This window comes from Streptomyces sp. NPDC052299, from assembly GCF_040679335.1.
Lineage (GTDB): Bacteria > Actinomycetota > Actinomycetes > Streptomycetales > Streptomycetaceae > Streptomyces.
This window is the reverse complement of sequence record NZ_JBFAUP010000010.1, coordinates 57,518-113,376: the sequence shown is the minus strand read 5'-3', so window position 1 is coordinate 113,376 and position 55,859 is coordinate 57,518. Positions and strand designations below refer to the sequence as shown.

Here is a 55,859-nt window from a genome sequence, read left to right as displayed (position 1 = left end):
ACGACGACCGGCCCGGCACCCTCCCGCGACGCGTTCTCCAGCGCGGTGCCGAGGGGCGCCACGTTGTCGATGTCGAGGTCACCGGTTACCGCGAGCACCAACGCCCCACGTTCGTGCCGTGGGACGATCTGCATGGCTCGGCCGGCACTGGGCGGTGGAAGCACGTTCACCTCGTGTTGCACTGGGCGGCGGGGGGTAGCGCCGCGATCGGACGGACAGTGCGATTCTGCTCCGTCCCTGCTCGCGGCGGGAATGCTCAACGATAAAAGTAACAGTTGCCATTTGACAACATTCTTCGTGGGGCAACAATCTGTACCGAACGATCAACGTGAGCGCCCGTCCGAGCGGCGCCTTCGGAACGCGGAAGCAGGGGCGTGCATGAAGCTAGGCGCTGTCCGCGACATCGTCGCGAAGCCGGGCGGCGGTACTCCGCTCCCCGGTGAGCCGCTGCGATGCCGCCGAGCGGAAGGCGGCGAGCCCCACGGCCAGAGCCGCCACCTCGGAAGGCTGCATCCGCTCCAGCACGGCGGTCAGTTCCCGTGTGCGGATCGCGCGGTGCTCCTCCAGCAGCTCCCGGCCCTGAAGGGTCAGCCGGAGCTCGACCTCCCGGCGGCTCGTCGGGCTCGGGTCGCGCTGCACCAGACCCATGGCCTCCATCCGGTCGCACAGCCGGCTCACCGACGGGGCCCGCGAGCCGAGCGCTTCCCCCAGGGAGCGCAGATTGCTCCCCTCCTGCTGCTCGATGACCAGGAGCGCGCGAAGCTGGGAAGGGGAGACAACTCCCCGGGCGGCGGCCTCCTGGCCACGTCCCCACAACACCTCCAGAAGTTCGGACGCGGCGCACACGTCCTCGGACACCTGTTCAGGGCGGTGAGGGAGTCCGGTGCGGTGGGGCATTCTTCCACTCTGTCACCCGTAGCGTGCTCCTGTCAGCCTGGCTCCGCCCCCGTTGGCCACCGAAGAATGGGCGAAAGAGCGTGAATGCCCCTACGGATATCGAACGAGCGCTACGCGCGGCGCCGCCGTATGCCCTGGTGAAGACGGTGCGCGAGACCCTCGCGACGTCGTACGGGGCGCTCTCGGTGCAGCTCCTCCTGGCGGACTACGGAATGACCGTGCTCAACCCGGTCGACGCCGGCGACGGTCCCGGCCGGCCGCTCTCCCTGAACAACAGCCCGCAGGGCCGAGCCTTCGGCAGCCAGCGCCCCCACCAGGGCCGCACCGGCTCCGACGACGCGGCCGACCACCACTTCCCGGTCACCGTCCGGGGCGAACGCCTCGGCATCCTCACCGTCCGGCTCCCCTCCGCGCGCGCCACCCCGCAGGTCACGGACGACCTCACCCACGTCGCGGACCTGCTCGGCCACGAGATCGTCGTCGCCGAACGGGACACCGACCACTACCAGCGCGTCCGGCGCACCACCCGCCTCACCCTCGCCGCCGAGATGCAGTGGCAGCTGCTCCCGGCCAGGTCGTTCGTGGCCGCCGAGTACGCCATAGGCGCCCAGCTCGAACCCGCCTACGCCATCCACGGCGACAACTTCGACTGGGCGGCCGAAGGCGACCAGCTCAGCGTCGCCGTGACCAACGGGATGGGGGAGGGCATCCGCGCCTCCCTGCTCACCAACCTCGCCGTCAACGCGCTGCGCAACGCCAGAAGGGCCGGGATCGGCATCGCGGACCAGGCGGCCCTGGCCGACCAGGCCATCTACGAGCAGCACCGCGGCGCCGCCCATGTCTCGACCCTGCTGCTCCGCTTCGACCTGGCCACGGGCTCGGTCGAGGCGGTCGACGCGGGCTCACCGCAGCTGTGGCGCCTGCGCGGCCGCACGGTCACCAGGGTGGCGCTGGACGCCCAGCTCCCGCTGGGGATGTTCGAGGAGTCGCAGTACGCCGTCCAGCACCTCCAGGTGCGCCCCGGAGACCGGCTGCTGCTCGTCAGCGACGGGGTGTACGACGCGGTCTCACCGGCCGCCGAGAAGTTCGCGGAGCGGGGTCTGGCCAGGGCGGTCCTCGCCACCCGGCTGCTGTCGGCGGCCGCCGTGCCGGGCGCGGTCCTGCGGGAACTGGCCGAGTACCGGGCGTCGGACACGCTCGACGACGCGCTGGTCATGTGCATCGACTGGTTCGGCCGGCCGGACGCCGGGAGCTGAGCCCTCGGGGCCGGGGCGCTGCCGACCAGGTGCTCCCCGGCTCAGCTGCTCAGCGTGAACTCGGCCCGGATGCGCTTGCCGACCGGCACCCGCTCGGCCGTGACGCGGTCGCACAGGGCCACCACGATCTCCATGCCGTGGCCGCCCAGGCGGCTCGGGTCGGGGGCGTAGAAAACGGGCAGCGCGCTGCTGCTGTCGTACACCGTGATGCTGATCCGCTCCGCCGTGCCCTCGAGCTCCAGCAGATACGGGCCGTGGCTGTAGCGCTCCGCGTTGGTGACCAGCTCGCTCACGGCCAGCATCAGGTCGTTGCGGGTGTGCGTGCCGAGCACCGCCATCCACTCGGACACCAGCCGGCCGAGAAAGCGGTCTGCCAGTGCCCGCGCCTGGGAAATGCACCCCGGCTCGCCGTCGAACACCTCGGCGCTGTGCAGTGTCTCCGTGGGCGGACAGCTCCGAGGGTCGTCCGGCGGGGAGATCGCCTGTTCGTTCATGTGCTCCAGCCAGGGCGCAGCGGGGAGGTCGCAGACCTCTGTCTTGTGATCGTGTACCCGCGTCGGGAGATCCCACTCCCATGCGTCGCCGACGAATATTACGCGCGACCGGGAAGCCGCACCACGGTGACGAAGAAGTCGTCGATCTGCCGGACGGCCGCGATGAACTGGTCCAGGTCGACCGGCTTGGTGACATAGGCGTTGGCGTGCAGCTTGTAGCTGCGCAGGATGTCCTCCTCGGCGGAGGACGTCGTGAGCACGACGACGGGGATCAGCGCGAGCTCCGGGTCCTGCTTGATCTGCTCCAGCACCTGGCGGCCGTCGTACTTCGGCAGGTTCAGGTCGAGCAGGATCAGGTCGGGACGGGGTGCGTCGGCGTGGGCACCCCGGCGGTACAGGAAGTCGAGCGCCTCCTCGCCGTCCCGGGCCACGTGGAGCGTGTTGCGGATCTTGTTGTCCTCGAACGCCTCACGGGTCATCAGCTCGTCGCCCGGGTCGTCCTCGACGAGAAGGACCTCGATGGGCTCTACAGGGGTGTTCACGTGGTCTCTCCGGAGGTCTCCGCAGGGGATGCGGTGTCGTGGGTTTCGGCGGGTTCCGGTTCTGGGCCGGCGGGCAGCGAGAAGTGGACCCGCGCCCCCTCACGGGACTCGGCGTCGAGCCAGATCCGGCCCCCGTGGAACTCGATGATCTTGCGGCACAGGGCGAGGCCGATGCCCGTCCCGTCGTACTCGTCACGGGCGTGCAGGCGCTGGAAGATCACGAAGACCTTCTCCGCGAACTCCGGCGCGATGCCGATCCCGTTGTCGGCCACCGTGAAGTGCCAGTCGTCGCCCTCCCGCTCGCAGCCGACCGTGATCACGCACGGCTCGTCGGCACGGCGGAACTTCACGGCGTTCCCGATCAGGTTCTGCCAGATCATCGCGAGCGTGGTGGGGTCGCCGGTGACCGAGGGGAGCGGGGCCTCGCGGACGACCGTGGCCCCCGACTCCTCGATCACCATCGCCAGGTTGGCCAGCGCCCTGTCCAGGGAATGGTCGAGCTCGACGGGCGTCCATCTGTCGTGGACCCGGCCGACCCGGGAGAAGGTCAGCAGGTCGTTGATGAGGACCTGCATGCGCTTGGCCCCGTCGACGGCGAAGTCGATGTACTGCTTGCCGCGGCCGTCGAGCTCGTTCCCGTACCGCTTGTCCAGCAGCTGACAGAACGAGGCGACCTTCCGCAGCGGCTCCTGGAGGTCGTGCGAGGCGACGTACGCGAACTGCTCCAGCTCCGAGTTGGACCTGCGCAGCTCCACGGTCTGCTGCGCCAGCACGTCCTCCCGCTCTCGCGCGGCGTCCAGCTCCGCCACCAGTCGGCCGCGCATGTCCTCGACCGCGGCGGCCACCGCCCGTACGTCCGAGGGCCCGCGCACCTCGATCCGCTGCCGGCGGAAGCTGCCGGAGAGGACCCGCCGGGACGCCGCGGCGAGCGCGTTCAGCGGCCGCCCGACGGTGCGCTGGAGGAGCACGCTGAGGGCGATCACGCAGAGCGCGAACACGATCAGCAGGGCGGCCAGCACCTGGTCGCGGGTGTGGCGGGCGTCCTCCAGCTCGCCGCGCGCCCGGTCCCGGGCGGCGTCGAGATGCGCCTGCTGGGTCCCGTACAGCTGCCGCAGCTCGTCGAAGGCGGCCTTGCTCTCGGCGGTCCTGGCGGTCGAGCGCGCCCCGGGGCCGTCGCGCCGGACATCGGCGATCAGCGGGTCGGCGTGCACCCGGCGCCACTCCGCGGCGGCGGCGGCGATCCGGTCCAGGTCGCGGCTGTACGGCTGCTCGCCGCCCATCGCGGAGCGCACCCGGGCCAGCCGGTCCTTCTCCTCCTTCTTGCCGGCGGCGAACGGCTCCAGGAACGAGTCGTCCCCGGTCAGCACGTAGCCCCGCACCCCCGTCTCCTGGTTCAGCAGCGCGTTCTGGAGCTGGAAGGAGGCGGAGCGGGCGGGCTGGATGCGGTCCACCAGCTCGGTGGTCCGGTCCGAGATGCCGGCCAGGACCAGGCCGCCCGCGACCACGCAGGCGCAGACCACGAGGACGAAGGCGCCCAGGATCAGATGGACCCAGTTCTGCACGGACAGCCGCGCCCACCTGCCGGGCGCCTGCGCGCCCGGGTCCGTTATCTCACTGCTCATGCGGGGTGCTTCTCCAACCGAGGTGCAGGACGGCGACGTCATCGGCGAGACCCCCGTGCGGGGCCGCCGCCTCCGAGGCGCCCGCCACGAGTGCGTCCACGAACGGACGGGCGGCGAGCCGGGCCCGGTCCCGCGCCATGTCGAGCAGCCCCTCCTCGCCCAGCCGGGTGTTCGGTCCGGTGCGCCCCTCGAAGAGGCCGTCGGTGAACAGGACAAGTGCGGCGCCGGGCGCGAGTTCCACATCGGTGACCGACCACTGGCCGTGCCCGGGCAGCAGCCCGAGCGCCATCCCGCCCTCGGGCTCCACCCAGTCGACCTCAGCGCCGTGCCGGAGCAGCAGCCCGGGGTGGCCGGCCCGGATGACGCGGACGCGGTCGCGGCCGGGCGTGAAGGCCAGCGAGGTGACGGTCGCGAAGAGGTGGGGGTCGGAGCGCTCGGCGACCAGGATCGACTCCAGGAGCCCGAGCTGTTCCAGCGGGTCGGTGCCGCACAGGACGGCGGTGCGCCAGGCGACCCGCAGGCACACCCCGAGCGCCGCCTCCGCCGCGCCGTGGCCCGACACGTCGCCGATGACCGCCCACACCGTGCCGTCCGGCGTCTGGACCACGTCGTAGAAGTCACCGCTGAGCAGCCCGTGGGCCCGGCCCGGCTCGTAGCGGGCGACGGCCTGGAAGCTGTCGTCGTTCAGCAGGGGGACGGGCAGCAGGCCGCGTTCCAGGCGCGCGTTCTCCTGCGCCATCAGCTGGTTGGCGCGCAGCGCGGAGGCGGCCCGCTCGACCTGCTTGCGCTGGAGCGCGTACCGGATCGCGCGAGCGAGGGCCTGCGGATCGAGCAACCCCTTCATCAGGTAGTCCTGCGCGCCCGTCGCCACTGCGGCGAGCCCCGCGTCGGACTCGGCCAGGCCGGTGAGCACCACGATCGCGGCGTCGGGGGACGTCTCCACGATCTGGGTGACGGCCCGCAGACCGTGCACGTCGGGCAGGTGCAGGTCGAGCAGTACGCAGACGGGGGCGCGGTGCGACCGCAGGAAGGCCAGTGCCTCGGACAGGGTCTTGCACCAGGTCAGCGTCGGGTCCAGCTCGCCGTCGGCGAGCATCTCCTCCACGAGCAGGGCGTCGCCGGCGTCGTCCTCGACCAGCAGGATGGTGCCATCGACGTCCCACACGGAGTCGCGATCGTCCGCCTCGGACGCCGCCTGGACCGGGAAGGCCCCTGGGACGGGAGGTCGGGCCGCAGCGCCCAGGCGCATCTCAGCCACGTTTCACTCTCTCTAGGTACCGGGCGGGCCGCCCGCCGGTGTTGCGCAGCATATGTGAACGACGCCCGGCGATCTGCCGCCGGGCGTCGTTCACATCGTCTTGGGCCACACTCCGTCGGTGTGTGGCCGATTCGAGCGGGTCAGGCCTCCACTGACATCCCCGCCCGCAGCCGCTTGACGATACGGGCGAGCAGCCGGGACACGTGCATCTGCGAGACCCCGAGTTCCGCGCCGATCTGGGCCTGCGTCATCTCCTCACCGAACCGCATCTGGACGATCCGGCGCTCGCGCTCGTCCAGCTGCTCCAGCAGCGGCGCCAGCGTGTGCAGGTTCTCGACGGTCTCCATGCCGGGGTCGGGCTCACCGATCACATCGGCCAGCGACCGCTGCTCGTTGCCGGAGTCCGTATCGGCGGTCGGGGTGTCGATGGAACCGGCCGAGTAGCCGTTGGCCGCGACCAGGCCCTCGATGATCTCCTCCTCGGAGAGATCGAGGTGGGCGGCCAGCTCGGCGACGGTCGGATCGCGGTCCAGCCGCGCCGACAGCGCCTCCTTCGCCTTCGCGAGATCGACCCGCAGCTCCTGGAGGCGGCGCGGCACGTGCACCGCCCAGGTGGTGTCCCGGAAGAAGCGCTTGATCTCGCCGACGATGTAGGGGACGGCGAATGTGGCGAACTCCACCTCGCGCGAGAGGTCGAAGCGGTCGATGGCCTTGATCAGGCCGATGGTGCCGACCTGGATGATGTCCTCGGTGTCGTCACCGCCGCGGTTCCGGAAGCGCGAGGCGGCGTACCGCACGAGCGAGAGGTTCATCTCGATGAGGGTGTTGCGCGCGTACTGGTACTCGTGCGTGCCCTCCTCCAGCGTCTGCAGCTGGTCCAGGAACATCTTCGAGAGGGCCCGGGCGTCCTTGGGAGCGACCTTTCCGGTGTCCTCGATCCACGGCAGCTCCGCGGTCCGCGCACCGAGGGGTGCACCGTCCTGTGCGGTGAGCGTGCACGCGTCGACGAGGACTCCGTCGGTCTGCTCCGTCGTGGTCGCCATGATGTGTGGCCCCTCCTGCTGGTCGCCAAGTGCTTCGCACACCGCCTGCCCCGGATTCGCGATGCCATGCACAGCCGGTGCGAAACTTTTTCGCGCTCCTTCCGCCCGGGCCGCGCTCACCCGATCGGAGCAGCGTGCGGATCATGGCAAACTTGACCGAGCCCCACGCCCCCGGTGAGGCCGGCGGCACGAGCACAGAGGAACGGCGATGACGGTGACAGAGGACGGCCCCGAGATCGTGGCCGGTACCGAGACATTCGGTCCCGGTATCGACCCCGAGCGGCTCGCCGTCTGCCTGAGCGTGCTGGACGAACTCGACACCATCGAGGTCGACCACCCGGACGCCATCGCGGTGCGCCGGGCCACCGCCGGGATCTACCGGACCGTGAAGCAGCGCCGCCGCCAGGAGCGCCGGGCCGCCAAGACCGCGCACGACAAGGCGGTGACCGAGGCCACCGCCACCGGCTCGGCCGAGCGCATCGACGACGAGACGCAGGGGGTCCTGCCGTCCTCGTCCGCCAAGAGCGAGATCGCCGGCATCCTCCAGCGGCCCCGGTCCTGCTACGTGTGCAAGACGCGGTACGTCGAGGTCGACGCGTTCTACCACCAGCTCTGCCAGGACTGCGCCCGGGAGAACCGGGCCCGCCGCGACGCGCGCACCGACCTGACGGGCCGCCGGGCGCTGCTCACCGGCGGCCGCGCCAAGATCGGCATGTACATCGCGCTGCGGCTGCTGCGTGACGGGGCGCACACCACGATCACCACGCGCTTCCCCAACGACGCGATCCGCCGCTTCAAGGCGATGGAGGACAGCGACGACTGGATCCACCGCCTGAAGATCGTCGGCATCGACCTGCGCGACCCGGCCCAGGTCGTCGCGCTCGCCGACTCGGTGGCGGCCGAGGGCCCGCTCGACATCCTGATCAACAACGCGGCCCAGACGGTCCGCCGTTCCCCGCAGGCGTACAGCGAACTGCTGGCCGCCGAGTCCGCCCCGCTGCCCGCCGGTGAGCTGCCCGCCGCGGAGGTCATCGGCACCTACGGCAGCGGCAGCGTCGACCGGGTCGCCGCCCTGCCCGCGGCGCGCAAGGAGGCGTTGAGCGCGCAGGAGGTCACGGACCTGGCCCTGGTCAGCGGTTCGGCGTCGCCGGCCCGGATCGCCGCGGGCACCGCGATCGACGCGGGCGGTCTGGTCCCGGACCTGCACGACACCAACAGCTGGATCCAGACAGTCGACGAGGTCGAGCCGATCGAGCTGCTGGAAGTCCAGCTCTGCAACTCGACCGCGCCGTTCATCCTGATCAGCCGGCTCCGCCCGGCCATGGCGGCGACCGCGGCCAAGCACTCCTACGTGGTCAACGTCTCCGCGATGGAGGGCGTCTTCGGGCGCGGCTACAAGGGCGCGGGCCATCCGCACACCAACATGGCCAAGGCCGCGCTGAACATGCTGACCCGCACCAGCGCCCAGGAGATGTTCGAGAAGGACGGCATCCTGATGACCGCCGTCGACACCGGCTGGATCACCGACGAGCGCCCGCACCCGGACAAGATGCGGCTGGCGGAGGAGGGCTTCCACGCCCCGCTCGACCTCGTCGACGGCGCCGCCCGGGTCTACGACCCCATCGTGCGCGGCGAGGCCGGCGAGGCGCTGTACGGCTGCTTCCTGAAGGACTACGCCCCCGCCAACTGGTAGGGGAGCGGGGGCGGTCGCCCCGGAGTGCGGAGACCCGGCGGGGATGATTTCCTGGCCGGGTCTTTTCCGTCCGCGGTGGCTGAAAGTGACTCATGGCACACGTTCCATCGAGCGCAGGCGCGCTCATTTGGTTACTCTGATGTGAACGGACGTCATCGAGGAGTCCACGAACCCTCCTCGACCGTCCTGGGACAGGCTTGTCAACCAAGTCGCCGTCCCGCCCCGTACCCGGCGCCACCGCGACCGAACTGTTCCTGCCCCTGCCCCGCATGGGCGGCTGATTCCCGGCAATGAGAACCGGCGCGTCGGCGACGCCCGGGGCTACGCGACACGAAGGAGTGCGCGGTGACGACACCGGAATTGACGAAGCAAGAGGAGCGTCCGGCCGAACGGCACGGAAAGCCGGGACGCGGCAGCGACAAGCTCCAGAACATCGAGGTCTGGGCCAGATCCGCGCCGATCCGCCTGGCCGGCTACGAGGACGACCTCGCCGAGCCGCACATCCTGCCCGGCATCGACTGACCCCTCGGACACGCGCTGTGGCCCGCCCCCCACCGGGGCGGGCCACAGCGCGTTCCACCGTCCCTCAGAACGCCGCGCGCGCCACGGCGGCCCCGGCGAAGGAGAGCCCCACCCCGGCGCCGACGGTGAGCAGCAGATAGGCCGCCGCCAGCCCGAGCCGACGGGCCGAGCCGAGAGTGAGCAGTTCGTACGAGAACGTCGACCACGTCGACAGGGCCCCGCAGAATCCGGTGGCCAGCAGCAGATTCAGCCGGGCCCCCAGGTCGCCGTCGGTCGCCGCCTCCGCGAGGAAGCCGAGGATCAGCGCCGCGCCCGCGTTGGCCGCGAAGGTGCCCCACGGGAAGACGCTGTGCAGGCGGAACTTCGCGTCCACCCCGAGCAGATAGCGGACCGGTGCCCCCACCAGACCGCCGGCCAGGACGAGCAGCCAGTCGGTCATGACGCCTCGTCCCGCGCGCCGTAGGACCGGCCGAAGGCGAAGTGCGCCGCGAACGCCCCCGCCGTCACGGCGGCCAGGGCCGCCGCCACCGTCAGCACCAGGCAGCCGGTCGCGTAGCCGGGCTGATGGTTCTCGAACAGCTGCCGCACGTTGTCCGTGTAGTGCGAGAACGACGTGAAGCCGCCGAGCACGCCGGTGCCGAGCAGCGGGCTGATCAGCCGGGGAGCCCCGGGGAAGCGCAGCTTCAGGGTGACCATCAGGATTCCCATCAGGAAACAGCCCACCGTGTTGACCAGCAGGATCGTCCAGGGGAAGGCGAAGGTCCCGGTCGGCCACAGGCGTTCGGCCGCGTACCGGGCGCAGGCCCCGGCGGCCCCGCCGACCGCGACGGCCACCACGACCGGGAGCTGTACGCCCGGATGGTGATCGGGGTGGCTGTGCCTGTGCAACCGCATCTTCTGGGTCATCCCGCGAACGTACGGACGGCGGCCGGGTGCCGGGAGACGGGGCGACGGCGTGCCCCCGCGGTCTACCCGAGTGGGCTACCGGAAGCACTCCCAGCGCGAAGAACCCAACTTTGTATGACTTCATGGCATATGACGGATGTCCACGTGTATCCGCCGCGCCACGACCCCGCCCCCCATCGAGACGCCGGAGCACGCCTTGTCCCTCGCCGAGCCGGACCTGGTCCGGAGGCTGGAGCGCCGCCAGCCGTCCGCGTTCCTCCTGGCGTCACTGCGTGGTGTCGGGCAGGTCGACTTCCAGGCCAGTCTGTACACCGGCGCCGCCATCCTCGCCGGCCTGTGGGTGGCGGGCTGGCAGACCGGCCTGTTCGCGACGATCGGGACACTCGTCGCCACGGCCGCCGCCTACGCGCTGGCAGTCGACCGGGGGAGCATCGCACTCGGCATGCAGGGGTTCGCGGGCTGCCTCACCGGCATCGCCCTCGTCTCCTCGCTGGGCAACCACCCGGCCACCTACGTGCTGACCGTCGTGGGTGCCGTCCTCTGCGTCATCCTCATGGCGACCCTGGCCACGTTCCTCACGCCGTACAACCTGTCACCCATGACCGCGCCCTTCTGCCTGGTCTCCGGAGTGATGGTGGTCGGGGCCCCCTCCTTCGACCGGGTCTGGCACGGCGCCCCGGCGGCCGTCTCCAGCACGACCAGCGGCGACACCGGGATCACCTGGAACGACCTCTGGCACGCCTTCTTCAACAACGTCTCGCAGATCTTCCTGGTCGAGAGCTGGTACGTGGGACTGATCATGCTCGTCGGCCTCGCCCTGGCCGGGCTGCGCGTCGTGCTCTACGCCGCCGCCGGCAGCATCGCCGGAATCGTCGCCGCCTGGCTGCTCGGCGCCCCGACCGACCTGATCGCCAACGGCATCTACGGCTACAACGCGGTGCTCGTCGCCATCGGCCTCGGGGCCGTCTTCATGGCCAACACCGCCTGGACCGCGGCCTACGCGATCTTCGGCGCGATGGTCAGCACCGGCCTCACCGCCAGCCTGACCTCCTTCTTCAAACCGTTCGGCGGCCACACCTTCACCTGGCCGTTCATCCTCACCACCTGGACGCTGCTGGCGGCCGTACCCCTGCTGCCACGCCTGCGCCGCAGCTGACCGCAGCCGGGTCAAGCAACCCTCCCACCGCACATCCCGAGGAAGGTACCCACGATGAACCTCGCCCCCCGCGAGATCGACAAACTGCTCGTGTACGTCGTGGCCGACCTGGCCCGCAAGCGCCAGGACCGCGGTCTCAAGCTCAACTACAGCGAGTCGGTCGCGCTGATCACCGAGGCGATCCTCGAAGCGGCCCGCGACGGCAAGAGCGTCGCGGACTGCATGGAACTGGGCCGCCACATCGTGGGCGAGGACGCCACCATGCCCGGGGTGCGCGAGATGCTGGGTCTCCTCCAGGTCGAGGCGTCCTTCGTGGACGGCACCAAGCTGGTCTCCGTCCACGACCCCATCGGGGGCTGACCGTGGCCGGGAACGCGGCCGTCATCGCCGTCTGCGGTCACGAAGCCGCGTACGGCCGGGCGCTGGAAGGACGGCTCGGTCCGGCCGTGGACGCCGTCCCCAACGGGCGCGCCCTCTTCCGCGCCGTCGCCGCCCGTCTGCGCGGGGGCGAGCGCGTCGTCGTCGTCCCGATGACCCTCGGCCGTGAACCCGGGCTCGTCGCGGACACCGCCCGCACCCTGCGCGCCGTTCCCGGTGCCGCCCGGGGAGCCGTGCTGCTCGCCGAGCCGTTCGGCACCGCGCACCACCTCGTCGCCTGGCTGCGCGCCGCCGCCGGCCGGGTGCCCGCCGGCTCCGCGCTCCTCGTCGCCGCCCCGTCCGGCGACCCGTTCGAGGACGCCGAACTCCACCGCGTGGCCGCCCTCGTACGCCGGTACGGGCGCCACGACCTGGTCGAGGTGGCCTTCGACGGCGGCGACCCCGACCCGGCCGGTGGCGTCCGACGCTGCGCCCTGCTCGGCGCGGAGCGCGTGGCGCTGCTGCCCGCCTCGTTCGCGGCCGTGGACCCGGGGGACACGGCGCCCGTGCCGGTGGCGGACGCGGGCCCCCTCGTGCCGGACCCGGCGCTGCGCCGGGTGCTGGACGAGCGCGTGGCCGACGCGACCCGGCGCTGGGACGAGCACGGCGACGACGGCATCACGACCGGCCTCGCGGCGGCCGACCACCACGGCCACGCGCACACCCACCCACCGGGCGAGGGCCACGGCCACGCGCACGGACATCCGCACGACCACGGCCCCGGGACCGGGCACCGGCACCACCACCAACCGTCCGCCGCGGCGGACCTCGGCATCAGGAGCATCGCATGACGTTCCGTCAGCAGTACCTGTACGGGGACGACCCCATCGAACTCAACGCGGGCCGGCGCACGGTCAAGGTCACCGTGAGCAACACGGGCGACCGGGCCGTGCAGGTCGGCTCGCACTACCACTTCTTCGAGGTGAACTCGGCGCTCTCCTTCGACCGCGAGGCGACCCTCGGCACACACCTCAACATCGCCGCCGGCACCTCCGTACGGTTCGAGCCCGGCGGGACGCGCGAGGTGGAGCTCTGCGCGTACGCCGGAACCGGCCGGCTCACCGGCTTCAGCGGGCTGCTCAACGGCAGCCTCGCCTCCCACCCGGCACGCGTCGAAGCCGTCCGCAAGGCCATCGAACGCGGCTTCCAGGGCGCGCGGAACGCGCCCGCCGGGACCGGCTCCAAGACGGGGTCCAAGGGCTCCGGCAAGGACGGGTCCAAGGGTTCCAAGGCCGCCAAGGACAAGAAGAAGGGTTCGCGCTGATGCCCATCCTGCCCCGCAAGCAGTACACCGACATGTTCGGTCCGACGGTCGGTGACCGCTTCTACCTCGCTGACACCAACCTCGTCGTCGAGGTCGAGAAGGACTACAGCGAGGGCCTGTACGGCGACGAGGTCGTCTACGGCGGCGGCAAGACCATGCGCGACGGCATGGCCTCCGATCCGCAGGCCACCGCCGCGCAGGGTGCGCTCGACACCGTCATCACCAACGTGGTCGTCATCGACCCGGTGGTCGGCGTCGTCAAGTGCGACATCGGCATCAAGGACGGCTTCATCGTCGGCATCGGCAAGTCCGGCAACCCGCAGACCCAGAACAACGTCGACCCGGATCTGGTCATCGGCCCCGGCACGGAAGCCATCGCGGGCGAGCACCTGATCGCCACCGCGGGCGCCATCGACAGCCATGTGCACCTGATCGCCCCGCAGCAGGCCGAACAGGCGCTGACCAACGGCATCACCACCCTCATCGGCGGCGGCACCGGCCCCACGGACGGCTCCAACGGCACCACCTGCACCCCGGGCCCGTACAACATCGGCCTGCTCCTCCAGGCGGCCGAAACGCTGCCGGTCAACCTCGGCATCATGGGCAAGGGCAACGGCAGTCTGCCGGGCGCCCTGGAGGAGCAGATCGTCGCCGGTGCCTGCGCGCTCAAGGTGCACGAGGACTGGGGCTCCACCCCGGCCGTGATCGACAACGCGCTGAACGTCGCGGACGAGCACGACGTCCAGGTGGCCATCCACACCGACAGCCTGAACGAGGGCGGGTTCTTCGAGGACACCCGCTCCGCCATCGACGGGCGCGCCATCCACACCTTCCACAGCGAGGGCGCGGGCGGCGGCCACGCCCCCGACATCCTGCGCGTGACCGGCGAGCCCAACGTCCTGCCGTCCTCCACCAACCCGACGCTGCCGTACACCAAGAACTCGGTGGACGAACTCCTTGACATGGTGATGGTCTGCCACCACCTGAGCCGCGACATCCCCGAGGACGTCTCCTTCGCGGACAGCCGGGTCCGGGCCGAGACGATCGCCGCCGAGTCGGTGCTGCACGACCTCGGTGTGATCAGCATGTTCTCCTCCGACTCCCAGGCGATGGGCCGCATCGGCGAGTCCGTCACCCGGGCCTTCCAGACCGCGCACCACTGCAAGGACAAGCTGGGTGTGCTGGAGGGCGACTCGGAGCGCAACGACAACCAGCGGGTGCTGCGCTACCTCGCGAAGATCACCATCAACCCGGCCATCGCCACGGGCATCTCCGACTACGTGGGCTCGATCGAGAAGGGGAAGCTCGCCGACATCGTGCTCTGGCCCATCCACTCGTTCGCCGCCAAGCCGAAGATGGTCATCAAGGGCGGCCTGGTCTCCTGGGCCCAGATGGGCGACCCCAACGCCTCGCTGCCCACCCCGCAGCCGGTCACCTACCGGCCGATGTTCGGACAGTACGGCAAGGCGCTCCAGGCCACGCACGCCACGTTCATGTCGCAGGCGGGCATCGCCGCCGGCGTGCCGGAGCGGCTCGGCCTGGACCGCAAGATCCTGCCCGTGTGCCGCACCCGCACCATCGGCAAGCACAACATGGTCCGCAACGACGTCCTGCCGGACGTCCAGGTCGACCCGGAGACGTTCAAGGTCACGCTCAACGGCAAGGTCGCCACCATCGACCCGGCCGAGACGCTGCCCCTGAACCACCTCTACTTCCTGGTCTAGGGCCGATGTACCGCAAGGAGGGCGACATCGCGGGCGACCCCGGCCCATCGGGGACCACGGCGGCCACCGGCCTCGGGCCGCTGCTGGTCAGCCTCCAGCTGACCGACTCGGCGTTCCCCAGCGGCTTCTACACCCTCTCGCACAGCCTGGAGGGCTTCGCCCAGGCGGGCGCCGTGGACGCGGCGAGCCTGCCGTCGCTGCTGTCGGGCCTGCTGCTGCACGGTGTCGGGCCCGCCGACGCCACCGCGCTCGCCCTCGCCCACCGGGCGACCGCGGCGGGCGACCCGGAGACCGTGGTCCGCGTCGACGAGCACCTGTTCGCCACGAAGCTGGGCCGGGAGATGCGCCAGGCCGCCACCCGGACCGGGCGACAGCTCCTGGACCTGGGCCACGAGGTCTTCGGCCGCCCGGAGATCGGCGACTACTACGACCGGGTCGTGCGCCGCGAAGCTCCCGGCACCCAGGCGGTGGCGGCCGGGGTCGTCTACGCGGCGACCGGGGTCCCGGTCCGCCAGGCGGTCGCGGCGGACCTGTTCGCGTTCTGCGTGAGCTTCGCTGGTGCCGCCCTGCGGCTGAGGCTGACCGATCACCGTACGGCGCAGACCCTGCTCAGAGGTGCCGCGCCCGTCATCGAGACCACCGTCGACGCGGCGCTGCGCAGGGAATTGGACGACGTGGGCGCCACCGTCTTCGCCTCGGACGTCATGTCGGGCCGTCACGAACGCGCCGAGGCCCGCCTCTTCGCCAGCTGAGCACCCACCACGACACCCCTAGGAGCACCATGGACGACAACGTACTCAGGGTCGGCATCGGCGGCCCCGTCGGCTCCGGCAAGACCGCGCTGATCGAGGCCCTGGTCCCGGTCCTGATCGCACGCGGTCACCGCCCCGCCGTCATCACCAACGACATCTACACCCAGGAGGACGCCCAGCACGTGCGCCGCACGCTGGCCGGAGTCCTGGAACCCGAGCGTGTCGTCGGCGTCGAGACGGGGGCCTGCCCGCACACCGCCGTACGCGACGACCCGACGATGAACCTCGCGGCGGGCGCCGAGATGCTGGAGCGCTTCCCGGACACCGACACGCTCCTGTACGAGTCCGGCGGCGACAACCTCACCCTGACGTTCAGCCCGGCCCTGGTCGACCTCTTCCTCTTCGTGCTCGACACGGCGGAGGGCGAGAAGATGCCTCGCAAGCGCGGACCCGGCATCACCGACTCCGACCTCCTGGTCATCAACAAGATCGACATCGCGCAGTACGTGCGTACGGACATCGGCGTCATGGAGTCCGACGCCCACCGGGTGCGGGGCGACCGTCCCGTCGTCCTCACCGACTGCCTGACCGGCGTGGGCGTGGACGAGATCGCCGGCTACCTCGAATCGCGCCGCAAGGTGCTGATCTGACATGGCGCTCGCCCCGCAACGGCCGAAGGCCCGGCTCGCCGAGGACTACTACACGCCCGTCCGCGTCCCCCCGGAGGTGGCGGCCCTGGCCTCCGTCCCGGACACCCTGGCGCCCGGCTCCCCGGCCAAGGTCGGCATCCTCGACCTCGCCTTCGCCGTGCGGGGCGGACGCACCGAACTCGTCGGGCGCTACCAGAAGACCCCGCTCCAGATCATGCGCCCGCTGTGGATCGACCCCGCGCAGCCCGGCATGGCCTACGTCTATCTCATGGCGACCGGCGGCGGTATCGCCCAGGCCGACCGCTACCGGATGGACTTCCACTGCGGCCCCGGCACGCAGGTCCATCTGACGACCCAGGCAGCCACCAAGGTCTTCCGGATGGAGCACGACTACGCGAGCCAACGCGTCCACCTCACCGCCGAGGCCGGCAGCTACGTCGAATACCTCCCAGACCCGCTCATCCCGTTCCGGGACGCGAGGTTCTACCAGCGCACCGAGGTCACCGTCGCGCCCGGCGCCACCGTTCTCGTCGGCGACACCCTCACCGCCGGCCGGCTCGCCCGGGGCGAGCGCCACGCGTACCGGGCGCTCGCCACCGACCTCCGCGTCAGCAGGCCCGACGGCACCCTCCTCGCCGTCGACACGCTGCGCCTGGCGCCCGGGCAGCAGGGGAACGGTGAGCCCGGGCCCGGAGTCCTCGGCCCCGGGGTGTTCGCCGGCCACGACCACGTCGCCTCGCTCTTCGTGGTGACCGACCGCGTTCCCGCCGCCGGGCTCGCCGACACCCTGCACGAGGCCCTCGCCGGGCTCGGCGTCCTGTACGGGGTGAGCGTGCTTCCCCGGGACTGCGGGGCGTGGGTGCGGCTGCTGGACGACAGCCCGGTCCGGGTCGCCGAGGCACACCGGGCCGCCTGGCACGCCGTACGCCGGCTGCTGACCGGCCACCGCCCGCCCGACCTGCGCAAGCCGTAGCCCTTCCCGCCCCCTACCCGAGGTACCGCCGATGATTACCGCTCCCGCGCCCATGCCGGCCGCGTACGACTCCGGGGACACCGCCTGGCTGCTCGCCGCCACCGCCATGGTCCTGCTGATGACGCCCGGCCTCGCCTTCTTCTACGGCGGCATGGTGCGCACCCGGCACGTGCTCATGATGATCAAGATGAGCTTCGCCGCGCTGGCCTTCGGCACCCTCGTCTGGTGGGTCATCGGCTACACCCTGGCCTTCGGGCCGGACGTCGGCGGTGCCGGGCTCATCGGGAACCTCGACCACGTGTTCATGAAGGGCATCCAGCTCAACACGCTGACCGGGGCCATTCCCACGTACATCTACAGCACCTTCCAGATGGGCTTCGCCATCATCACCGTGGCGCTGATCAGCGGCTCCATCGCCGACCGTGCCACGATGCGGGGCTGGCTCGTCTTCGTCGTGCTGTGGCTGCTGATCGTCTACATCCCCGTCGCGCACTGGGTGTTCGACAAGGACGGCTGGATCGTGAAGCACCTCGGCGCCCTCGACTTCGCGGGCGGGCTGCCGGTGGAGCTCAACTCCGGGGTCGCCGGGCTCGCCGTCGCCCTCGTGCTGCGCGCGCCCCGCGACTTCGCCCGCCGTGAGGAGCGCCCGAACAACATCCCGCTCGTGGTCGTCGGCGTCGGGCTGCTGTGGTTCGGCTGGTTCGGCTTCAACTCCGGCTCCGCGCTCACCGACCAGGGCACGGCCGCGGCCGCCTTCATCAACACCCAGCTCGGTGCGGCGGGCGCCATGGTGACCTGGCCCCTGGTCGAGAAGTGGCGCACGGGCAGGGTGACCACGATGGGCGTCGTCTCCTCGGCCGTCGCGGGCATGGTCGCCATCACCCCGGCGTGCGGTGAGATCAACACCCTGGGCGCGGTGATCACGGGCCTGGTCGTCGGCGCGGTGAGCGCGTACGCGATCACCCTCAAGTTCCGCTTCAACGTGGACGACACGCTCGACGTGGTCGGGGTGCACGGGGTCGGCGGCTTCATCGGCCTGATCATGGTCGGCCTCTTCGCCACGGCCCGGATCAGCGGCAAGGAGGGCCTGTTCTACGGGGGCGGCTGGGGCCTGCTCGGCAAACAGCTCGTCGCGATCGTGTCCGTGATCGCGTTCTCGTTCATCCTCACCTGGCTCATCGCCAAGGCCGTCGACCTGACCGTCGGCTTCCGGGCCGGGGAGGAGTACGCGAACGTGCCCGGCGAGGAGGCCGAGCGCGCCTACGACTTCCAGACCGCCGAGCGCCTGGGTGCCCTGGTCTCCGGGCGGCGGGTGGCGAGCGACGACGAACTGGTCCAGCAGATCAGCCGCCTGCTGCGGGCCCGCGAGAGCGAGAAGTAGCCGCTCACGCCCTGGTCGGGCGCAGGAAGTCGCGTACGAACGTGCGGTGCCACCAGCGGCCGGTGGCCCGCAGCTCGCGCCAGGTCGTGAACCGGTAGCGGAAGACCCTGGCCCGCACCTGGGCGGGCGGGGCGTCCGGGAACGGGTTGTGCCGCAGCAGCCGCAGCGTGTCCGGGTCGTTCTCCAGCAGCCGCTCGACGAACGGCCCGAACCAGGACCTGGCGTACGCGGGGGAGAGCGCGGCGAACCACATCATCCAGTCGAGCCGGAGATGGTACGGGGCGAACTGGCGCGGCATCCGGCGCGGATCGCCCGGCTTGCCCTTGAAGCCGTACTCCTTCCACACCGTGCCCGGGTGCACCACCGCGTCGTCCGTGCCCTCGACCGCCACCTCCAGGCGGACCCGGCTGATGCTGCCGAACGCACCGTACGTGTTGACCAGGTGCAGCGGGTCGAAGGACCGGTTCATCACCTGGCGGCGGGAGACCAGATTGCGGGCCGGCCGGTAGCTGAGGGCCAGGACCAGCGCGGTGACCGCGATGACCACCGCCTCGTACCAGACGGGGGCACCCCGCTGGGCGGGCGGCTCGGTCACCGGCGACCAGTCGATGGCCGGCAGGGCCAGCGTGATGGTCAGCCAGTTGAGCCAGGCGAAGTTCCCCGAGAGCACCAGCCACAGCTGCGTGACGATCATCAGCGCGGCCGCCGCGCTCGCCACCGGCTGCGGGGTGAACAGCAGCACCGGTACGAGCAGCTGGGTCACATGGTTGGCCGCCACCTCGACCCGGTGCACGGGCCGGGGGAGCCGGTGGAAGAACCAGCTCAGCGGGCCCGGCATCGGCTGCGTCTCGTGGTGGAAGTCCAGACACGTCAGCTTCCGCCAGCAGGCGTCGCCGCGCCACTTGATGAGCCCGGCGCCGAACTCCACCCGGAACAGCAGCCACCGCAGCAGCCAGAGCACCAGCACCGGTGGCGCCGTGCCCGCGTTCCCCAGGAAGACGGCGAGGAAACCCGTCTCGAGGAGCAGTGACTCCCAGCCGAAGCCGTACCAGACTCCGCCCACCTGAACGATCGACAGGTACAGCAGCCACGGCACCGCCCACAGCGCCATCGCCGCCCCCAGCGGCAGGTGGTTGTCCGCCCCGGCGACCAGCGCGACGGAGACGGCGCACCCGGTCCACGCGACCACGGCGAAGAAGCGGTCGGAGCAGTGGAGCCGGAAGAGTCCCGGGGCGGTGCGCCAGGACGTACGCCGCAGCTCCCCGGCCGCGGGCAGCATGCCGCGCTCCCCGATCAGCGCCCGGAACTGAAGCGCCGCGGTGAGGAAGGCGGTCAGGTAGACGACGGCGAGGGCCTTCTGGAAGACCAGCCGGCCGAGCCAGTACCCGTCAGCGGTGAACCACTCCATCGTTTCCAGTATCGGCCGTGCGCCTGCCGCCCGCCGGATCGCCCCGCCCCGTCCGTTTGCGGCGGACCGGGAAGTGCGGCAGACATGAGAGGAGCGACCGGGAGACCGGTGACCAGGCAGGAGACCCGCCCGTGCCCTCACGCATACGACCGCGCCGCACCGTCCCCGCCCTGCTCTGCGTGTCCCTCCTGCTCACCGCGGGCTGCGCGCGGGGCACCTCCGGCCGCGCCCCGGCCACGCGAACGGGCGACGCCGCCGGACCCGTCCTCCAGCCCGCGGCCGACCCCGGGACCGCTCCCTTCACCGCCTCGACGGCGGGCGGCCCGGCGCTGCCCCCGGACGCCGTGCGGACCGGTGCCCCCCGCTCCCCGGCGGCGCGCGGGCAGGCGGTCGAGCGCGCGGGATCGACGCCCGGACTGTACGCCGGAACGCGCGCCGTCCCCTCCTGCGACGTCGAGGCGCAGATCCGGATGCTTGCCGTGGACCCGGCGCGGGAAGAGGCGTTCGCGCGCACCGTGTCCGTCGCACGCGGCCAGGTCGCCGGTTTCCTGCGGGGCCTGACGCCCGTCCTGCTGCGGGCCGACACCCTGGTCACCGGGCACGGCTTCCGGGACGGCTCCGTCACCACGTACCAGGCCGTCCTGCAGGCGGGCACCGCGGTCATGGTCGACGCACGGGGGCTGCCCCGGGTCCGCTGCGCCTGCGGTAACCCGCTGGAGCGGCCGTCCGGGGCGGGCGACGCGGCGGCCGGGCGGGGCAAGCGGTGGGAGGGGTTCGACCCGGCGCGGACCGTCGTGGTCGAGCCCGCCGCGCGGCCCGTGGCGGAACTGGTGATCGCCGACCTGGCCCACCACAGCTGGATCGCCCGTCCGGCCGGCGACGAGGGCACCGGCGACCGCGTTCCCGAAGAGCCGCCGCCCTACACCCCCGACACCGACATCACCGGTCCGCTTCCCGACGTACCGCCGCCCGGCACGAAGCGGCCCGAGGAGCCGTCGGAGCCCCCGCCGTCCCGGTCCCCGGAGGACTGCCCGACGCCCGACGTGCCCGCGCCGGAGACGCCCACACCTCCCGGTGAGCCGGTGGCGGCCCGCGGCCTGCTAGCCCGGGTGCCGGGGGAGACCCGCTGCCCGGAGCCGACCGGAGAGCCCACGGACGGGCCCTCCGGGGTGCCGCCGGTGCCGGACCGGCCGCCCGGGTCCGACGAGCCTCCGACGTCCATCCGGCTGCCCCGGGGCGTGGCGGACGGTCCGGCCGCGCGGTGGTGAAGGGACGGCCCCGCACACCCCTTCCGGGAAGTGCGGGGCCGTCGTCGTGGTGTCAGTGGCCGGCCTCCGAGGCGTCCAGCATCGCCTCGCGCTCCACGACCTTCACGCGCTCGCGGTCCTGCTCGGCCCCGAGGGCGCGCTCGTGCGCGTCGAGGCGGTACCAGCCCTCACGGGTGGTGTAGCGGATGCCGCGCTCCTCCAGGAAGGCGGTCACGGCCTCCGGCTCGGGCCGCGCCGGGGCGGGCAGCCGTCCGGCGGCGTGGTCCTCCAGCAGGCAGGCGACCGTCTCGTTGGCGTCGCCCTTGGTGTGGCCGATCAGGCCGACCGGGCCCCGCTTGATCCAGCCGGTGACGTACACCGACTCCATCGGCTCGCCGCCTTCGAGGACCCGGCCCGCGGCGTGCGGGACGGTGCCGGAAGCGACGTCGAACGGCAGCTTCGGCAGCTCGCGGGAGTAGTAGCCAACGGCCCGGTAGACGCTCTGGACGTCCCAGTCGTGGAAGGTGCCGGTGCCGCGCACGTTGCCGGTGCCGTCCAGCTCCGTGCGCTCGGTGCGCAGACCGGTCACCCGGCCGTCCTCGCCGGTGATCTCGACGGGGGACTCGAAGAAGTGCAGGAACAGCTTGTGCGGACGGTCGCCGACGTCGCGGATCGCCCAGTTCTCCAGCGTGGAGGCGACCATGTTGGCCTGCTTGTTCCCGCGCCGGGTCTCGATCGACCCCGCGTCGTAGTCGATGTCCTCGGGGTTGACGATGACCTCGATGTTCGGCGAGTGGTCCAGCTCGCGCAGCTCCATCGGGCTGAACTTCGCCTGGGCCGGGCCGCGCCGCCCGAAGACGTGCACCTCCAGCGCCTTGTTCGCCTTCAGGCCCTCGTAGACGTTGGCGGGGATCTCCGTCGGCAGCAGCTCGTCGGCGGTCTTCGCGAGGATGCGGGCCACGTCGAGGGCCACGTTCCCCACGCCCAGCACGGCGACCTTCTCGGCCTCCAGCGGCCAGGTGCGCGGGACGTCCGGGTGGCCGTCGTACCAGGAGACGAAGTCGGCGGCCCCGTACGAGCCGTCCAGGTCGTGGCCGGGGATGTCGAGCGCGCGGTCGGCGTCGGCGCCGGTCGAGAAGATCACCGCGTCGTAGAACGTGCGCAGCTCGTCGAGGTCCAGGTCGTTCGGGTAGTCGACGTTGCCGAACAGGCGCAGCTGCGGCTTGTCCAGCACCTGGTGCAGCGCCTGCACGATGCCCTTGATGCGCGGGTGGTCGGGCGCCACGCCGTAGCGGATCAGGCCGAACGGGGCGGGCATCCGCTCGAAGAGGTCGATGGAGACGCCCGGGTCGGCGGCCGCGTCGGATTTGAGCAGCGCGTCCGCCGCGTAAATGCCGGCGGGACCGGCTCCGACGATGGCGACGCGGACGGGGCGTGTCATGGCGAGCTGTTCCTTCGAACGGGCGAGCAGGATCGGGGCCGGTTGGTAAGGCAAGGCTTAGTCGACCCCTCGCACACGTTATCCGCTGCTCGGACCCGCTTTCGGGGCGGGGCGGCGTTACCGGCAGGTATTCGGGCCTCCCTCCCGCACCGCCGTGCCGGAAATCCTTGGGATGCGGGCCTCCGGCCTGCTCCGCGGATGTGTCCTATCGCACGTTCACCAAATGGACGGTTCAGTCGAAGAATCGGACAAATGGTGGCAGAGTGACGCACATGGATGATCGGGTAGCGGGTGCCCTGTCACTCCCGGACGACTGGCCCGCCCACCCGGATCTCAGCCTCGCCCTGAACCGAATGGGCAGCTTCGACTGGGATCTCGACAGCGGCCTCATGCACTTGGACCGGCCCGCCCTCGACGTGTTCGATCTGAGGGCCGACGAATACGACAACCGGCCCGAGACGCTCGGGTTGCGCGTGCCGCCCGACGAGGGCGTCCGGCTGGACGCCATGGTCTCGGAGACGCTGAAGAGTGGCCGCAGCAACTACGGGGCGTACTTCCGCCTCCAGTCGCGCGACGGCACCCTGCGCTGGGCGCACACCCAGGGCTTCGTGCGCCGTGACGACAGCGGCCGCCCCCGCCGGATCATCGGCATCGTCAGGGACGCCGGCCCGGAGCTCGCCGAGTCCGCCGCCCGCCGCGAGCTGGACGAGGAGCTGCGCCGCCGCACCAGCCTGGTCGACTCCACCACGGCCGCCCTGGCCCACGCCCGTACCGTCAAGGACGTCATCGAGGTCCTGAAGAACTCCGAGGGCCTGGCCCTGCTCGGCGCGACCAGCCTGGTCATGGGCCTGATCGAGGCCGGGCGCATCCACCTGGTGGCCGACGGGCCCGAGGGGTCGTTCGTGCCCGGCACCCGGTACACCCGGACGGACGAGCAGTACCCGATGAGCGAGGTCGTCCGCACGCTCGGCCCCCGGTTCATCGAGTCGGCCGAGGACTTCGCGGCCTCCTACCCCGTCCTGTGGCCGCACATCAGCCACCTCGGCATCACCTCCGCCGCCTATCTCCCGCTGATCGCCCAGGCCCGCCCCATCGGGGCGCTCGGCCTCCTCTACAGCGGCAAGGACGGCTTCACCGCCGACGAACGGAACCTGCTGCTGGCCCTCGGCAGCTCCATCGCCCAGAGCCTCCAGCGCGCCATGCTCTACGAACAGGAGCACGACCTCGCCGAGGGGCTCCAGCAGGCCATGCTGCCGCGCCGGATTCCCGACGTGCCCGGCGCCCGGATCGCCGTGCGCTACCGCTCGGCCCGGCTCGGCCGGGACATCGGCGGCGACTGGTACGACGTCATCCCGCTGCCCGGCGGCCGGGTCGGCGCCGTCATCGGGGACGTCCAGGGCCACGACACCCACGCGGCCGCCGTGATGGGCCAGCTCCGCATCGTGCTGCGCGCGTACGCAGCCGAGGGACACAGCCCCGCCACGGTCATGGCACGGGCCTCCGTCTTCCTGCACGAACTCGACACCGACCGCTTCGCGACCTGCACCTACGCCGAGGCCGACCTGACGACGGGCGTGGTCCAGCTGGTCCGCGCCGGACACGTCGACCCGCTCGTCCGGGACGCCGACGGCGGCTGCCGCAGGGTGCCGTCCGAGGGCGGGCTGCCGCTCGGGCTCTCCGCCGAGTTCGGCCGGCTCGAGTACCCGGTCAGCACGGTCGAGCTGGACCCCGGCCAGACCATGGTGCTGTTCACCGACGGACTGGTGGAACTCCCGGGCGCCGATCTGGACGAGGGGACCCAGCGGCTCACCGCCCTCGTCACCAACGGCCCGCAGGACCTCGACCAGCTCGCCGACCGCCTCTGCGCGTCCGTGGACGAGCGCGGCGGTGAGGACGATGTGGCCCTGCTGCTCCTGCGCCGCAAGGCCGCCCAGGCCCCGCAGCCCGGCGGCCGGCTCCAGCAGCACGTCGCCCAGAACGACCCCGAAGCGCTGAGCTCGGCCCGGCACATGATCCGCGCGGCGGTCCGGGCCTGGGGCGCCAAGGACCGGGCCGACGAGGTCGAGCTGGCCGCCGACGAGCTCGTCACCAACGCCCTGATGCACACGGACGGCGGAGCCGTCGTCACGATCCGGGTCCTCACCGGCCCCGAGCGGCGGCTCCGGGTCGACGTCGAGGACCGGTCGAGCGCCCTGCCGCGCCGCCGGGAAGCCGGCGAGGCCGGGGTCTCCGGACGCGGCCTGCTCCTGGTCGACCAGCTCGCGGACTCCTGGGGCGTGGAGTCCCGGGGGACCGGCAAGTGCGTCTGGAGCGAATTCGTCGTTCCGCCACGCGACTGACCCCGCGCCCGCCCCTCGTCCGGACGGGCGAGAAGTGACGCGCAATAGGAATGTAACTGAACGTAACGTGTCTGTACTTGACCGTGATGGACCGCCGGAGATTGACTGCGAACCGGTCGGTCTCCGTCTTCGACGACATTGAGGACCCGTTGGGCACTGAGCTACTGGCACCCCTCGATCTCGCCTTCTGGCACCTCGAGTCCGATGCCCACCCCATGCACCTCGGCGCGCTCGCCGTCTTCGCGCCGCCCCCCGGCGCCGCCCCCGGCCCCGACGCGCTCCTCGGCCTCCTCGGCGCCCGCGCCGCCGCGATTCCCCGGCTGCGCATGCGGGTGCGCGACGTGCTGCTCCCCGTGGGCGGCGCGGCCTGGTCCGCCGATCCCGAGTTCGACGTGCACCGGCACGTCCGGCGCGTCCGGCTGCCCGCCGATGAGGCCGCGCCGGGCGGTGCGGGCTTCATGGCGGCGGCGACCCGGCTCGCCGGAGAGCTGATGGAGCGGCCGCTCCGACGGGGCCTGCCGCCCTGGGAGATGTACCTCATCGACGGACCGGACGGCGGCCCGTTCGCGGTGCTGGTCAAGCTCCATCACGCGCTCGCCGACGGGATGCGCGCCGTCGCCATCGGGGCCGGCATCTTCGACCAGATCGCCTCCGTGACCGCCCGTCCCCGTCCCCCGGCCCGGCCGCGTCCGGTCCCGCCCCGGTCCTGGATGCCGGGCCCGCGCCAGGTGGCCGGTTTGGCGCTCGGCCGGATCGAGGACCTGGGCCGCGCCTTCGGGGTCGGGGCCTCGCTGGTCCGGGCCGGCCGCCTCGATCCGCGCGGCGCGCCTGTGCTCCGGGCCGGCTCCAGCGGGACCCGGCGGCTGGCCACGGCGGACCTCGACCTCGACGCCGTGCGACGCGTCCGCCGCGTGACCGGGGGCACCGGCAACGATGTGCTGCTCGCCGTCGTGGCGGGTGCGCTGCGGCGCTGGATGCTGGAGCGCGGCGAGACCCCGCCGCGCGACGACCCGCGCGCCCTGGTCCCGGTCTCCCGCCGTCGGCCGGGCGGCGCGGCCGTGGCCACCGGCAACCGGCTCTCCGCCTACCTCCTGGACCTCCCCGTCTCGGAGCCGGACCCCCGGGAGCGCCTGCGGGCGGTACGCGAAGCGATGGACCGGAACAAGGCGGCGGGCCCGCTGCGGGGGGCCGGAGCGGTCGCCGTGCTGGCCGATCAGCTGCCGTCGCTGGCCCACCGTTTCGGCGCGCCGCTCGCCGGGAACGCGGCCCGGATGCTCTTCGACCTCCTGGTCACCAGCGTGCCCCTGCCGCGCTCGCGCCTCTCGTTGGCCGGCTGCCCGCTGAGCGCCCTGTACCCGATGGCGCCGCTCGCCCGGGGGCAGTCGATGGCCGTCGCGCTGACGACGTACGGCTCGCGCGTCCACATCGGAATCGTGGGCGACGGCAAGGCGCTGCCCGGCCTGGACGGCCTCGCGCGGTGCGTCGACGCGGAACTGGAAGCGCTCCTGGCGGAGGTGACCCGGCAGGGGTGATCGAGCAGGGGTGATCAAGGCATAGATCGGACAGATCGATGCCTGTGCGCTGTAAGTGGCGGCTGCAGCCGTGTTGACGCGCCCAAGTGATCCGATGAATATTCGCTGTGTGGCAGCGATCACCGGGGAGGGCGACGACAGGATGCGGCGCGGCAGGCTGGGCGGCAGCACGGTCGAGATCACCGAACTCTCCTTCGGCGCGGCCGCCATCGGCAACCTCTTCAGCGAAGTGGAACCGGAACGGGCAGCGGCCACCGTCGACGCCGCCTGGGACGCGGGCATCCGCTACTTCGACACCGCGCCGCACTACGGACTCGGCCTCTCCGAACGCCGCCTCGGGGAGGCCCTGCGCCACCGCCCCCGTGACGCGTACACGCTCTCCACCAAGGTCGGCCGCGTCCTCGACCCGCTGCCCCCGGAGCGGACCGCCGCGTCCGACGGGCTCTCCGAGGGCTTCGCGGTACGCGCCACGCACCGCCGCCGCTGGGACTTCAGCGCGGCCGGAGTCCGCCGCAGCATCGAGGACAGCCTCGGCCGCCTGGGCCTCGACCGCATCGACATCGCCTACCTCCACGACCCCGACGACCACGCCGAGCCCGCCTTCCGCGAGGCGTATCCGGAACTGGAGAGGCTCCGTGCCGAAGGGATCGTCGGAGCGATCGGCGCGGGCATGAACCAGACCGCGATGCTCACCCGCTTCGTCCGCGACACCGACGTCGACGTCGTCCTGTGCGCCGGCCGCTTCACCCTCCTCGACCAGTCGGCCCTCACCGAGCTGCTGCCGGCCGCCGCCGCGCGCGGCCGGAGCGTCGTCGTCGGCGGGGTCTTCAACTCCGGCCTCCTCGCCGACCCGCGCCCCGGCGCCACCTACGACTACACCACCGCCCCGATCGGTCTGCTCGACCGCGCCCTCCGGCTGAGGGGCGTCACCGAGGCCCACGGAGTCCCCCTCCGCGCCGCCGCCCTGCACTACCCGCTCACCCACCCCGCCGTCGCCGGAGTGCTCGTCGGCACCCGCTCCCCGTACGAGGTGCGCGACGCCGCCGCGCAACTCGACCGGGAGATCCCCGGCGCGCTCTGGGACGACCTGCGCGAACAGGGCCTGCTGCCCGGGAACGGACACTGACATGCGCATCGCCCTGCACACCAAGGTCCGCGCCGACCGCATCGCCGAGTACGAGGCCGCGCACCGCGAGGTCCCGCCGGAGCTGACCCGGGCGATCCGGGCGGCCGGCGCCGGCTCCTGGACGATCTGGCGCAGCGGCACCGACCTCTTCCACCTCATCGAGTGCGACGACTACCCGCGCCTCCTCGCCGAGCTGGAGCAACTGCCCGTCAACGTAGCCTGGCAGGCCCGGATGGGCGGTCTCCTCGACATCGCCCACGACTACTCGGCCGACGGCGCCGAAGCCGGGCTCCCCGTCGTCTGGGAGCTGTGAGATGACCGCCGCGTCCCGTGTCGTGGACGCCCACCACCACGTGTGGGACCTCGCGGTCCGCGACCAGGACTGGATCACCGGGGAGGCGCTGGCCCCCCTGCGCCGCGACTTCACCCTGGCCGACCTGGAGCCCGAGGCCCACGCGGCCGGGGTGAGCGCCACCGTCCTCGTCCAGACCGTCACCGTGGCCGAGGAGACGCCCGAGTTCCTGGCGCTCGCCGACCGCCGCGAGCTGGTCGCCGGAGTCGTCGGCTGGACCGACCTCACCGCGCCGGACATCGCCGACACCCTGGCCGCCCTGCGCGAACTCCCCGGGGGCGACCGCCTCGTCGGGCTGCGCCACCAGGTCCAGGGCGAACCGGACCCCGAGTGGCTGCTGCGACCCGACGTGCTGCGCGGTCTGGCCGCCGTGGCCGACGCCGGGCTCGTCTACGACCTGGTGGTCCTCCCGCACCAGCTGCCCGCCGCGACCCGGGCCGCCGCGGCGCTCCCGGAGCTCGTCCTCGTACTCGACCATGCGGGGAAGCCGCCCGTCGCCACCGGGCGCACCCGGCCCTGGGCCGACGACCTGCGTGCGTTCGCCGCCCTCCCCAACACCGTCTGCAAGCTCTCCGGACTCGTCACCGAAGCGGACTGGCGCACGTGGACCACGGACGGCCTGCGCCCGTACGCGGAGACCGTCATCGACGCCTTCGGGCCCGGGCGGCTCATGTTCGGCTCGGACTGGCCGGTGTGCCGCCTCGCCGCCACGTACACCGAGGTCCTGGACACCGCCCGCGCTCTGATCCAGGACCTGAGCGACGACGAGCGGGCCGCCGTGCTCGCCGCCACCGCCGAACGCGTCTACGGCCTCCGATAGGCGTCCCGGGCGCGGCTGCGGCAGGCTGGGAGCATGCCCGAACTGCCGGAAGTCGAAGCCCTGCGGCTCTTCCTGGACGACCACCTCGTCGGCAAGGAGATCGACCGCGTCCTGCCGCTCGCGATCAGCGTCCTCAAGACGTACGACCCGCCGCTCACCGCCCTGCACGGCGGCACGGTCACCGACGTGCGGCGGCACGGCAAGTTCCTCGACATCGGCGTCGGCCCGCTCCACCTGGTCACCCACCTCGCCCGGGCCGGCTGGCTCCGCTGGAACGACGCCTTTCCCGCTGCCCCGCCGCGCCCCGGCAAGGGCCCGCTGGCGCTGCGCACCGTCCTCACCGGCGGCGACGGCTTCGACCTGACCGAGGCCGGCACCACCAAACGCCTCGCCGTCCACCTCGTGCACGACCCGGCCGAGGTTCCCGGGATCGCCCGCCTCGGACCCGACCCGCTCGGCCCGGAATTCGACCGGGACGCCTTCGCCTCACTGCTCGACGGGGAACGCCGCCAGATCAAGGGCGCCCTGCGCGACCAGTCCCTCATCGCCGGCATCGGCAACGCGTACAGCGACGAGATCCTGCACGTCGCCAGGATGTCGCCGTTCAAGCTCACCGCGAACCTCACCGACGACGAGATCACCCGGCTCCACGACGCCACGCGCTCCACGCTGGAAGAGGCGGTGGCCCGGTCCGGCGGCGTCGAGGCGGGCCGGCTGAAGGCCGAGAAGAAGAGCGCGATGCGCGTCCACGGACGTACCGGCCTGCCGTGCCCGGTCTGCGGGGACACCATCCGCGAGGTCTCCTTCAGCGACTCCTCCCTCCAGTACTGCCCGACCTGCCAGACCGGCGGCAAACCCCTCGCGGACCGCCGCCTGTCCCGGCTGCTCAAGTAGGGGCGCGATGCGCGGGGCACGCCCTACACTCCGGCCTCATGCTCCGCGTACTCGCCGTCGACGACGAAGAACCCGCCCTGGAGGAACTGCTCTACCTCCTGCGCGCCGACCCCCGCATCCGCAGCGCGGAAGGGGCCACCGGGGCCACCGAGGCCCTGCGCCGCATCGGGAGCGCCGTCGACGCGGGGCCCGACGACCCGTCAGCCATCGACGTGGTCTTCCTCGACATCCACATGGCCGGTCTCACCGGGCTCGACGTCGCCCAGCTCCTCGCCGGGTTCGCCGCGCCGCCGCTCATCGTCTTCGTCACCGCCCACGAGGGCTTCGCCGTGCACGCCTTTGACCTCAAGGCCGTCGACTACGTCCTCAAACCGGTCCGCCGCGAACGCCTCGCCGAGGCCGTACGGCGCGTCGCCGAGCAGGTCCAGGACCGTTCCGCCCCCGTCGTCCACGACACCGCGCAGGACCAGATAGCCGTCGAACTGGGCGGCGTCATCCGCTTCATACCGATCGGCGACATCACCTATGCCGAGGCCCAGGGCGACTACGCCCGGCTGCACACTGCCCACGGCAGCCACCTCGTCCGCGTCCCCCTCACCACCCTGGAGGAGCGCTGGCGCACCCGCGGCTTCGTCCGCATCCACCGCCGCCACCTCGTGGCACTCGGCCGGATCGACGAACTGCGCCTGGACGCCGGCAGCATGAGCGTCCGCATCGGCACCGCGGAACTCGCCGTCAGCCGCCGCCACACCCGCGCGCTGCGCGATCTGCTGATGCGGCGGACCGGCCGCTGACCAGCGGCTACCGGCCCGTGAACCCCTTCCCAGCAGGGCCGGGTGCCGCCTACACTCCGGCCCCATGTCCGCAGAGCCCACACCCCGGCGCGAAGTGGTGACGGGGGAGCCCCGGCGGGTGCGCCCGCTGCCGCGCTACCGCACCCAGTCGGAGATCGACGAGCAGACCGCGCTCGGCGGCGCCTACGTCCGCTCGCTGATGCGGGGGCAGCTGCGGGCCGGGCTCACCGCCTTCGCCGTCCTCGCCGCCGTCGTGGGCACCCTGCCCCTCGTCTTCGAGGCCCTGCACAGCTCCGCCGTCGTCTGGGCGGTCCTCGGCTTCGCCGCCTACCCGCCGCTCACCGTGCTCGCCTGGTGGTACGTGCGCCGCGCCGAGCGCAACGAGAGCGACTTCGCCCGGCTCGTGGAAGGCCGCTCCGCCCCGTGAGCCGCACGTACGCGGTGGCGGCCGTCGCCGTCGTCGTCCTGGCCACCGTCCTCGTCGGCGGCTTCGGGCTGCGGATCTCCCGCACCACCTCCGACTTCTACGTGGCTTCGCGCACCGTGCGCCCCCGGCTCAACGCCGCCGCCATCAGCGGCGAATACCTCTCCGCCGCCTCCTTCCTCGGCATCGCGGGCCTGGTCCTCGTGCACGGACCCGACATGCTCTGGTACCCGGTCGGCTACACCGCCGGCTATCTGGTCCTGCTGGTCTTCGTCGCCGCGCCGCTCCGCCGCTCGGGGGCGTACACCCTGCCCGACTTCGCCGAAGGGCGCCTGGAATCCCGGCAGGTACGCCGACTCGTCAGCGTCCTCGTCGTCGGCGCCGGCTGGCTCTATCTGGTGCCCCAGCTCCAGGGCGCGGGACTCACGCTCAAGATCCTCACCGGCGCGCCCGGCTGGCTCGGCGACGTGCTCGTCGCCTCCGTCGTGGTGCTCGCCGTCGCGGCCGGCGGGATGCGTTCGATCACCTTCGTCCAGGTCTTCCAGTACTGGCTGAAGCTCACCGCGCTCCTCGTCCCCGCGATCTTCCTGGTGCTGGCCTGGCAGGGCGACGGACAACCCCGCATCACCTTCGACGAACACCTCTCCGCGTTCCGCGCCGACCACCCGCTGTACGCGACCTACGGCCTCATCGTTGCCACCTTCCTCGGCACCATGGGCCTGCCGCACGTCGTCGTCCGCTTCTACACCAGCCCCAACGGCCGCGACGCCCGCCGCACCACCGTCGCCGTCCTCGCCCTCATCGGCGTCTTCTACCTCCTGCCGCCCGTCTACGGCGCGCTGGGCCGCCTGTACGCCCCCGAGCTGATCCACGGCGGGGACGCGGACGCCGCCGTGCTCCTGCTGCCCGGCCGCGTCATCGGCGGCCTCGGCGGCGACCTGCTCGGGGCGCTCGTCGCGGGCGGCGCGTTCGCCGCGTTCCTCTCCACCGCGTCCGGGCTCACCATGGCCGTCGCCGGGGTCATCACCCAGGACGTGCTGCCCTCGCGCGGGGTGCGGCACTTCCGGCTGGCCACCGTCCTCGCCATCTCCGTGCCCCTGGGCGGCTCGCTGATGGTCAGCCGGGTCCCCGTCGCCGACTCCGTGGGCATGGCCTTCGCCGTCTCCGCCTCCTCCTTCTGCCCACTGCTCGTCCTCGGCATCTGGTGGCGGCGGCTCACCCCGCCCGGGGCGGTGGCCGGACTCCTGCTCGGCGGCGGCTCCGCGCTGCTCTCCGTCGCCATCACGGTCAGCGGCGCGGTGCGCCCGCCCGGATGGCCGCACGCCCTGCTCGCCTGGCCCGCCGTCTGGTCCGTCCCCGTCGGCTTCCTCGCCATGATCCTGGTCTCGCTCGCCACGCCCAGCCGGATACCGCCCGGCACCAACGCCGCCATGACCCGCTTCCACCTGCCCGAAGCGCTCACCACCGGGAGGCACCGGTGACCGGGGCCGGATACGCCGCCGTCGTCGTGCTCGCCCTCCTGCTCTTCGCCGGGGGCCTCCTGCTCGGCCGCCGCACCGCTCGGCCCCTGCGCACCAGCGACGTCGGCACGCCCGTCGAGCACGCCACCTTCGAGACCCTGCACACCGCGTCCCTTGCCGCGCCCCCGCTCCGCGCCGGGCTCACCGAGGACAGCGCCCGCCGGTCGGCGCGCCGGCTGCGTTCCCTGCTGGGCACCGACGCGCTGTGCCTCACCGACCGCGACGGAATCCTCGTCTGGGACGGCGAGGGCGACCACCACGGCCGGGACGTCATGGAGCAGGTCGCGGGCGTCCTGGAGACCGGCCGCGACACCGCCTTCCGCAGCGACTGCGACGACCTGGACTGCCCGCTGAGGTGGGCCGTCGCCGTGCCCCTCACCGTCGACCACCGGGTCCTCGGCACCCTCGTCGCCTACGCCCCGCGCGAATCGGCCGTCCTGGCCCGCGCGGCGGGCGAGGTCGCCCGCTGGGTCTGCGTCCAGCTGGAACTGGCCGAACTCGACCGCTCCCGGACCCAGCTCATCGAGGCCGAGATCAGGGCACTGCGCGCTCAGATCTCCCCGCACTTCATCTTCAACTCACTGGCCGCCATCGCGTCCTTCGTCCGCACCGACCCGGAACAGGCCCGGGAACTCCTCCTGGAGTTCGCGGACTTCACCCGCTACTCGTTCCGCAGCCACGGCGACTTCACGACCCTCGCGGACGAGCTGCACTCCATCGACCAGTACCTCGCCCTGGTCCGGGCCCGCTTCGGCGAACGGCTCTCCGTCACCCTCCAGGTCGCCCCCGAGGTCCTGCCCGTCGCCCTGCCCTTCCTCTGCCTCCAGCCGCTCGTGGAGAACGCCGTCAAACACGGCCTCGAAGGCGCCGTCACCTCGAGCCGCATCACCATCAGCGCCCTGGACGCCGGCTCCGAGGCCGAGGTGGTCATCGAGGACGACGGCACCGGCATGGACCCCCAGCGGCTGCGCCACATCCTGCGCGGCGAGGGCGGCAGATCGACCGGCATCGGCCTGCTCAACGTGGACGAACGGCTCCGCCAGGTGTACGGGGACGACTACGGGCTCGTCATCGAGACGGGCATCGGGGCCGGGATGCGGATCACCGTACGGCTGCCGAAGTACCGCGCCGGGGTGCACGGGTCCTGAGCGGCGCGGGGGCTCCTCGTGCAGGCGCCTCTAGTAAAGGTGCACAGCGAGGTGTCCCAGCGGCAGGCCCAGCTGCCAGGCCGGGGTCCACACCTGTGCCTCCTCCTCCGGCTCCCAGGGCGGCAGCGGGCCGACGGCCTCCAGGTCGGCGGCCAGCAGCTCGGTCTCCTCCAGCCACCGCCAGGCCGACCGGGCCAGTGCCAGGTCCGCCTCGGTGCCGCCCGCCACCGGGGCGGCCAGCCGGGTGCGCACCCAGTGGTGCCACGGCGTCCCGGACGCGGTGAGCAGCCGCAGCTCGTCCACCCGCGCCGCCGGCAGCGTCCCGGCCACCGCACCGTCCAGCAGGAAGATGGTCAGCGCCAGCGCGTCCCGACCCGCCCGGAACTCCAGCGTCGCCGGCTCCATCAGGTCGCCGGTGCGCAGCAGTTCGTCCGCCAGGTACTCCGCGTACATCCAGGCCATCGGGACCGGCAGCTCGCCCGCGCCGGACCCCTCATGACGTTCCGGAGGCATCACGTATCGCCCCATTCCCTCGATCTCGGGGCCGTACGGCCGGCGGGGCCCGGCCGATCGCCCACGCAGCATTGAACCGGGGGAGCGCGTCCCGCGTGGCCGGAAAGGCAGGATCCGCCGCACTGGATGCGTCACATGTACGAGGCGCCGACGACCGTCCGTTCCCGGGAGGGGCGGCGCGTGTAGCCGGGGAGATTGCGGGAGAGCAGCCGGAGCGCGTAGTGCGAACGCGACTTGACCGTGCCCGCCGGTATCCCGAGGACCTCGGCCGTCTCGCCCACGCTCAGTCCGCGGAAGTAGATCTGCACCAGGACCGACCGGTGCTCCGGGCTCAGGGCACGCACCGCCTCGCGCACGTCGAGCGCCGCCACCGCGGACTCCGCCGTGTCGGCCCCGGCGGGCGCGCACTCCAGGCCGGCGTCGCTGACCTCGGCCGGCCGGGCCAGCCGGGAGCGCCGGGCGTCGATCGCCAGCCGGCGGGCCACGGTGAACAGCCAGGGCCGCATCGACTCGTAGGGTCCGTCGAACGCCTCCGGGTGCTGCCAGGCCCGCACCAGGGTCTCCTGGAGCAGGTCCTCGGCCCGCTGCCGGTCACCGAAGGTCAGGCCGAGCAGGAAGTGGAACAGGGCGGGGCCGTGTTCACGCTGGAGCTCCGCGAGCGCCCGCTCATCGGTCTTCGTCGTGGTCATGGTGAACGCCCTTCCCGCCAAGGTCCGCCTCGCTGCCGACCTGGCGTATACGAGCGCATTCAGGCCACGAGGAACAGGACAAAAGCCGCCCCGTGCGACGAGCGGTCGCTCGGAGCGGCGAATGGTGCGGTGAACGGTCGGGCGGCGCCCCGGACAGGCCGAGGGCGGAACCCGGAGGCTACGCGCCGAGCCGGCCCTCCTCGACGACAGGTGAACGCGGCGCATCCAGCCCCGCCGCACCGGGCCTGTCGGACATGCGGTGTGCCAGCCAGACGAGCGCGGGTGGCATCCGGTACTCCACGGCGTGGTGGCCTCCCTCGAAGAGCTCGAAGCGCACGACGCCGTCGTCGACTCCGGCCTCGGCGAGCGCGTCACGGAAGGCCAGTGCCCCGAGGTCCAGGAACCACTCGTCGCGGGTGCCCGCGTCGATCCAGATGCCCCGCTGGGAACGGAGGGCGTCCGCGTGGGCGGTGGTCATCCGGACGGGGTCCCAGTCCAGCCACCGTTGCCATTCGGCTTCGCGCAGGGCCCCGGTGCGGGGATCGAACGGAAGGGCCGGTGTTCCGTCGGGGCCAGGGGAGAAGCAGGCCGAGACGCCGAGGATCTCCAGGAGGTTCAGGTCCTCTTCCTTGGTGAAGGCGACCCGCGAGCGGAAGTCGTCCCACCAGCGGAAGATGTCGCCCCCGTAGGGCCGCAACTGGCGGGCGGCGGTCAGGAAGTGCGGCTGGTACTGCGCCTCGGACAGCGAGTCGCCCGAGTGGGTGGCGAAGGCGCCGAAGAGATCCGGGCGGAGCATGGAGGAGACCACCGCACCGAATCCGCCGCTGGACTTGCCGGCGACGGCTCGGTGCTCGCGCACCGGGAGGGTCCGGTAGCGGGCGTCGACGTAGGGCACGATCTCCTCGCACAGGTAGGAGTGGTAGCGCCCCGTGCCGGGCGAGTCGATGAACTGGCTGCCGCCGTACGAGGTCCACGCGTCCACGAAGACGAGCAGCGTTCCGGGCGCTTCCCCCCGGGCGAAGATCTCGTCGGCGAGTTCGGGGACCGGCTTCCGGAAGGCGGTGCGATTGCGCCAGACCGGGAGCGTTCCCGCGTATCCCAGGAGCAGATAGGTGACGGGGTAGCGGCGGCCGGGCGCGTCCTCGTAGCCGGGCGGAGTGTAGACCCACAGCGGCCGTCGTGTCGGATCGCCGAGGGGGTTGCCACGGAGGAGCGCGCTGTCGATGACGTGCTCATCGAGGCGGCCCGCGAGCGTGAAGGAAGACATGACCGAGAAGGTACTACGATTTCAAAATATCTCAATCGAGAATATCTGCGGGGTAGGATGACGACGTGACATCACGGCACCCGGACACGGGAACAGCGCAGCGACACGACTCGGTCGACCGGCACGTCGCCCGCTGGGCGCAGGAGGTGCCCGGTCTGGTCCCGGAGTTGGAGGGTGCCGTCACCCGCATGCAGATGCTCGTGCGGTATCTGCAGCAGCGGAAGGAGGCCGCCCTGACACGCCATGGCCTGAGGCTGTGGGAGTACGAGATCCTGTGGCGTCTGCGCGCGGCGGGAGACCCCTACCGCATGACACCTACACATCTCGCTCAGGGCCTCGGTGTCCATCCCGCGACCCTCACCAATCGCCTCGACCGCATGCAGTCTGCCGCCCTGATCGCTCGGGAACACGCGGCCGAGGACCGCCGCAGTCTTCTCGTGGGCCTGACCCCGCAGGGCGCCGCGACGTGGGCAGCGGTGATCGACGACCAGCGGAAGGCCGAAGCCGCGCTGCTCGCTCCCCTGGCCGCAGAGGAGCTCCGCGACTTGGCGGCTCTCCTGCGGGTCGTGTCCCTGGCGGTCGAGGAGGACGGCCCGCCCCTCATGCCGCATGCCGGGCCACCGATCGCTTCGGACTGAGCCGAGCCGTCCCACAGCCGCCGACGAACCAGAGTTACCGCCGTCCGGCCTCAGCCGTGGCTCGGCTGGACCATCTTCCGGCCGGCGGTGCTTCCGCCGTCCACGGCGACGGAAGCGCCCGTCATGTAGGGAAAGTCGTCGGACGCGAGGCCGAGCACCGCGCTTGCGATCTCATCGGCCTCGGCCATCCGCTCCAGGCCGTCGATGTTGAGCGGGCCGAACGCCTTCTTGTACGCCGCCCAGTCATCGTCCGGAATTCCGGGCGGACGAACGAAGGGGGTGTCGGTGGTGCCCGGCAGCAGAGCGTTGACCCTGATGCCCTGGGTCCCGTATGCGAGCGCCGCGGCTTTGACGATGCCCTGCACCGCCCGCTTGCTCGCGGTGTACGCGGCACCGTTCGGCCGGGCCTGATCGGCTGCGGATGAGGAGGTGCATACGATGACCCCATGGCCGGCCTCCAGCATGTACGGGACCTCGTACTTGATGGAAAGGAAGACACCCCGGGCGTTGGTGGCCTGGACGTCGTCCCACTCCTCGACCGTCAGCTCGTGCGGCAGTTTGCCGCTGCCGATGCCCGCGTTGTTGAAGGCCACATCGATGCCGCCGTACCGGCCGGCGACCTGGTCCACGAAACGTCGGACCTGATCGGCCACCCGCACATCCGCCTGAATGTACGTGGCCTCGCCGCCCGCGTTCCGGATCTCCCGTTCCACCCGGCGCCCCCATTCGGCCCGCCTGCCGCAGAACCCGACACGTGCCCCGGCCGCCGCGAAGGCGTGGGCTGTCGCCCTGCCGATGCCCGAGGTGCCGCCCGTGATGAGCACCGACTTCCCCTGGAAGCGCCCGCTCTTCGCGTGCGCACCCGTCTGCGCGGCGCTCGCCGCGTGGGTTCCCGCACCCAGGGCCGCGCCCGCCAGACCGAGGGCGACGGCGCCACTGAGCAGCGACCGACGCTCCACGGAACCGTTCTTCACGTAGTCCGACGCATTGGTGTGTGTATCCATGGCGACCACGCTCGCAGCCCGGCCGCGTCTCCGGTTCCACCCGCGGGCCGGTCCTTGCGGCCAGGAGAACGAGGCGCCCTCCTCCCGTGGCAGGACACGGACCACACCGGCCTCCTCCTATCGTGGAGCCTGTGAGTCGATCAGGGATTGAGCGCGTGTTCGATCAGAGGTTCGCCGCGGTGAGGGCCGGGGTGCTCGCCGGACTGCTCGTCGGCGATCTCCTGCTGTTGCACCAGCCCTCAGGACCAAAGGACTTGGGTCTCGCTGCCGCCGGGCTCGCCCTGTGCGCGGTCGCGATCCGGGAGGCCCTGAGCGCGCTGCTCACGCTGTCCTGCCTGCTCGTCGCCGCACACGCGCTCGGCTCGGACATCGTTCCCGCACTGAAGGTGCTGACAGCCGTCATCCTCTTCGAACTGGCCGCGCGGGAGCGTGGACGCCGACCGCTGACCGGTGCCCTCGCCCTGGCGCTCGCCGTCGCCGCCAACCGCCTCGCCGATCTTCCCGTTGAACTTCCCTCAGTGCTCTACAAGATGGGCATCGTGGCGGGCCTGCCGCTGCTCATGGGCTCGTACGTACGGGTCACCCGCGACGCGGCCCGCACGGCCCGCGCCCACGCGGAGCAGGAGAAGGCGCGTGCCGGACAACGGCTCACGGCTGCCCGCGCCGCGGAACGCACGGCCATCGCGCGCGAGTTGCATGACCTGGTGGCCCATCACGTGTCGTCGATGGTGCTGCGCGTCGGCATTGCCCGGCACGTCATCCCGGACACAGCCGATGAGCGCGTCACCGAGGTCTTCGACGACCTGCACTCCAGCGGCAGCGAGGCACTGGCGGATCTGCGCCGCCTGGTCGCCTTCCTGCGCGACCCGGACACCATCGCGGCAGCCGGACCGGCCACGGCCTTGATCACGCCGGGCTCACTCCCGGCCGCGCTGGACGTGGTGCTGGAGAGCAACCGGCGCGCCGGTCTGGGTGTCACCGCGGTCATCGATCCCGCCCTGGCGCGCCTCGACGCGGTGCGCAGCCTGGCCGTGCTCCGTCTGGCCCAGGAAGGCCTGGCCAATACGGCCAAGCACGCCGGCTCCGGCACAAGGGCCGACCTGACCATAAGGGTGACCGACGACGGCGCGGTGCGCCTGACGCTCCAGGACGACGGTGCGGCTCGTCCGGCGCACCCGGCCCCGGGCCCATCGGGGCATGGCCTGATCGGATTGCGCGAGCGCGTGGACCTGTGCGGCGGCCACTTCGAGGCGGGCCCGACATCCTGTGGCTGGCGTCTGACGGCCGAGCTTCCGGCCCCGCTCGCCGGACAACGAATCCCGGAGGGGGCACGGTGATACGCGTCCTCGTGGCCGATGATCAGCACCTCGTCCGGATGGGCCTGCGCATGCTCTTCGAGCAGGTCCCGGACATCGAGGTCCTAGACGAGGCGGAGAACGGCGCAGAGGCGGTGCGGCTGGCCGAGCGACTCCTTCCGGACGTCGTCCTCATGGACCTGCGGATGCCCGTGATGGACGGCGTCACCGCCACCCGCCGCATCATGGCCGCATGCCCCGCCGCCCGCGTCGTCGCGCTCACCACCTTCGACGACGACGAGCACCTCTACCCGGCGCTCACGGCCGGAGCTCGCGGCTTCCTCGTCAAGGACACCCCGCCGGGCGAGTTGGTCGACGCCGTACGCCGGGCCGCGCACGGCGAGGCCCCGTTCAGCCGTGACGCCCTCGACCGGTTGGTCGGTCAAGCCGTCGATGCCCGTACCGGGGCGTCTTCCGGCATCCGCGCCGAGGAACCGCTCACGCCTGCCATCACCCCGCGCGAGCGGGAGGTGCTCGGCATGATCGGCAACGGCCTGTCCAACAAGGAGATCGCCGACCGTCTGCACGTGGGAGTCACCACCGTCAAGACACATGTGGCGAACCTGATGGCGAAGACGGGCCGGGACAACCGTGTTCGCCTCGCCGTCCACGCCGTCGCCACGGGCACAGCCGAGGGCCGGCCGCCGTCGGCAACGCTCCAGGGCCGGGCGTCAAAAGATCATGCTTAGTGGATCATGGTCGGTGCCCGGGCAAACCGCCCATCCGCTCCGGCCGAGCCCGGCCCGGCAGGCGTCACACCGACAAGGGCTACTACGACTGCCGTCACCTGTGGCACTGGCCGTGCCGAAGCGGGATCGGGCACCGCATGCTCGCAAAGGCCGACTCACCACATGAGATGTCTTCTAAGGCACCACGGTGACCGGCCAGCGACCCGCCTTGACCAGGCGGACGGCCACCGAGCCGATGAAACGGTGCCCCGCCGACTCCGATGCGCCCACCACCACGGCATCCGCCTTGAGTTCGTCGGCGGCGGTCACCAGACCGTTGTAGGGGTCGCCCCGGAAAGTGTGGAACTCCCAGCGAACGTCCCATATGTCCTTCATCCGGGCCGTCGACCGGCGGATCTCCTCCACCAGGCCCTCGGCCACCTCGGCGGTGGCGTCGCCGACCGGAGCCCCGAGCGCCGCGCCCGCCGCCAGCACCGGCTGGACGTACACCAGCGCCAGCATGGCCCGCTGCCGTCGCGCGAGCCCGGCCGCGTAGGCCGCCGCGCGCATGGAGGATTCGGAGCCGTCCAGGCCCGCGACGATCACCTTCGGACCGTCTGTGCCACGTTCGAACTGGTGGGAGTGCTGATCTGTCACGGCAGTGAGGCTATCGGCTCGCCCCACGGCTTCCGGCCCGGCCTCCCGGCGGCCGCGCCCCGTTCATCGCCGCTGCCGGGGCTTCCCCGCCATCCGGGTGCAAAAACCCCGGCGGCCGGTGTCGCCGAGGCGGGCGGAGGGGCTGGCGTGCGAGCAGTGGGGGATGAAGAGTGATCACAGGCCGCTGCTACGGAGAACGGTCCTGCGGCTGGCCGCCGGCCTGGGCGCCGCCACCGCCGTACGGCTCGCCTCCGCGGACCCCGTCACCTCCCCGGCCCGTCCGACGACCCCCGTCGAGGGCGCGGCGGGCGCCCCGGCCACCGCCTTCCGCGGCCGGGCACTCGCCTATAGGCTGCGGCCCATGACGGGACAGACGCCGCCCCGGTACCGCCCGGCGGCCCCGCCGGTCCGCACTCGGCCGTTCGAGCACGTGCCCGACATCGGGCACGCCATGGTGCTGTCCTTCGACGACGGCCCCGACCCGCTGTACACCCCGCACATCCTGGACACGCTGCGCGAGCACGACGTGCGGGCGATGTTCTTCGTGTGCGGGGAGATGGCGAACGACAACCGCGACCTGGTCCGCCGGATCTCCGACGAGGGGCACACCGTCGGCAACCACACCTGGACGCACCCCCTGGTCACCGAGCTCCCCCGGGCCGGGATCACCGACGAGCTGGGGCGCACCAGCGACGTCATCGAGGAGATCACCGGCGAGGCGCCGCTCTGGTACCGGGCGCCCTACGGTGCCTGGAACCGCGACTCGTTCGAGATCGGCGCGGCGATGGGCATGGAGCCGATGGCCTGGACCGTGGACACGCTCGACTGGACCGAGCCCGGCACCGACACCATCGTGCGCCGGGTCAGGCAGGGCGCGGGCCCCGGGGTCGTGGTGCTCTCGCACGACGCGGGCGGCGACCGCTCGCAGAGCGTGGCGGCGCTGCGCCGGTATCTGCCGGAGCTGCTGGACGGCGGATACCGGCTCACGGTGCCGCGGCGCCGCTGACGGGGCGGTTCAGCGGGTGTCCACCAGGCGGGCGAAGACCACGACGTTGCCGTCGTAGCCGTTGGCCTTGGTGTAGCCGCCGCCGCAGGTGATGACCCGCAGCTCCGGCTGCCCGGTGTCGCCGTAGACCCGGGCGCCGGGGAAGTCGTTCTTGGCGAAGACCTCGACGCCGTACACCTCGAAGACCGCCACCCGGTCGTCGCTGCGGTCGACCTCGATGTGGTCCCCCTTCTTCAGCGAGCCGAGCCCGTAGAAGACGGCGGGGCCCGCCTTGTTGTCGACGTGGCCGACGACGACGGAGGTGCCGGTCTGCCCGGGGGCGATGCCGTTCTGGTACCAGCCGGCCAGGTTGGGGTCCTCCGGCGGCGGGGTCTCGATCCAGCCGTCCGGGTCCAGGTTGACGTCGATGACCGGCGCGTCGACCTGGATGGCGGGGATCGCCACCCGGGCGACGGGCGCGTAGGGGAGCGGCTTGACGACCGGACCGGCGGCCGGGGCCGCGGGCGCGTTGTTCTGGTGGCCCACGGAGGCGGCGGCGACCGGCTGCGGAGGGCCGGGGGAGAGGTCCGCCCCGTTGCGCATGAGTGCCAGACCGGAGAGCATCGCCAGGGCGAGCGCGCCCCACGGCGAGTGTCGGATCCGCTCCGGTCGCCAGTTGTCCCGGCCCATGGTTCTCCCTTCGTCGCGACGAGCAGAACGCTAGGCGCGGTGCCACCGGGCGGCGATCAGAGAAGGGCGAACGGGTGGCGGCCCGCCACCCGGATGCTTATCGGAGTAGCGCGCGGATAAATCTTCTGACGGCCCGTGACCTGGGCATCCGTCAGCTTGCGAGGTGTCCCCACGGCGTGTCGGATCACCGGTCCGGAGCAGCCCCGAAATGCGGGCGATCAAGGTTCTGGTGAGGGTTCGTCATGGGAGGCGTTCTCGTCGATCCATCCCGGCGCACAGAGCCCCGGGGCGCTTCCCGGTGGAGGTTGGAACGATGCGTGCTACACGCGCTCTGGTGGTCGCGGCGGCCGCCGTCGCCGCCCTCGGGGCCGGCGCCCCGATGGCGACCGCCGGCGGAGACGTCGGGAACAACCAGAACAACAACCAGAACAACGGCAACAACCAGAACGACTGGAACGACCCGGGCGGCTGGAACAACGGCAACGGCAACGGCAACAACAACGGCAACGGCAACGGCAACGGGAACGGGAACGGCAACGGGCGCAACAACGGCCCGAACAACGTGACCGTCGACCCCGAGCGCGTGCACCAGGGTGCCGCCATGCAGGTCAGCGCCGAGGGCTGCGGCCGGGGCGGCAGCGTCTCGTCCAACGCCTTCCGCACCACCCGGCTCTCTGCCGGACGGGTCGGCCACGCCCGGGTCCGCATCTTCGACAACGCGACGCCCGGTACGTACAACCTGACGGTCCGGTGCGACGGCACCGACCGGACGGCGGGCCACCGCTTCACCGTGCTCGACAGCCGGGGCGCCCAGGGCGGGCTCGGCGGCTCGATGGCGGCGACCCCGGCGGAGATGGGTGTCGGTGCCGGTCTCGTCGCCTCGGCGGCCCTCGGCGGAGGCGTGTACATCATGCGCCGCCGGAGGACGGGCCATGGGGCGGTCTGACCGTCAGGACGCCCCCGCCGGACCCATAACGAAGTCGCCCCGAGTCCTGTGCCAGGACCGGGGCGACTCTCGTTGCCCATCCGCTCGTACCGGTCAGTGCGAGCGGCCCACCCTGCGGCGGCGCACGAAGAACACGACACCGGCCCCGGCGGCCACGGCGAGCGCGGTGCCCGCCACGATCTCACCGGAGTTCACGCTGTCGATGCTGCCGCCCAGACCACCCTGCACACCGGCCGGTGAGGCCGTGGCGGCCGCCGTGCTGGTCGAGCTCGTGGTGGGCGTGCCCGTGGCCGCGCTGACGGTGAGGTTCACCTTGGCCGTGGAGCTGGGCGAGGTGTTGCAGATGAACGTCACCTCGTAGGCGGCGCCCGGCTTGGCGTCCCAGTCCACGGTGGCCTGGGCGCTGCCGTTCACCGGGATGGTGACGGTGTCGAACACCCCCGAGGACGCCGTGGCCGTCGTGGAGCAGGCCCGGGCCGCCAGGGTGACCTTGCCCCCGGGCGCGACCACCGACGGCGTCACGGTGTACCCGTTCCCGCCGCCCGACGGACCGCCCGCGGTCGCGGCGTACGCGGTCACGGCCGGGCCGGTCAGGGTGAGTGCGGCGGCGCCGAGCAGAGCGACGGGGGCGACACGTATTGCGCGCATGGTGAATCCTCCGGGTCCCCGAGGAGCAGCTGCGGAACGGATTTCCACAAAGTGTCAGAAATGCACCTCGAACGCCGCCCACGCTAGAAGTGGCGCATTTCGCCCGCGATCGGGGTCCGGCGAATGGGGCACCGCTGTCCCCCGGGCGGCGCACCGGCCCGGCTATCCGTCCGCCGCCCCCGGGAAGAGGTCGAGGAACGGGGCCGCGGTGGCCGAGAAGCCCCGGCCGAACGGTGAGTCGAAGTCCCAGATCAGGAAGAGGAGGAAGGCGATCAGCACACTGAAGAGCCCCGCGAGCAGCAGTTCCCGGAAGGTGCGGCGGATCTGCAGCGTGAAGATCAGCCCCACCGTCACCAGGGCGCCGATGACCAGCCCGAACCACACCACCCCGGGCATGGTCGCGCCCGCGCTCTGGCCGCGCGCGCTGCGGGCGTCGTCGGCCGCTGCCACCTGGTCGACCAGCGGCTGATACGCCTGCCCCTCGTGGTCCGTCTTGGGCCGGTAGTCCGTGACGTCGTCGCGCACCCGGTCCAGCAGTTCGGCCCCGCGGTCGCTGAGCGTCCCGTGCTTGGTCATGGTCCGCCACTCGTCGTGCACCACATAGCTCACGTACGCGTCGACGTCGGCCCGGATGCGGGTGCGCACCTCTCGCGGATAGACGGCGGATCGCTCGCTCACCTCGTGCAGGGCCTGGGCCTCCTGGCGGACGTACTCCTGCGCGGCGCCCCGGCCCTCCCAGACGCCCGCGATGGCGAGGCCCAGCACGATCGCGTAGATCACTCCGATCATCATCGTCATGTACTCGATGACGTCGGGGGTTTCGGACGGGTCGTCGTCCTCCGGGAGTCTGCGGTTGCTGAGGACGGCGATGGTCAGGACGACGGCGGTGGCCGCGACCATGGCGAGCGTGAGGACGAGCCATTCCGACATGGGCGTCTCCGGAATTCATCGGGAACGGGGGCGCAGCACGGCGACGGCGAACACCGCGGGGGCCGTGATCATCAAGGTGAGCGTGACCAGGGAGGTGTGGCGCTGGGGTGGCTTCCGCACCGGTCTGCGGTACGCGGGGAGGGCGATGCGGGCGGAAGGCGAGGGCCGTACGGACGGCGAAGGACTCGGCTTCGGCTTCGGCTTCGGCTTCGGCTCGGGCTTCGGGGCAGGCGGGGGAGGGGGCGGCGGCGCCGGTACGGGCTCGGGTGCCGGCGCCGGTGGAGGTGGAGGAGGGGGCGGCGGTGGAGGAGGGGGCGGCGGTGGTGCCGGTTTCGGCGGGGGTGGGGGCGGTGGTGGCGGCTTCGGCTTCGGTGTGGGCTCCGGGCCGGCGAAACAGCTGCCGTCGCCGCTGACGGCCACGGCCGTGCCGCCGTCGCCGTCCCCGATGGACGCGTACGCGCAGCTGTCGGCGGCCGCGGGGGCGGGGGCGGTCAGCAGCCAGGTGAGCGCGAGCGCCGCGGCCAGCCGCCAGAAGAGTGATCCGTACACGACCGGGAGCATGTTCCGGGCCGTGCGGCGGCACGCCGGACGGCGAGCGGATTCGCCTGATGGAGGGGACCTGGGGTGCGCGGGGTTTGCGCCGGTGAAATGGAACGGGCGCCTGCCGGGCCCCGGTCTCCGGAAATGGCCGATTGTCGACCCTCTTCGCGGGAATGGCGCCAAAGGCTGTGTCACCGGCCCCGCGCATTCCCGGGCTTGGGACCGCCGCGAGGAGACACGTGCCGGTCTCCCGGTGCCCGGACGGGCCCGCCCGGCCCCGAGCGCATCCGGTGCGCGAACGCCAACGTCCAAGGCCCTCGCGGGACATGATGCCCCTCCTTCACGGGGGCCGACGTCCCTGACGTGCCAAAGTAGTCCGGGAGTGAACTATTTGATGCGTCTCGTTCGGCGAATGTGACGGGCAGCGACGAGGCGGTCGCACATGCCATAGGAGTGTGACCAATAACGGACGGCTAATTTCCGTTTCCGCTCGCTCTCTTGGCGGTCGATCAGTAGCCTCTGGTCCACACTGACCATGGACATGGCCGGATCGCCGTGGCGACTTGTTGGAGACATCGATGGAGCGTCCCGCCTGGGCACCGCAAGGCATTGACATTTCGGTGCCGAGCGTGTCCCGAATGTATGACTTCTATCTGGGCGGCTCGCACAATTTCGAGGTGGACCGGGAAGCGGCCCGGAAGGCCATGGAGTTCATGCCGGGACTTCCCAAGGTCATGCAGGCGAACCGGGCCTTTATGCGCCGCGCGGTGCGCTACGCGCTGAGCGAGGGCGTCGGCCAGTTCCTCGACATCGGTTCCGGGATACCCACCTTCGGCAATGTCCACGAGGTCGCCCAGGCGATCGACCCCGCGGCCAAGGTCGCCTACGTCGATCACGACCCGGTCGCCGTCGCGCACAGCCAGGCCGTCCTCGAAGGCAACGACGGCGCCACGATCGCCTCGGCCGACCTGCGCCGCCCCTGGGAGATCCGGGACAGCCCCGAGGTGAGCAAGCTCCTCGACTTCGACCGCCCGGTGGCACTGCTGCTCGTGGCCGTCCTCCACTTCATCGAGGACGCGGACGACCCGCAGGGCGCCGTCGCCGCGCTCCGCGACATGCTCGCCCCGGGCAGCCTCCTGATCGTCACGCACGCGACGTACGAAGGCATTCCGCTCAGCCGCGAGGAGGCGGGCGGCGCGGTCGGCGTGTACCGGAACATCCGCAACCCGCTGATCATGCGCACGCGCGATGAGGTTGCACGCTTCTTCGACGGCTACGAGCTGGTCGAGCCCGGCCTCGTGGCGATGCCGGAATGGCGCCCCGAGAACGCCGCGGCCCCCGAGAACGAGGACCCGTACGCCTTCTCGGGCATCGCGGGAGTGGGACGCAAGGCGTGAGCATTCCCGCCCAGCCGCCCGGGTCCCCGGAGGCGGCGCCCGACGGCCCCGAGGACCGGCTCCGGAGGTTCGCCACCATCTGGAGCCGGGCCATCTTCCCGTCGACGGCCACTTCCCTGACCCGGCCCGAGTTCGAGCAGCACCTGCTGCCGCTGGCCCGTACGCTCAGCGACACCCTGCACGCCCGCCCGTTCGACCCGGCCGCGGCCACCGGGGTGGGCGGCGCGCTCGTCGCCGCCCACTGCACCGACCCGGACGCGCTCAGCTCCACGCTCGGCGTCGTCGACTCGTATCTGGTGCTCTACTGCGGCAGCAACGGGCCGGTGGCCCTCGCCACCGAGGACAGCCGGTCCCGCTGTGCCCGCATCCAGCACGCGGTGGCCGCCGGCTTCACCCAGGCCCTGCGCGAGCGGACGCTGGCCGAGCAGGAGGCCATCGCCCGCTCCGCGCTCGCCGCCCGCTCCCACGCCGAACAGGCCCTGCACGCCACCGAGGCACGCTTCCGCGCCGTCTTCAAGGACGCGGCCATCGGCATCGGCATCGCCGACCTCGACGGCAACGTGCTGGAGGTCAACGACACCCTCACCCGGATGTTCGGCGGCCTGGAGAACCACGTCCTGAGCCACCGCGTCAACGAGTGGGTCCACCCCGAGGACTCCCCGCAGGTCTGGAAGTACTACAACGAGCTGGTACGCGGCGAACGCGAGCACTACCGGGTCGAGAAGCCGTACTACCGCAACGACGGCACCGTCCTGTGGACCAACCTCACGGTGTCGCTGCTGCGCGACGCCGAAGGGCGCCCCGAATACCAGCTGGCGCTGCTGGAGGACACCACCGAGCGCCGTCTGCTCAACCTCCGTCTCCGCTACGAGGCGACCCACGACGCGCTCACCGGCCTGCCCAACCGGACGCTCTTCTTCGAGCGTCTTGAGAAAGCGCTCTCAGCGGGCGACGGCAGCCGCTTCGGCCTCTGCTACCTCGACCTGGACGGCTTCAAGGCGATCAACGACAGCCTGGGCCACGCCGCGGGCGACCGGCTGCTCGTGGAGGTCGCGGACCGGCTCCAGAGCTGCGCGACCGCCTCGGGCGAGATGGTCGCCAGGCTCGGCGGCGACGAGTTCGTGGCGCTCACGACGAGCTTCGACAGCCCCGCCGAGGTGGACGAGCTCGCCTGCCGCATCCTCAGTGTCCTCGGCACGCCCATCCGGCTGGACGGGCGTGAGCTGACGGTGCGCGGCTCGATCGGAGTCGTGGAGGGCCCCGCCGGGGAACGCAGCGCCGCCGAGGTGCTGCGCAGCGCCGACATCACCATGTACCGGGCCAAGTCCGCGGGCGGCAACCGCTTCGAACTGGCCGACGCGGAGGCGGACGCCAGGGCCATCACCCGGCACGGTCTGACCACGGCCCTGCCGGCCGCCCTGGAACGCGGCGAGTTCTTCATCGAGTACCAGCCGCTGGTGCACCTCGACGACGGTACGGTGCACGGCGCCGAGGCCCTGGTGCGCTGGTGCCATCCGCAGCACGGGGTCCTGGGGCCCGACCGGTTCATCGCGCTGGCCGAGCACACCGGGCTCATCGTGCCGCTCGGCCGCTGGGTCCTGGAGGAGTCCGTCCGGCAGGCCAACTTCTGGCAGGAGCGGCACACCGACGGCGGCCCGCTGCGGATCAACGTCAACCTCTCGCCCGCCCAGCTGCACCACCCGCAGCTGGTCGCGGAGACCGTCGAGGTCCTGGAGCGCTCCGGACTCGAAGCGGGCGCGCTCTGCCTGGAGGTCACCGAGTCGGCGCTCATCGGGGCCGACGAGGACGTCCTGAAGCCGCTGCGCCAGCTCGCCGAGATGGGCGTCGACATCGCGCTGGACGACTTCGGCACCGGCTACTCCAACCTCGCGAACCTGCGCAGGCTTCCGGTGAGCGTGCTGAAGCTGGACCGGTCCTTCACGCAGGGGATGCAGCACCATCCGGCGGACCCGGTCGACCTGAAGATCGTGGAGGGGATCGTGTCGCTCGCGCACAGCCTCGACCTGGCGGTCACCGTGGAGGGCGTGGAGACCGGTGCCCAGGCCGAGCAGCTGCGGCAGCTGGGCTGCGACACGGCCCAGGGCTGGTACTACGCGCGCCCCGGCGCTCCGGACCGCATCCACTCGCTGCTGCTGGCCGACGCGGTGTGAGCCGGCCGGGCGCGGCGGCCCTCAGGGGCTCGCCGCGCCCACCCGGCCCCTGGGCCTGTCTGACCGTTCCCGTCTGCCGGGCGGACGACGGGAACGGTCAGACAGCCCCCAGCAGGACCCGTTGGAGCTCACGGGCCGCGCGCGGCGGGGCCACGTCGCTGCGGTGGGCCAGTGCGATGGTGCGGCGCAGCCCGGGCCGGGCCAGCGGGGTCGCTCGCAGGTCGGCCCCGGAGCGGGCGGCGACCATGTTCGGGACGACGGCGATGCCCAGGCCCGCGCGGACGAAGCCGAGCACCGCGTCCATCTCGCCGCCCTCCACCGTGAACGACGGCTCGAAGCCCTCCGCCCGGCAGGCGGCCACCGTCAGCTCCCGCAGGTCGTAGCCGTGCCGGAACATCACCAGCGGCTCGCCCTCCAGATCCGCGATCCGGACCCGCCCGCCCCGCCCCGGCCGGGGACGCTGCGCCGACGAGACGACCACCAGGTCCTCCTGAAGCAGCTCGACCGTGGTCAGCGCCGGTGAGGCGGCCGGCAGCGGCAGCACCACCAGGGCCAGATCGAGCGCCCCGCGCGCCAGCTCCCGTACGAGATCGTGCGAACCGCCCTCCTCCAGCAGCAGCTGGATGCCCGGATGGAGGTCGTGGAAGGCGCGCAGGACCTCCGGCAGCAGGCCCGTGCACACGCTGGGCGTCGCCCCCAGCCGCACCCGGCCCCGGCGCAGCTGCGCCAGCTCCTGCACCTCGTGGCGCGCCGTGTCGGCGTCGGCCAGGATGCGCCGGGCCAGCGGGAGCAGGGCCTCGCCCGCGTCCGTCAGCGTGATGTTGCCGCGCGCCCGGCTGAACAGCTCGGCGCCCAGCTCGTTCTCCAGGGCCCGGATCTGCTGGGAGAGCGAGGGCTGCGAGACGTGCACCTCCTCGGCGGCGCGGGTGAAGTGCCGGGCCTCGGCGACGGCCACGAAATAGGTGAGCTGCTGGAACTGCATCACCCCAAGCTACCCCGCTTCATAGGCATGGGCTATGGAGATCAGCTGATCGATGACTTGGACTGATCGGAGATCCGGCCCTAGCGTCGTGTTCATGGCATTGGCAACCCGGACGGACCGACGGCCGTCCATGACGCGTACGCTCTGGGGCTCGACCGTCGGCAAGAAGGCGATCATGGCGGTCAGCGGACTGGTCATGCTCCTCTACTTGGTCGTCCACATGATCGGAAACCTGAAGATCTTCTTCGGGGCCGGTGAGTTCAACGGCTACGCGCACTGGCTGCGTGTGGTGGGCGAGCCGTTCCTGCACCACGAGTGGGCGCTCTGGATCGTGCGCGTGGTGCTCGTCGCCGCCGTGGTGCTGCACGCGGTCTCCGCGTACCAGCTCAGCCGCCGCGATCTGCGGGCCCGGCCTGTCACGTACGCGCACAAGCGACCGCGCGCGAGCTACGCCACCCGCACCATGCGCTACGGCGGGGTCATCCTCGGGCTGTTCATCGTCTGGCACATCCTGGACCTGACGACCGGCACCGTGCACTCCGGGGGCTTCCAGTCCGGCCACCCGTACCAGAACGTCATCGACACCTTCTCGACCTGGTACGGCAATGTCATCTACATCGTCGCGATGCTCGCCCTCGGGCTCCACGTCCGGCACGGGTTCTGGAGCGCCGCGCAGACCCTCGGCGCCGGCCGCTCGAGCCGCGACCGCGTCCTGAAGACCCTCGCCCATGTCCTCGCGCTGGTGCTGACGGTGGGCTTCATCTCCGTACCCGTCGCCGTCATGACCGGAGTCGTGAGCTGACATGAACGACTACACGCACTACACGACCGGCGAGCCCGTCGCCGACACCAAGGCCCCCGCCGGCCCCGTCTCCGAGCGCTGGGACACCCGCCGCTTCGAGGCCAGGCTGGTCAACCCCGCCAACCGGCGCAAGCACACCGTCATCGTCGTCGGCACCGGCCTGGCCGGCGGCTCGGCCGGTGCCACCCTGGCCGAACAGGGCTACCACGTCGTCCAGTTCTGCTTCCAGGACTCGCCCCGCCGGGCACACTCCGTCGCCGCGCAGGGCGGCATCAACGCCGCGAAGAACTACCGCAACGACGGCGACTCGGTGCACCGCCTCTTCTACGACACCGTCAAGGGCGGCGACTTCCGCGCCCGCGAGTCGAACGTGCACCGGCTGGCCCAGATCTCCGTCGAGATCATCGACCAGTGCGTCGCGCAGGGCGTCCCCTTCGCCCGTGAGTACGGCGGGCTCCTCGACAACCGCTCCTTCGGCGGCGTCCAGGTCTCCCGCACCTTCTACGCCCGCGGCCAGACCGGACAGCAACTGCTCCTCGGCGCCTACCAGGCACTGTCCCGGCAGATCGCCGCGGGCAACGTGGAGCTCCACCCCCGTACCGAGATGCTCGACCTGGTCGTGGTGGACGGACGGGCGCGCGGCATTGTCGCCCGCGACCTCGTCACCGGGAGGATCGACACCTACTTCGCCGACGCGGTGGTCCTCGCCAGCGGGGGCTACGGCAACGTCTTCTACCTGTCGACCAACGCGATGAACTCCAACGCCACCGCCATCTGGCGGGCCCACCGGCGCGGTGCCTACTTCGCCAACCCCTGCTTCACCCAGATCCACCCCACCTGCATCCCGCGCACGGGTGACCACCAGTCCAAGCTGACGCTGATGAGCGAGTCGCTGCGCAACGACGGCCGCATCTGGGTGCCGAAGGCCAAGGGCGACACCCGGCCCGCGAACGAGATCCCGGAGGACGAGCGCGACTACTACCTGGAGCGCCAGTACCCCTCCTTCGGCAACCTGGTGCCCCGCGACATCGCCTCGCGCGCCGCGAAGAACGTCTGCGACGAGGGGCGCGGCGTCGGCCCCGGCGGCCAGGGCGTCTACCTGGACTTCGCCGAGGCCATCGGACGGATGGGCCGGGCCAAGGTCGAGGAGAAGTACGGCAACCTCTTCGACATGTACGCCCGGATCACCGCCGAGGACCCGTACGTCACCCCGATGCGGATCTACCCGGCCGTGCACTACACGATGGGCGGCCTCTGGGTCGACTACGACCTCCAGACGACGATCCCGGGCCTCTTCGCGATCGGTGAGGCCAACTTCTCCGACCACGGCGCCAACCGGCTCGGTGCCTCCGCGCTGATGCAGGGGCTCGCCGACGGCTACTTCGTCCTGCCGTCCACCATCAACGACTACCTCGCCCGCAATCCGCACCGCGACGACCTCGACGCCTCGCACCCGGCCGTCGAAGAGGTCGTCGCGGAGACCGAGGACCGGCTCAACCTGCTGCTGGCCGTCGACGGCGACCGCACCCCCGACTCCTTCCACCGCGAGATCGGCGAACTCATGTGGGAGTACTGCGGGATGGCCCGCAACGAGGAGGGGCTGCGCACCGCGCTCGCCCGTATCCCGCTGATCCGCGAGGAGTTCTGGCGCCGCATCAAGGTCCCCGGAACCGGCGAGGAGTTCAACCAGTCGCTGGAGAAGGCCAATCGCATCGTGGACTACCTGGAGCTCGCCGAGCTCATGTGCCTCGACGCCCTGCACCGCGCCGAGTCCTGCGGCGGTCACTTCCGCGAGGAGTCCCAGACCCCGGACGGCGAGGCCGCCCGGCGCGACGAGGAGTTCTCCTACGGCGCCGCCTGGGAGTTCACCGACACCGGCGAGGCCCCGGTCCTGCACAAGGAAGACCTCGTCTTCGAGTACGTCCACCCCACCCAGCGGAGCTACGCATGAAGCTCACCCTGCGCGTCTGGCGCCAGAAGAACGCCGACGCCCCCGGCGCCATGTCCACGTACGAGGTGGACGGCATCTCGCGGGACATGTCGTTCCTGGAAATGCTCGACACCCTCAACGAGGAGCTGATCCTCGCCGGCGACGACCCCGTCGCCTTCGACCACGACTGCCGCGAGGGCATCTGCGGCGCGTGCAGCCTCGTCATCAACGGCGACGCGCACGGCCCGGAGCGGACGACCACCTGCCAGCTCCACATGCGCGCCTTCCACGACGGCGACACCATCGACATCGAACCCTGGCGCGCCTCGGCCTTCCCGGTCGTCAAGGACCTGGTCGTGGACCGCTCGGCCTTCGACCGGATCATCCAGGCCGGCGGCTACATCTCCGCCCCCACCGGCACGGCCCCCGACGCGCATGCCACGCCGGTACCGAAGCCGGACGCCGACTTCGCCTTCGAGCACGCCGAGTGCATCGGCTGCGGCGCCTGCGTCGCGGCCTGCCCCAACGGTTCGGCGATGCTCTTCACCTCGGCGAAGGTCAACCACCTCAACGTGCTTCCGCAGGGTGCCCCCGAGCGGGAGACCCGGGTGCTCGACATGGTGGAGCAGATGGACAGCGAGGGCTTCGGCGGCTGCACGCTCACCGGTGAGTGCGCCACCGCCTGCCCCAAGGGCATTCCGCTGCCGTCGATCTCGGCCATGAACAAGGAGTGGCTGCGGGCGACCCGCAAGGCCCGCCGCTGAGCGCACGAGATGTGCCGTACAGGCCCGAGGGCCCCGGAGGCCGCCCGCCTCCGGGGCCCGAAGGCCGTTACGCGTACCGGGTCAGGACTTGGTGACCGAGAGGTCGTCCCCGTACACCGTGCCCTGGCCGTACCAGCCGTGCAGGTAGACCGTGACCGAGCCGCTGGAACCTGTGGTGAAGGTCGTCGACTGCTTGGTGTAGCCGTTGAAGAGGCCCCAGGTGCTGGCCGTCGCGTCGCCCCGGACGCCGAGGTAGGCGTAGTTCCCCTGCACGTAACCCGCCAGGGTGTACTTGGTGTTGGGGGAGAGGGTGAGCGTCTGCGCGCACTCGCCGGTCTGCGACGAGGTGGCCGCGACGGACAGCGCGTGCGTGCCGCCGTGCACCGGTGAGGAGACGACCGCGCCGCCGGACTGGCAGGTCCAGGGGCCGAGCGCGCCGGTCTCGAAGTCACCGTTCACCAGGGACCCCGTCCCGCCACCCGGGCCGGGCACCGTCAGGGTGAACGGGGCCGAGTGGCTGAGGGTGCCGGAGGTGCCGGTTACGGTGACGGTGTACGTGCCGGGGGCGGCCGACGCAGAGGCGCTGAGCGTCAGCGTGGCGGAGCCGCCCGCCGTCACCGAGGTCGGGCTGAGCGCGGCGGTCACCCCGGCCGGGGCCCCGCCGACGGTCAGCGCGACCGTCTTGGCGGCGCCCGAGGTCACCGCGGTCTTCACGGTGGCGGTGGTGGACTTGCCCGGCTCGACGGTGGCCGACGAGGGGGTGACGGCCACCGAGTAGTCGTCGGTCACCGGGCCGCTGCCGCCGCTCGTGAACGGGGCGAAGGTGTGCGTGAAGTACCAGGTGTCCTGCGCGATGCCGGAGCAGGTGTCGCTCCCTCCGGTGCCCGGGCAGCCGCCGTTGTCGCGCTGGAGCGCCCAGAACGACAGGGTGCTGACGCCCTTGGAGACGGCCCAGTCGTACACCACGGGGGCGTTGGCCGTGGTGAAGGTCTCGGCCGGTCCGTAGTCGTCGATGCCGGGCATCTCGATGATGCCGGTCATGCCCCACAGCTGGGCGTCGGTCTTCGAGGGGTACAGCGAGGCCAGCTGGCCCTTCAGCCCGGTGATGGACGTCTGGGTGTCCTTGGCCATGTCGTGCGTGGCGCCGTCGTAGTAGTCGAACGTCATGAGGTTGACGACGTCGACCTTGGTGCCGTTCGACACCGCGTTCTCCAGCACCGCGAGCCCGGACTCGGCGAGCCCGTGCGTGGTGGTGGGCAGGGTGTACGAGATCTGGAGCGGGCGCCCGTTGGCGGCGGCCCAGTCCTGGACCTTCTTGAGCGCCTTGTTGCGGCGGTCGATCCCGGCGCTGTTGTCGAGGGAGTTGTCCTCGATGTCCATGTCGAGGCGCGACACGTCGTAGGTCGTGATGACCTTCTCGTACGCGGCGGCGATCGAGTCCACACTGGTGCAGCTGTCGGCGATCTCGGTGCCGGTGTTGTCCGCGGTGTAGCCGCCGAACGACGGGATGACGTCACCGCCGCGCGACCGCATGGTGGTGAAGTCGGCGCCGAACTCGGACTGGGCGATCGGCATGCTCGAATCGCCGTTCCAGTACGGGGTGCAGGAGCCCTTGGTGGCGGTCTGGATGAAGGCCATCGTCAGGTACTTCGCACCGGACGCCTGGGCGAGCGCGGCCGGGCTGTCGCCGTTCCACGCCTCGAAGTACGGGGCGAAGACGTGCGCGGGCATGGGGGTGGCGGCGGTGGTGGCGGCCTGGGCGCCGGCGCCTGATCCGAGGACCAGACCTGCGGACGCGACGGCGGTGGCCAAGGCGCTCAGGACGGCGCCGACTGTTCTTGGACGTCTCATGGGGCAGCTCCCAGCGGGGTGGGACAACGGGCGGATGCACGGCTCGGCCGCGCCCGGGGAGGGGCGCGGCCCGTTCCTGTGATTCCCGGCCGGGGGTCACATGCCGCACGGCGGTGTACGACCGTGTGGCATGCCCATGATTGGTATGGACCAGATAACTGTCAACATTCTTTACTGTTTCATTTCCCTTCCCCGTGATGACCGCCAACCCGCAGCACGACCCGGGGAGTTGAGACGGGCCGGTCGCTCAGGCAAGCCCCAGGGCCGCCCGCAGATACCCCGCCGTACGGCTCTCCGGCGCCCGCGCCACCTCCGCCGGCGGCCCCTCGGCCACGATCCGGCCACCCCGGTCACCGCCACCCGGACCGAGGTCGATCACCCAGTCCGCACCCGCGACCACGGCCATGTCGTGCTCCACGACCACCACCGTGGACCCGGCCTCCACCAGCCCGTGCAACTGCCGCATCAGCACCTCGACATCGGCCGGATGCAGCCCCGTCGTCGGCTCGTCCAGGAGGTACAGCGTGTGCCCCCGGCGCGTCCGCTGGAGCTCCGTCGCAAGCTTGATCCGCTGCGCCTCGCCACCCGACAGCTCCGTCGCGGGCTGCCCGAGCCGCAGATAGCCGAGCCCCACGTCCAGCAGCGTCCCCAGGCTGCGCGCGGCGGCCGGGGTCCCGGCGAAGAACCCCGCCGCCGCCTCCACCGTCAGGTCCAGCACCTGGGCGATGTCCAGCCCGCGCAGCGTGACCTCCAGCGTCTCCGGGTTGTACCGCGCGCCGTGGCAGTCCGGGCAGGGCGCGTAGGTGCTCGGCAGGAACAGCAGCTCCACCGAGACGA

Annotated in this window: 56 protein-coding genes (2 of these 56 running past the window's edge); 33 read left to right on the top strand and 23 right to left on the bottom strand. The window is 71.8% G+C overall.

Going from position 1 to position 55,859, the window contains the following annotated elements; genetic code table 11:
* Both AB0L33_RS18925 and AB0L33_RS18920 read right to left on the bottom strand, forming a co-directional pair.
* Positions 1–134 carry the 5' end (the start) of an STAS domain-containing protein gene (locus AB0L33_RS18925; protein ID WP_026171109.1) on the bottom strand. It extends 199 nt beyond the left edge of the window, so the window shows 134 of its 333 coding nt (coding positions 1–134); it begins with the start codon at positions 132–134; its stop codon lies beyond the left edge, outside the window.
* A gap of 250 nt (positions 135–384) precedes the next feature.
* Positions 385–897 (bottom strand): MarR family transcriptional regulator, encoded by a 513-nt coding sequence (locus tag AB0L33_RS18920; protein ID WP_365682759.1) that lies wholly within the window; start codon positions 895–897, stop codon positions 385–387.
* A gap of 80 nt (positions 898–977) precedes the next feature.
* Here AB0L33_RS18920 and AB0L33_RS18915 point away from each other — a divergent pair, with 80 nt between their 5' ends.
* Positions 978–2,153, top strand: a complete 1,176-nt coding sequence (locus AB0L33_RS18915; RefSeq protein ID WP_365682757.1) for a PP2C family protein-serine/threonine phosphatase — start codon at positions 978–980, stop codon at positions 2,151–2,153.
* 41 nt (positions 2,154–2,194) lie between these two features.
* Here AB0L33_RS18915 and AB0L33_RS18910 read toward each other — a convergent pair whose 3' ends face one another.
* The 5 genes from AB0L33_RS18910 to AB0L33_RS18890 form a co-directional block, all read right to left on the bottom strand.
* Complete coding sequence (locus AB0L33_RS18910) at positions 2,195–2,647, bottom strand: ATP-binding protein (RefSeq protein ID WP_365682755.1); 453 nt, start codon at positions 2,645–2,647, stop codon at positions 2,195–2,197.
* 98 nt (positions 2,648–2,745) lie between these two features.
* Positions 2,746–3,189, bottom strand: a complete 444-nt coding sequence (locus tag AB0L33_RS18905) for a response regulator (protein WP_018099957.1) — start codon at positions 3,187–3,189, stop codon at positions 2,746–2,748.
* A complete protein-coding gene (locus AB0L33_RS18900; RefSeq protein ID WP_365682753.1) occupies positions 3,186–4,811 on the bottom strand; it encodes a CHASE3 domain-containing protein in 1,626 nt (541 codons plus the stop codon). Before AB0L33_RS18900 ends, AB0L33_RS18905 begins: the two co-directional genes overlap by 4 nt.
* Positions 4,801–6,060 carry a SpoIIE family protein phosphatase gene (locus AB0L33_RS18895; protein ID WP_365683053.1) on the bottom strand — a complete coding sequence of 420 codons (1,260 nt, stop codon included), beginning with the start codon at positions 6,058–6,060 and terminating at the stop codon, positions 4,801–4,803. Before AB0L33_RS18895 ends, AB0L33_RS18900 begins: the two co-directional genes overlap by 11 nt.
* A 149-nt stretch (positions 6,061–6,209) precedes the next feature.
* Entirely contained in the window at positions 6,210–7,112 is a 903-nt protein-coding gene (locus tag AB0L33_RS18890; protein WP_365682751.1) for an RNA polymerase sigma factor SigF, read from the bottom strand.
* A gap of 208 nt (positions 7,113–7,320) precedes the next feature.
* On the opposite strand from AB0L33_RS18890, the gene AB0L33_RS18885 reads away from it, so the two are divergent.
* The gene (locus tag AB0L33_RS18885) at positions 7,321–8,805 is read left to right on the top strand and encodes an SDR family NAD(P)-dependent oxidoreductase (RefSeq protein ID WP_365682749.1); all 1,485 of its coding nucleotides are present in this window, start codon (positions 7,321–7,323) and stop codon (positions 8,803–8,805) included.
* A 345-nt stretch (positions 8,806–9,150) separates the two neighbouring features.
* A complete protein-coding gene (locus AB0L33_RS18880; RefSeq protein WP_365682748.1) occupies positions 9,151–9,327 on the top strand; it encodes a hypothetical protein in 177 nt (58 codons plus the stop codon).
* A 64-nt stretch (positions 9,328–9,391) separates the two neighbouring features.
* Here the strand turns inward: AB0L33_RS18880 and AB0L33_RS18875 are convergent, their stop codons facing one another.
* Together AB0L33_RS18875 and AB0L33_RS18870 are read right to left on the bottom strand one after the other, a co-directional pair.
* The gene (locus AB0L33_RS18875) at positions 9,392–9,766 is read right to left on the bottom strand and encodes a CrcB family protein (protein WP_365682746.1); all 375 of its coding nucleotides are present in this window, start codon (positions 9,764–9,766) and stop codon (positions 9,392–9,394) included.
* A complete protein-coding gene (locus AB0L33_RS18870; protein ID WP_365682744.1) occupies positions 9,763–10,233 on the bottom strand; it encodes a CrcB family protein in 471 nt (156 codons plus the stop codon). Before AB0L33_RS18870 ends, AB0L33_RS18875 begins: the two co-directional genes overlap by 4 nt.
* A 196-nt stretch (positions 10,234–10,429) precedes the next feature.
* On the opposite strand from AB0L33_RS18870, the gene AB0L33_RS18865 reads away from it, so the two are divergent.
* The 9 genes from AB0L33_RS18865 to AB0L33_RS18825 are packed head-to-tail and all read left to right on the top strand — an operon-like array spanning position 10,430 to position 18,550.
* Positions 10,430–11,389, top strand: a complete 960-nt coding sequence (locus tag AB0L33_RS18865; RefSeq protein WP_365683051.1) for an urea transporter — start codon at positions 10,430–10,432, stop codon at positions 11,387–11,389.
* Positions 11,390–11,443: 54 nt separating this feature from the next.
* Positions 11,444–11,749: an urease subunit gamma gene (locus AB0L33_RS18860; RefSeq protein WP_018523064.1), complete on the top strand. Its 306-nt coding sequence runs from the start codon at positions 11,444–11,446 to the stop codon at positions 11,747–11,749.
* A 2-nt stretch (positions 11,750–11,751) separates the two neighbouring features.
* On the top strand, positions 11,752–12,597 hold the full coding sequence (locus AB0L33_RS18855; protein WP_365682742.1) for a cobalamin biosynthesis protein CbiX: 846 nt from the start codon (positions 11,752–11,754) through the stop codon (positions 12,595–12,597).
* Positions 12,594–13,070 (top strand): urease subunit beta, encoded by a 477-nt coding sequence (locus AB0L33_RS18850; RefSeq protein WP_365682740.1) that lies wholly within the window; start codon positions 12,594–12,596, stop codon positions 13,068–13,070. Before AB0L33_RS18855 ends, AB0L33_RS18850 begins: the two co-directional genes overlap by 4 nt.
* Positions 13,070–14,794 (top strand): urease subunit alpha, encoded by a 1,725-nt coding sequence (gene ureC / locus AB0L33_RS18845; protein WP_365682738.1) that lies wholly within the window; start codon positions 13,070–13,072, stop codon positions 14,792–14,794. The genes AB0L33_RS18850 and ureC overlap by 1 nt, the downstream gene beginning before the upstream one ends.
* A 5-nt stretch (positions 14,795–14,799) precedes the next feature.
* Entirely contained in the window at positions 14,800–15,546 is a 747-nt protein-coding gene (locus tag AB0L33_RS18840) for an urease accessory UreF family protein (protein WP_365682736.1), read from the top strand.
* 29 nt (positions 15,547–15,575) lie between these two features.
* Positions 15,576–16,196: an urease accessory protein UreG gene (ureG, locus tag AB0L33_RS18835; protein ID WP_018523069.1), complete on the top strand. Its 621-nt coding sequence runs from the start codon at positions 15,576–15,578 to the stop codon at positions 16,194–16,196.
* A 1-nt stretch (position 16,197) separates the two neighbouring features.
* The gene (locus AB0L33_RS18830; protein ID WP_365682734.1) at positions 16,198–17,169 is read left to right on the top strand and encodes an urease accessory protein UreD; all 972 of its coding nucleotides are present in this window, start codon (positions 16,198–16,200) and stop codon (positions 17,167–17,169) included.
* A gap of 31 nt (positions 17,170–17,200) precedes the next feature.
* Positions 17,201–18,550: an ammonium transporter gene (locus tag AB0L33_RS18825; RefSeq protein ID WP_365682732.1), complete on the top strand. Its 1,350-nt coding sequence runs from the start codon at positions 17,201–17,203 to the stop codon at positions 18,548–18,550.
* A 4-nt stretch (positions 18,551–18,554) separates the two neighbouring features.
* Here the strand turns inward: AB0L33_RS18825 and AB0L33_RS18820 are convergent, their stop codons facing one another.
* On the bottom strand, positions 18,555–19,958 hold the full coding sequence (locus AB0L33_RS18820) for a lipase maturation factor family protein (RefSeq protein ID WP_365682730.1): 1,404 nt from the start codon (positions 19,956–19,958) through the stop codon (positions 18,555–18,557).
* A 131-nt stretch (positions 19,959–20,089) separates the two neighbouring features.
* Here AB0L33_RS18820 and AB0L33_RS18815 point away from each other — a divergent pair, with 131 nt between their 5' ends.
* Positions 20,090–21,226, top strand: coding sequence for a DUF6777 domain-containing protein (locus AB0L33_RS18815; RefSeq protein ID WP_365682728.1), 1,137 nt, complete (start codon positions 20,090–20,092; stop codon positions 21,224–21,226).
* A gap of 52 nt (positions 21,227–21,278) precedes the next feature.
* Here the strand turns inward: AB0L33_RS18815 and AB0L33_RS18810 are convergent, their stop codons facing one another.
* Positions 21,279–22,646, bottom strand: a complete 1,368-nt coding sequence (locus tag AB0L33_RS18810; RefSeq protein WP_365682726.1) for an FAD-dependent oxidoreductase — start codon at positions 22,644–22,646, stop codon at positions 21,279–21,281.
* A 272-nt stretch (positions 22,647–22,918) separates the two neighbouring features.
* Between AB0L33_RS18810 and AB0L33_RS18805 the strand changes: the two genes are divergently transcribed.
* From AB0L33_RS18805 to AB0L33_RS18760, 10 genes are all read left to right on the top strand, one after another.
* Complete coding sequence (locus tag AB0L33_RS18805) at positions 22,919–24,985, top strand: SpoIIE family protein phosphatase (RefSeq protein WP_365682723.1); 2,067 nt, start codon at positions 22,919–22,921, stop codon at positions 24,983–24,985.
* Between the two features lie 149 nt (positions 24,986–25,134).
* Positions 25,135–26,517, top strand: coding sequence for a wax ester/triacylglycerol synthase family O-acyltransferase (locus AB0L33_RS18800; RefSeq protein ID WP_365682721.1), 1,383 nt, complete (start codon positions 25,135–25,137; stop codon positions 26,515–26,517).
* A 142-nt stretch (positions 26,518–26,659) separates the two neighbouring features.
* On the top strand, positions 26,660–27,643 hold the full coding sequence (locus tag AB0L33_RS18795) for an aldo/keto reductase (RefSeq protein WP_365683049.1): 984 nt from the start codon (positions 26,660–26,662) through the stop codon (positions 27,641–27,643).
* A 1-nt stretch (position 27,644) separates the two neighbouring features.
* On the top strand, positions 27,645–27,956 hold the full coding sequence (locus AB0L33_RS18790; RefSeq protein ID WP_365682719.1) for an L-rhamnose mutarotase: 312 nt from the start codon (positions 27,645–27,647) through the stop codon (positions 27,954–27,956).
* Between the two features lies 1 nt (position 27,957).
* Positions 27,958–28,815 (top strand): amidohydrolase family protein, encoded by an 858-nt coding sequence (locus AB0L33_RS18785; protein WP_365682718.1) that lies wholly within the window; start codon positions 27,958–27,960, stop codon positions 28,813–28,815.
* 33 nt (positions 28,816–28,848) lie between these two features.
* Positions 28,849–29,709, top strand: coding sequence for a DNA-formamidopyrimidine glycosylase family protein (locus AB0L33_RS18780; RefSeq protein WP_365682716.1), 861 nt, complete (start codon positions 28,849–28,851; stop codon positions 29,707–29,709).
* A 38-nt stretch (positions 29,710–29,747) separates the two neighbouring features.
* On the top strand, positions 29,748–30,503 hold the full coding sequence (locus tag AB0L33_RS18775; RefSeq protein ID WP_365682714.1) for a LytTR family DNA-binding domain-containing protein: 756 nt from the start codon (positions 29,748–29,750) through the stop codon (positions 30,501–30,503).
* 64 nt (positions 30,504–30,567) lie between these two features.
* A complete protein-coding gene (locus tag AB0L33_RS18770) occupies positions 30,568–30,930 on the top strand; it encodes a hypothetical protein (protein ID WP_073967248.1) in 363 nt (120 codons plus the stop codon).
* Positions 30,927–32,408, top strand: coding sequence for a cation acetate symporter (locus AB0L33_RS18765; protein ID WP_365682711.1), 1,482 nt, complete (start codon positions 30,927–30,929; stop codon positions 32,406–32,408). The genes AB0L33_RS18770 and AB0L33_RS18765 overlap by 4 nt, the downstream gene beginning before the upstream one ends.
* Complete coding sequence (locus AB0L33_RS18760; RefSeq protein WP_365682709.1) at positions 32,405–33,595, top strand: histidine kinase; 1,191 nt, start codon at positions 32,405–32,407, stop codon at positions 33,593–33,595. Before AB0L33_RS18765 ends, AB0L33_RS18760 begins: the two co-directional genes overlap by 4 nt.
* 30 nt (positions 33,596–33,625) lie before the next feature.
* Here the strand turns inward: AB0L33_RS18760 and AB0L33_RS18755 are convergent, their stop codons facing one another.
* The 3 genes from AB0L33_RS18755 to AB0L33_RS18745 form a co-directional block, all read right to left on the bottom strand.
* Complete coding sequence (locus tag AB0L33_RS18755) at positions 33,626–34,108, bottom strand: hypothetical protein (protein WP_365682707.1); 483 nt, start codon at positions 34,106–34,108, stop codon at positions 33,626–33,628.
* A gap of 131 nt (positions 34,109–34,239) precedes the next feature.
* Entirely contained in the window at positions 34,240–34,797 is a 558-nt protein-coding gene (locus tag AB0L33_RS18750) for a sigma-70 family RNA polymerase sigma factor (RefSeq protein WP_365682705.1), read from the bottom strand.
* A gap of 178 nt (positions 34,798–34,975) precedes the next feature.
* Entirely contained in the window at positions 34,976–36,064 is a 1,089-nt protein-coding gene (locus AB0L33_RS18745) for an alpha/beta hydrolase-fold protein (RefSeq protein WP_365682703.1), read from the bottom strand.
* Positions 36,065–36,129: 65 nt separating this feature from the next.
* Here AB0L33_RS18745 and AB0L33_RS18740 point away from each other — a divergent pair, with 65 nt between their 5' ends.
* Positions 36,130–36,702: a MarR family transcriptional regulator gene (locus tag AB0L33_RS18740; RefSeq protein WP_365682701.1), complete on the top strand. Its 573-nt coding sequence runs from the start codon at positions 36,130–36,132 to the stop codon at positions 36,700–36,702.
* A gap of 50 nt (positions 36,703–36,752) precedes the next feature.
* Here AB0L33_RS18740 and AB0L33_RS18735 read toward each other — a convergent pair whose 3' ends face one another.
* The gene (locus AB0L33_RS18735; RefSeq protein ID WP_365682699.1) at positions 36,753–37,706 is read right to left on the bottom strand and encodes an SDR family oxidoreductase; all 954 of its coding nucleotides are present in this window, start codon (positions 37,704–37,706) and stop codon (positions 36,753–36,755) included.
* 155 nt (positions 37,707–37,861) lie between these two features.
* On the opposite strand from AB0L33_RS18735, the gene AB0L33_RS18730 reads away from it, so the two are divergent.
* Together AB0L33_RS18730 and AB0L33_RS18725 are read left to right on the top strand one after the other, a co-directional pair.
* On the top strand, positions 37,862–39,043 hold the full coding sequence (locus AB0L33_RS18730) for a histidine kinase (protein WP_365682697.1): 1,182 nt from the start codon (positions 37,862–37,864) through the stop codon (positions 39,041–39,043).
* Positions 39,040–39,750 (top strand): response regulator transcription factor, encoded by a 711-nt coding sequence (locus tag AB0L33_RS18725; protein ID WP_365682695.1) that lies wholly within the window; start codon positions 39,040–39,042, stop codon positions 39,748–39,750. Before AB0L33_RS18730 ends, AB0L33_RS18725 begins: the two co-directional genes overlap by 4 nt.
* 174 nt (positions 39,751–39,924) lie before the next feature.
* On the opposite strand, the gene AB0L33_RS18720 is transcribed toward AB0L33_RS18725, so the two are convergent.
* A complete protein-coding gene (locus AB0L33_RS18720; RefSeq protein WP_143622725.1) occupies positions 39,925–40,386 on the bottom strand; it encodes a universal stress protein in 462 nt (153 codons plus the stop codon).
* Between the two features lie 163 nt (positions 40,387–40,549).
* Between AB0L33_RS18720 and AB0L33_RS18715 the strand changes: the two genes are divergently transcribed.
* Positions 40,550–41,392 (top strand): polysaccharide deacetylase family protein, encoded by an 843-nt coding sequence (locus tag AB0L33_RS18715; protein ID WP_365682693.1) that lies wholly within the window; start codon positions 40,550–40,552, stop codon positions 41,390–41,392.
* A 9-nt stretch (positions 41,393–41,401) separates the two neighbouring features.
* Here the strand turns inward: AB0L33_RS18715 and AB0L33_RS18710 are convergent, their stop codons facing one another.
* On the bottom strand, positions 41,402–42,061 hold the full coding sequence (locus tag AB0L33_RS18710) for a class F sortase (RefSeq protein ID WP_365682692.1): 660 nt from the start codon (positions 42,059–42,061) through the stop codon (positions 41,402–41,404).
* 313 nt (positions 42,062–42,374) lie between these two features.
* Between AB0L33_RS18710 and AB0L33_RS18705 the strand changes: the two genes are divergently transcribed.
* The gene (locus tag AB0L33_RS18705; RefSeq protein WP_365682690.1) at positions 42,375–43,007 is read left to right on the top strand and encodes a hypothetical protein; all 633 of its coding nucleotides are present in this window, start codon (positions 42,375–42,377) and stop codon (positions 43,005–43,007) included.
* Positions 43,008–43,100: 93 nt separating this feature from the next.
* Here the strand turns inward: AB0L33_RS18705 and AB0L33_RS18700 are convergent, their stop codons facing one another.
* From AB0L33_RS18700 to AB0L33_RS18690, 3 genes are all read right to left on the bottom strand, one after another.
* A complete protein-coding gene (locus tag AB0L33_RS18700; protein WP_365682688.1) occupies positions 43,101–43,655 on the bottom strand; it encodes a hypothetical protein in 555 nt (184 codons plus the stop codon).
* A 162-nt stretch (positions 43,656–43,817) separates the two neighbouring features.
* Positions 43,818–44,585, bottom strand: a complete 768-nt coding sequence (locus AB0L33_RS18695; protein WP_365682686.1) for a hypothetical protein — start codon at positions 44,583–44,585, stop codon at positions 43,818–43,820.
* A gap of 15 nt (positions 44,586–44,600) precedes the next feature.
* Positions 44,601–45,134 carry a hypothetical protein gene (locus tag AB0L33_RS18690; protein ID WP_365682684.1) on the bottom strand — a complete coding sequence of 178 codons (534 nt, stop codon included), beginning with the start codon at positions 45,132–45,134 and terminating at the stop codon, positions 44,601–44,603.
* Positions 45,135–45,703: 569 nt separating this feature from the next.
* On the opposite strand from AB0L33_RS18690, the gene AB0L33_RS18685 reads away from it, so the two are divergent.
* Positions 45,704–46,522, top strand: a complete 819-nt coding sequence (locus tag AB0L33_RS18685) for an SAM-dependent methyltransferase (protein ID WP_365682682.1) — start codon at positions 45,704–45,706, stop codon at positions 46,520–46,522.
* Positions 46,519–48,693, top strand: coding sequence for an EAL domain-containing protein (locus AB0L33_RS18680; RefSeq protein WP_365682680.1), 2,175 nt, complete (start codon positions 46,519–46,521; stop codon positions 48,691–48,693). Before AB0L33_RS18685 ends, AB0L33_RS18680 begins: the two co-directional genes overlap by 4 nt.
* 97 nt (positions 48,694–48,790) lie before the next feature.
* Here AB0L33_RS18680 and AB0L33_RS18675 read toward each other — a convergent pair whose 3' ends face one another.
* Positions 48,791–49,675 carry a LysR substrate-binding domain-containing protein gene (locus AB0L33_RS18675; protein ID WP_365682678.1) on the bottom strand — a complete coding sequence of 295 codons (885 nt, stop codon included), beginning with the start codon at positions 49,673–49,675 and terminating at the stop codon, positions 48,791–48,793.
* A 94-nt stretch (positions 49,676–49,769) separates the two neighbouring features.
* Between AB0L33_RS18675 and AB0L33_RS18670 the strand changes: the two genes are divergently transcribed.
* Genes AB0L33_RS18670 through AB0L33_RS18660 form a run of 3 tightly spaced genes read left to right on the top strand, consistent with a single transcriptional unit; the run spans position 49,770 to position 53,171 of the window.
* A complete protein-coding gene (locus AB0L33_RS18670; protein ID WP_365682676.1) occupies positions 49,770–50,477 on the top strand; it encodes a succinate dehydrogenase in 708 nt (235 codons plus the stop codon).
* A 1-nt stretch (position 50,478) separates the two neighbouring features.
* Entirely contained in the window at positions 50,479–52,428 is a 1,950-nt protein-coding gene (locus AB0L33_RS18665) for a fumarate reductase/succinate dehydrogenase flavoprotein subunit (RefSeq protein ID WP_365682674.1), read from the top strand.
* Positions 52,425–53,171, top strand: a complete 747-nt coding sequence (locus AB0L33_RS18660) for a succinate dehydrogenase/fumarate reductase iron-sulfur subunit (RefSeq protein WP_365682673.1) — start codon at positions 52,425–52,427, stop codon at positions 53,169–53,171. Before AB0L33_RS18665 ends, AB0L33_RS18660 begins: the two co-directional genes overlap by 4 nt.
* Positions 53,172–53,252: 81 nt before the next feature.
* On the opposite strand, the gene AB0L33_RS18655 is transcribed toward AB0L33_RS18660, so the two are convergent.
* Together AB0L33_RS18655 and AB0L33_RS18650 are read right to left on the bottom strand one after the other, a co-directional pair.
* The gene (locus AB0L33_RS18655) at positions 53,253–55,022 is read right to left on the bottom strand and encodes a glycosyl hydrolase family 18 protein (RefSeq protein ID WP_365682671.1); all 1,770 of its coding nucleotides are present in this window, start codon (positions 55,020–55,022) and stop codon (positions 53,253–53,255) included.
* Between the two features lie 247 nt (positions 55,023–55,269).
* Positions 55,270–55,859, bottom strand: partial view of an excinuclease ABC subunit UvrA gene (locus tag AB0L33_RS18650; RefSeq protein ID WP_365682669.1) — the end only. 1,831 nt of this gene lie beyond the right edge of the window; the window shows 590 of its 2,421 coding nt (coding positions 1,832–2,421); its start codon lies beyond the right edge, outside the window — the gene reads right to left on this strand; the stop codon is at positions 55,270–55,272.

Excerpts from the sequence above, each read along its gene's own strand:
- AB0L33_RS18675 (WP_365682678.1), bottom strand. The coding sequence starts at position 49,675 with ATGCAGTTCCAGCAGCTCACCTATTTCGTGGCCGTCGCCGAGGCCCGG.
- AB0L33_RS18660 (WP_365682673.1), top strand. The coding sequence starts at position 52,425 with ATGAAGCTCACCCTGCGCGTCTGGCGCCAGAAGAACGCCGACGCCCCC.
- AB0L33_RS18805 (WP_365682723.1), top strand. The coding sequence starts at position 22,919 with ATGGATGATCGGGTAGCGGGTGCCCTGTCACTCCCGGACGACTGGCCC.
- AB0L33_RS18770 (WP_073967248.1), top strand. The coding sequence starts at position 30,568 with ATGTCCGCAGAGCCCACACCCCGGCGCGAAGTGGTGACGGGGGAGCCC.
- ureC (WP_365682738.1), top strand. The coding sequence starts at position 13,070 with ATGCCCATCCTGCCCCGCAAGCAGTACACCGACATGTTCGGTCCGACG.
- AB0L33_RS18900 (WP_365682753.1), bottom strand. The coding sequence starts at position 4,811 with ATGAGCAGTGAGATAACGGACCCGGGCGCGCAGGCGCCCGGCAGGTGG.
- AB0L33_RS18715 (WP_365682693.1), top strand. The coding sequence starts at position 40,550 with ATGAAGAGTGATCACAGGCCGCTGCTACGGAGAACGGTCCTGCGGCTG.
- AB0L33_RS18695 (WP_365682686.1), bottom strand. The coding sequence starts at position 44,585 with ATGTCGGAATGGCTCGTCCTCACGCTCGCCATGGTCGCGGCCACCGCC.
- AB0L33_RS18750 (WP_365682705.1), bottom strand. The coding sequence starts at position 34,797 with ATGACCACGACGAAGACCGATGAGCGGGCGCTCGCGGAGCTCCAGCGT.
- AB0L33_RS18775 (WP_365682714.1), top strand. The coding sequence starts at position 29,748 with ATGCTCCGCGTACTCGCCGTCGACGACGAAGAACCCGCCCTGGAGGAA.
- AB0L33_RS18705 (WP_365682690.1), top strand. The coding sequence starts at position 42,375 with ATGCGTGCTACACGCGCTCTGGTGGTCGCGGCGGCCGCCGTCGCCGCC.
- AB0L33_RS18700 (WP_365682688.1), bottom strand. The coding sequence starts at position 43,655 with ATGCGCGCAATACGTGTCGCCCCCGTCGCTCTGCTCGGCGCCGCCGCA.
- ureG (WP_018523069.1), top strand. The coding sequence starts at position 15,576 with ATGGACGACAACGTACTCAGGGTCGGCATCGGCGGCCCCGTCGGCTCC.
- AB0L33_RS18840 (WP_365682736.1), top strand. The coding sequence starts at position 14,800 with ATGTACCGCAAGGAGGGCGACATCGCGGGCGACCCCGGCCCATCGGGG.
- AB0L33_RS18670 (WP_365682676.1), top strand. The coding sequence starts at position 49,770 with ATGGCATTGGCAACCCGGACGGACCGACGGCCGTCCATGACGCGTACG.
- AB0L33_RS18870 (WP_365682744.1), bottom strand. The coding sequence starts at position 10,233 with ATGACCCAGAAGATGCGGTTGCACAGGCACAGCCACCCCGATCACCAT.
- AB0L33_RS18710 (WP_365682692.1), bottom strand. The coding sequence starts at position 42,061 with ATGGGCCGGGACAACTGGCGACCGGAGCGGATCCGACACTCGCCGTGG.
- AB0L33_RS18820 (WP_365682730.1), bottom strand. The coding sequence starts at position 19,958 with ATGGAGTGGTTCACCGCTGACGGGTACTGGCTCGGCCGGCTGGTCTTC.
- AB0L33_RS18685 (WP_365682682.1), top strand. The coding sequence starts at position 45,704 with ATGGAGCGTCCCGCCTGGGCACCGCAAGGCATTGACATTTCGGTGCCG.
- AB0L33_RS18910 (WP_365682755.1), bottom strand. The coding sequence starts at position 2,647 with ATGAACGAACAGGCGATCTCCCCGCCGGACGACCCTCGGAGCTGTCCG.
- AB0L33_RS18810 (WP_365682726.1), bottom strand. The coding sequence starts at position 22,646 with ATGACACGCCCCGTCCGCGTCGCCATCGTCGGAGCCGGTCCCGCCGGC.
- AB0L33_RS18790 (WP_365682719.1), top strand. The coding sequence starts at position 27,645 with ATGCGCATCGCCCTGCACACCAAGGTCCGCGCCGACCGCATCGCCGAG.
- AB0L33_RS18860 (WP_018523064.1), top strand. The coding sequence starts at position 11,444 with ATGAACCTCGCCCCCCGCGAGATCGACAAACTGCTCGTGTACGTCGTG.
- AB0L33_RS18755 (WP_365682707.1), bottom strand. The coding sequence starts at position 34,108 with ATGCCTCCGGAACGTCATGAGGGGTCCGGCGCGGGCGAGCTGCCGGTC.
- AB0L33_RS18830 (WP_365682734.1), top strand. The coding sequence starts at position 16,198 with ATGGCGCTCGCCCCGCAACGGCCGAAGGCCCGGCTCGCCGAGGACTAC.
- AB0L33_RS18890 (WP_365682751.1), bottom strand. The coding sequence starts at position 7,112 with ATGGCGACCACGACGGAGCAGACCGACGGAGTCCTCGTCGACGCGTGC.
- AB0L33_RS18885 (WP_365682749.1), top strand. The coding sequence starts at position 7,321 with ATGACGGTGACAGAGGACGGCCCCGAGATCGTGGCCGGTACCGAGACA.
- AB0L33_RS18665 (WP_365682674.1), top strand. The coding sequence starts at position 50,479 with ATGAACGACTACACGCACTACACGACCGGCGAGCCCGTCGCCGACACC.
- AB0L33_RS18895 (WP_365683053.1), bottom strand. The coding sequence starts at position 6,060 with ATGCGCCTGGGCGCTGCGGCCCGACCTCCCGTCCCAGGGGCCTTCCCG.
- AB0L33_RS18920 (WP_365682759.1), bottom strand. The coding sequence starts at position 897 with ATGCCCCACCGCACCGGACTCCCTCACCGCCCTGAACAGGTGTCCGAG.
- AB0L33_RS18825 (WP_365682732.1), top strand. The coding sequence starts at position 17,201 with ATGATTACCGCTCCCGCGCCCATGCCGGCCGCGTACGACTCCGGGGAC.
- AB0L33_RS18795 (WP_365683049.1), top strand. The coding sequence starts at position 26,660 with ATGCGGCGCGGCAGGCTGGGCGGCAGCACGGTCGAGATCACCGAACTC.
- AB0L33_RS18655 (WP_365682671.1), bottom strand. The coding sequence starts at position 55,022 with ATGAGACGTCCAAGAACAGTCGGCGCCGTCCTGAGCGCCTTGGCCACC.
- AB0L33_RS18875 (WP_365682746.1), bottom strand. The coding sequence starts at position 9,766 with ATGACCGACTGGCTGCTCGTCCTGGCCGGCGGTCTGGTGGGGGCACCG.
- AB0L33_RS18785 (WP_365682718.1), top strand. The coding sequence starts at position 27,958 with ATGACCGCCGCGTCCCGTGTCGTGGACGCCCACCACCACGTGTGGGAC.
- AB0L33_RS18780 (WP_365682716.1), top strand. The coding sequence starts at position 28,849 with ATGCCCGAACTGCCGGAAGTCGAAGCCCTGCGGCTCTTCCTGGACGAC.
- AB0L33_RS18745 (WP_365682703.1), bottom strand. The coding sequence starts at position 36,064 with ATGTCTTCCTTCACGCTCGCGGGCCGCCTCGATGAGCACGTCATCGAC.
- AB0L33_RS18850 (WP_365682740.1), top strand. The coding sequence starts at position 12,594 with ATGACGTTCCGTCAGCAGTACCTGTACGGGGACGACCCCATCGAACTC.
- AB0L33_RS18735 (WP_365682699.1), bottom strand. The coding sequence starts at position 37,706 with ATGGATACACACACCAATGCGTCGGACTACGTGAAGAACGGTTCCGTG.